Source organism: Streptomyces sp. NPDC003011 (assembly GCF_053591515.1).
Genome location: NZ_JBSFTY010000015.1, coordinates 1 through 57,205 on the forward strand (window position 1 = coordinate 1; position 57,205 = coordinate 57,205).

Genomic DNA, 57,205 nt, shown 5'->3' on the forward strand with positions numbered 1-57,205 from the left:
CCCCAGACGAACGGCAAGGTCGAACGCTTCAACCGCACCCTGCTCGACGAGTGGGCCTACGCCCGCCCCTACCGCTCAGAGCAGGAACGACGCGAGGCGTTCCCCAGGTGGCTGCACACCTACAATCACCACCGCGGACACACCGCGCTGAACGGCCAACCACCCGCCAGCCGCGTCCCCAACCTCACGGGTCAATACATCTAGCGCTTCTCGGGGGTCTGCCGTGAGCGGAAGGCGCGGGCCTTCGCCCGGTTGCCGCAGTGTTCCATCGCGCACCAGCGGCGGCGGCCCGGGCGGGAGGTGTCGACGAACAGCAGGGAGCAGTCGGGGGAGCCGCACTCGCGGACGCGGCCGGCGTACGGGCCGGTGAAGAGGTCGATCGCGTCGCGGGCGACCGTCGACAGGAGCTGGGTGCCCGTGGCGCCCGGGGCCCAGGCACGGGTGCCGTCCGGGGTGACGCGGGGGACCAACGGGGGCTCGGCGGCGGCCGCGTTGACGGTGTCGAGGCGGGCCGGCCGGAGCGGGCGGCCGTGGGCGCGGTCGGCGGCGAGCAGGAAGACGGCGTCGCGAAGCTCTCGCGCCCGGGTCAACTCACCTGACGTGACCGTGAGTTCGAGCCCGTCTTCCAGCCGGCTGCGGGCCGCCCAGGTCACCAGGTCCGCAGGCGCGTGCAGCACCTCGTAGTGCGCGAACTCACCCGGCCCGCCCGTGGTCACCAGCTCCAGGCAGAGGGTGCCCGGGTCGAAGCGGAAGGACTTGCCGCCGTACGAGGTCAGCATCAGGCCGGAAGCGTCGGCGGACCCGGTCGACCGCGCCCGTCCCGGCGATTCCGTTGCACGCTCACTCACGTAACCACTATAAGTGGTTGCATGACCGAGACCACATCCGAGACCCCGCCCGCACCCACGCCCACGCCCGTGCACTGGAAGCTCGTCATCGACGCCGGGGATCCGCACGCCCAGGCCGACTTCTGGGCCGCCGCCCTCGGTTACCGGGTCGAGGACAACAGCGCGCTCATCGAGAAGCTGCTGGGCTTCGGTGCCGTACCGGCCGAGCTGACCGTCGAGTCGCACGGCCGCCGCGCCTGGCGGGACCTGGTCGCCGTGCGGCACCCGGAGGATCCGTACGACCAGGAGAGCGGGACCGGGCTGGGGCGGCGGCTGCTGTTCCAGCGCGTGCCGGAGGCGAAGACGGTCAAGAACCGGCTCCACCTGGACCTGCACCCCGGCGAGGGGCGGCGCGCGGCCGAGGCCGAGCGGCTGGCGGGGCTCGGGGCGAGTGTGCTGCGGGAGGTGAAGGAGCCCGGAGGCGAGTGGGTGCTGATGGCGGATCCGGAGGGGAACGAGTTCTGCGTGCACTGAGCGATCCGCTATACGGACAACGATGACCGGATTGCGCTCTTGACGGAGCGTCAGCCTCAGCTTCACCATCGGGCACCCATTCCCTCAGGAAATCGGAGCCCCCCACATGAAGCTCTCGGTTCCCGGACGCGCCGCGGCCACCGCCGTCGTCGCCGTCTCGCTCCTGGCCGGTGGATCCATGACCGGTGGATCCATAGCCGGCGCGGCCCCCGCGACCGCACCCCGGCCGGCCGCCGCACCCGACATATCCGTGGCGGCCGTCAAGGCGCACCTCACGCAGTTGCAGTCCATCGCCACGGCCAACGGCGGCAACCGCGCGCACGGGCGCGCCGGTTACAAGGCCTCGCTCGACTACGTGAAGGCCCGGCTGGACGCCGCCGGGTTCCTCACGACGATCCAGCAGTTCACCGCCTCCGGCCGCGTCGGCTACAACCTGATCGCCGACTGGCCGGGCGGGGACACCAACCAGGTCGTGATGGCCGGCTCGCATCTCGACAGCGTCAGCTCCGGCGCCGGCATCAACGACAACGGGTCCGGGTCGGCGGCGGTCCTGGAGACGGCGCTCGCGGTGGCCCGCGCCGGCCTCCAGCCCACCAAGCACCTGCGGTTCGCCTGGTGGGGCGCGGAGGAGCTGGGGCTGGTGGGCTCCCGCTACTACGTCAACAGCCTCTCCACCGCGAGCCGTTCGCGGATCAGCGGCTACCTGAACTTCGACATGATCGGCTCGCCGAACCCCGGGTACTTCGTCTACGACGACGACCCGGCCATCGAGAAGACGTTCAAGGAGTACTTCACCGGGCTCGGTGTGCCGACGGAGATCGAGACCGAGGGCGACGGCCGCTCCGACCACGCGCCCTTCAAGAACGCCGGCGTGCCGGTCGGCGGGCTGTTCACGGGCGCGAGCAACACCAAGTCGGCGGCGCAGGCGGCCAAGTGGGGCGGTACGGCGGGGCTGGCGTTCGACCGCTGCTACCACTCGTCGTGCGACACGACGGCCAACATCAACGACACCGCGCTGAACCGCAACAGCGACGCGATCGCGTACGCGGTGTGGGAGTTGTCGGCCTAGGGCGTGGAAGGGTCAGTCCCGGGTGCCGGCGCGGTCGGCGAGCCGGCCCATGCGGACGCGGGCCTTCTCCAGCTGCTCGATGTCGTCGGCGGCGGGGCCGTCCCCGGCCGTGAGCTCGGTCCACAGGGCGATCAGGTCCTGGCCCAGCTCCAGCCCCTGGTGCGGGTCCCGTACGGCACGCCAGGCGGTGACGGCGCTCTGGACGTCGGCGTAGGCCGCGTCCGCGTCCCGGGCGCGGTGGTGGACGCGGGCGGTGTCCAGGGAGAGCTGGAAGGAGCGGACCGGGTCGTCGGCCAGGTAGGCGACGTACGCGGCCAGTTCGCGCAGCCGGAGCACCTCGGGGTGGTCCGGCCCGAGCGAGGCCGAGGCCTGCGTGACGGTCCGCTCCGCCAGCTCCGACGCGGTGTCCGTCCGCCCCGCCTTCACCGCCTCGTTGATCCGCGCGACCGGCTCCGCGAGCAGGGCGGGCGCGGTGTCGTCACCGGGGGCGGTGAGGTGACCGTCCCCGAGCACCGCCTCGGCGACCGCGTCGAACCCGCGGGGCGGGGCGGGCTTGGGGGCGGGGTCCAGGTCGTCGTCGGGGGCGGGCCCGAGGAAGGGCGACGTGCGCAAGGGGGTGGTACGTGCGGGCGGGGAAGGGGGCGCGGCGGCGGACGCCCGCAGGGGGCCGCGGTCCGGCGCGGGCGCGGGCGCGGGCGGTGCCGGATGCGGGTCCATCACCGGCGGCGGGCCGAACACCCCGGTCGGTGCGGCGACCGTACCGGGGGTCGGGGACGGGGACGGGGACGGTGCCGAAGGGGGAAGGGGCAGGGGAGACGGCTCCGGGAGCGTCCGTGGCGTGAGCGTCGGCACGGCCTCGCCGGCGGACGGCGCCTCGCCCGGCACGGCCCGCATCGGGAACGTGGACGCCGCGTCCCGCACGGGTTCCGACACCTCCCGCAGCAGATGCGTGGACTGGTCGTACCGCGACCACTGCGGCCGTACGGCGTGGGAGGCGCCGGGGACACCGGGCGACGCGGGCGCGTCGGACGACGACACGGGTGCCCCGGGCGAGGCGGGCGGGCCGGGCGGTACGGAATCCCCGGACGGCTGAGGTTCACCGGTGGGCGCGGGCCAGTCCGCCTCCCCCGGCTCGGGCGACGTGGCCGCCTCCGGCCACACGGGCGACGGCCCCGGCGCCGGCATCGGTACCGGCATCGGTACCGGCATCGGCCCTCCGGTTCCGCCCGGCCCGCCCGGCGTCCCCGCCGCCCCCCACTCCGCCGGCGGAGCCACCCGCACCGGCTCGGCGGCGAAGTCGCTGGAGCCGTCCGGGGTGACCCGGAGAGGGACGACGTACCCGATGCGGTCGTCGTGGACGGTGGCCAGGACCGTGTGGCCGCCGGCGACGGCGATGCGGTGGAGGTGGTTCAGGACGGCGTGCTGGATCTCCTCGCCGGCCGCGGGGACGACCCGCACCCCACCGACCGACGCGCCGCCCGCACCCGGACCGGACGCGGGGACGTGGACGTCGATCGGGACCGCCTCCGGGGCGGCCGCGCGCTGGTGGTCCCGCTTCTTGTCACGGCTGAGTCGAGCCATCGGTTCCCTCACTCGGATACGTCGGGGAGTCGCCGGACAACACGTGCGGGCTCCATGGTGCTCATTCCCGTCGTCGGGTTCTGTTCCCGGCGTCAGGATCCGGTCGTCCACGTACTGTCGAGTCTCTCCGCTCGCCCGCGGTTCTCACGTCACCGTGACGTCACAGGCTCGTTCCAGGAGATCACGCCTCGTCAGGAGCCCGTCCGGATGCCGTGGCCGTCGGCCGGGCAGGAGAGGGCCGACCAGAAAGGAGCACGCGGATGGGGGCCGGTATGCGGACAGAGGGACCACTGGGACCGGAGATATGGCTGCGCGGGCCCGTGCCCGTCCCGGAGGTGACGTCGCCCGGGCCCGCCCACGCCTCCGCCGCGCCCCGGCGCTACTCGTTCGTCGGCACCCACGGCGGCGCCGGCACCTCCACCCTGGCCGCCGTCTACGGCGGCCACGACTGCGGGCGCGACTGGCCGGGCCCCGCCGATCCGCCGTCCGTCCTGCTCGTCGCCCGTACGCACGCGGCCGGGCTGCGCTCCGCCCTGCGCACGCTGGAGGTCTGCCGGCACGGCGAGGTGCCGCCCGGTCTCGATCTCGACGCGGTGGTCCTGGTCGCGGACGCGCCCGGACGGCTGCCGCGCCCGCTCGCCCAGCGGATCAAGGTGATCGAGTCCGTGATCGACGTGTACCGCGTGCCGTGGGTACCCGCCTGGCGCCTGGGCGACCTGAGCGGCTCCCGGCCCCGGGAGACCGAGGCACTGGCCCGGCTCACCGCCGCCCCCGCGTGACCCGGGTCCCCCCGCCCGGATCCGCCTGTCCGCCCGGACTCGGCTCCCCGCCCGGACTCGGCTCCCTGTCCGCCGAGCGGATCGCCGCCGCCGTACGGTCGGGTGCCCTGCCCGCGGTCGACGTCGTCACCGTGGCTCTGGAGCGGATCCGGCGGGCCGAGCCGGACCTGTGCGCGTTCGCCGAGGTGTGGGAGGAGGCCGCGCTGCGGCGGGCGCGTGCCGTGGACGCGCGGGCCGCCGCGGGCGAGCCGCTCCCGCTGGCCGGGGTGCCGATCGGGGTGAAGGGGCGGCACGGACTGCGCACGGCGGGCCCGCTGCTCGCGGCCGGGTGCGTGGCGGTGGGGGCCACGTCCGTTCCCGGGCCCGGAACTCCCTGGCAGACCTGGGGACTCGGCGCTCACGGCCGTACCGTCAATCCCTGGCGGGCCGACCGTACGCCCGGGGGCTCCTCGGCCGGGTCCGCGGCGGCGGTCGCGGCGGGACTGGTGCCGCTGGCGACCGGGAGCGACGGGGCGGGGTCGGTGCGGATCCCGGCGGCGTGGTGCGGTGTGCTCGGGCTGAAGGTCACCAACGGACGGCTGCGGACGGCCGACCGGACGGGGCTCACGGCGCCCGGCGTCCTGACCCGGTACGCGTCGGACGCGGCGGCCTGGTGGCGGGTGATGGGCGGGGAGTCGGGGGATCCGGGCGATCCAGCCGGTCCCCGTGCTCCCGGCCCGCTCCCTCCCCCGACCGCCGTCTGGTCCCCCGACCTCGGCTTCGCCGACTGCGACCCGGACCTCGTGGCGGCCGCCCGTGCGGCGGCCGTACGGCTCGCGGACGCGGGTGCCGTACGGCTGGTGGAGCCCCGCACCCGCCTCCGCCTCGACGACCCGGCCACCGCCTGGCTCGCCCTGCGGACACCCGCGGCCGACCTCACCGCGACCGGCCGCGCCGCCGCCGGCCGTCTCCGCGCGGAGAACGACCGGCGCCTGGACGCCCTCTTCGCCGAGGCCGACCTCCTGCTGACCCCGACGACCCCGGCCCCGCCGCACGGCCACGAAGGTCCGGGCGACCGTTACTCCACGGCGCTGACCTGGGCGTTCAACCTGAGCGGTCATCCCGCGGCCAGTGTCCCGGCGGGGCTGGGGGCCGACGGCTGCCCGGCCGGACTCCAGCTGGTGGCGCCGCGCGGGCGGGAGGACCTGCTGCTGCGGACGCTGGACGGCATCGTGACCGATTGCGCTTATTGATTGCACGCGCATATACTGCGTGCGCATGAATAAGTCGCGTACGCGTCGCCGAGCCGCCTGCGCATCCATGAGCCGCGTGCACCCGTACGCGCCGCACGCCGATCACTGGGGGATCCCGTGACCCGCCGCTTCCTGTTCGTCCTGGGCAGCGCCCGCCGTGAGGGCAACACCGAACTCCTGGCCCGCAGGGCCGCCGAGCAGCTGCCGGCGGACGTCGGGCAGCAGTGGATCAGTCTCGCCGACCACCCCCTCCCCGACTTCGAGGACCTGCGGCATGACAGCGACCACACCCGCCCCACCGAGGGCGATGTGGCGCTGCTGCTCGACGCCACGCTCGCGGCGACGGACATCGTGATCGCGTCCCCGCTGTACTGGTACTCCGTCTCCGCCCACACCAAGCGCTACCTGGACTACTGGGCGGGCTGGCTGCGCACGCCCGGCCTGGACTTCAAGGCGACGCTCGCCGGGCGCACGCTCTGGGGCGTCACCGCGCTCGCCCACGAGGAGGCCGAGGTCGCCGATCCGCTGGCCGGCACGCTGAACCACTCGGCCGCCTACATGGGGATGCGCTTCGGCGGAGTCCTGCTCGGCAACGGCAGCAAGCCCGGTGATGTCCTGAAGGACACCGAGGCGCTGACCCGCGCGAAGACCTTCTTCGCGCAGGAGGCACCGCTCGCGCGCTTCCCCTACGAGGCCCGGTGAGGACGGTTCGGGACGAGACGCCCTGTACCCGGTGAACGCGGTTCAGGAGGCGATGTCCTTCGCCGTGAAGCGTGCCCAGGCCGCCGAGCCGAACACGACCGCGTACAGGGCCTGGAGGCCGAGGTTCTTCACCAGGTCGTCCCAGTAGACGGGGTCGCGCATGAGGTCGGCGAAGGACAGCCAGTAGTGGGAGAAGAAGTACGGCTGGAGCGCGTGCAGCTGGGGGATCTGGTCGAGGATCTGGACGGTGATCAGCAGCCCCACCGTGGTCGCCATCGCCGCGATGCCGCTGTTGGTCAGGGTGGAGACGAACAGGCCCAGGGCCGCCACGCCGATCAGTGACACGGCGACGACCAGGGCGATCAGCAGGGCCCGGCCCAGGCCGTCGGCGAAGCTGATCCGGGTGCCGGAGATCGTCGTCAGGTCGCCCAGCGGGAAGAGCAGCGCCCCGGCCGTGAGGGCCGAGACCGCGACCACGAGCGTGGCCACCAGGCAGAACACCATCACCGTGGCGTACTTGGTCAGCAGCAGGCGGCTGCGGCCGGCGGGAGCGACCAGGAGGTAGCGCAGGGTGCCCGCGCTCGCCTCGCCGGCGATGGCGTCGCCCGCGATGACGCCGATCGCCATCGGCAGGAAGAACGGCAGCGTCGCGGCGAGCCCGGTGAAGACCAGGAACAGGCCGTTGTTGGTGATCTGCGAGATGAACGCCGGGCCCTCACCGCCCCCGCCGCCGGCCGACGAGCCGTCACCGGTCTCGATCCGCACGGCGATCCCGACCAGGACCGGCACGGCCGCCAGCACCCCGAGCAGGGCGAGCGTGCGCCAGCGCCGGAAGGTGGTGAGCAGTTCGCTGCGCAGCAGACCCAAGGTCCACAACGGGCCGGGCGCACGGGCCGGTTCAGCCGGCGACATCGAAGCCCTCCCCGGTCAGTGCCACGAACGCGTCCTCCAGGGAGGCCTGTTCGAGCCCGAAGCCGCGGACGCGGACGCCCGCCGTCACCAGCGCCGCGTTCACCTCGGCGAGATCGCGCTCCGGCGGCTCGGCGGTCACCCGGTCGTCCGTGACCGTCACGTCCGAGACCCCCTGTTCCTTCAGCACCCGCGCCGCCTCTCCCGCGTCCGGGCTCGTCACGACCAGCCGGCCGCGCGCCCCCGCCGCCAGGTCCGCCACCGGGCCCTGGGTGATCAGGCGGCCCCGCGCCATCACGGCCGCGTGCGTGCAGACCTGCTCGATCTCGTCGAGGAGGTGGGAGGAGAGGAAGACGGTCGTGCCGTCGGAGGCCAGCTCCCGTATCAGGGACCGGATCTCGCGCATCCCCTGCGGATCGAGGCCGTTGGTCGGCTCGTCCAGGACCAGCAGCTCGCGCGGCTGGAGCAGGGCGGCGGCGAGACCGAGGCGCTGCTTCATGCCCAGCGAGTACGCCCGCGCCTTCTTGCCCGCCGCCGCCGCGAGCCCCACCCGGTCCAGCGCCGCCGCGACGCGGGTCCTGCGGGTGCGCGGGTCGGCGGTCGGGTCGGCGGCGTCGTACCGCGTCAGGTTCTGGCGGCCGGAGAGGAAGCCGTAGTGAGCCGGTCCCTCGATGAGGGCGCCGACGTGCGGGAGCACGGCGCGCGCGGAGCGCGGCATGGGCCGGCCCAGGACGCGGGCCGACCCGGAGGTGGGCTCGATGAGGCCCATCAGCATGCGGATGGTGGTGGTCTTGCCGGAGCCGTTCGGACCGAGGAAGCCGAAGACGCTGCCCGCCGGGACGGCCAGGTCGAGACCGTCCACGGCGAGCTGTCCGCCGCGGTAGCGCTTGGTGAGCGCGCGGGTGTGGATGACACCGCCCTCCACGTCCCGCGCGTCCGGCCGGGCATCCGGCTGCGGCTGCGGCTGCGGCTGCGGCTCGGACTCCGCGTCCGTGACGGGCGGTTCGCCCATCGGCTCCCTCGATTCGTCGTACCCGTACGGTCCTACTTGCCCGCGTTCGCCGCCTTCACCAGGGCGCCCTTGTCGACCGCGCCGACGTACACCGTGCCGTCGTCCGTGATCAGGGCGTTGACCAGGCGGGTCGAGAAGACCGTGCCCGAGCCGAACTCGCCGGACACCTTGTCGCCGAGCGAGTCGAGGAAGCCGCCGAACGCGCCGCCGGCCTCGGCGCCGGAGGGCATGCCCTCGCCGCCGGTGTCGAAGACGGCGACGGAGTTCCAGCCCTCGCCGATGACCTTGAGGCCGTCGAGCTCCTTGCCGAGGTCCTTTTCGGACTTCGCGCCCGCCCCGTCGTGGCCGCGGTGCTCGCCGTGCTCGATGGTGTCGCCCTCGGTGACCTTCGCGCCCTTGGGCGGGGTGAAGTCGAAGGTGGAGGCGGCCGGCCTGGCGAAGCTGACCTGGGTGAAGCCCGCGTCCACGACGGCCGCGCCGCCGCTCGACGGGGTCAGCGTGAACTTCAGCGGCAGCCCGGTCTTCGCGTCCACGGCCACGGTGATCTGGCCGACCGTGGTACCGGAGTCCTTGGGCTTGACGACCAGGCGGTAGGCGTCACGGCCCGCGACCTGGGCGGTGCCGTCGACGGTCACCGAGGTGGTGTCGTCGACCGCCTTCAGGGCCTCCTCGGTGAGGTCCTTGGGCGTGGCCGGGACGTCGTGCTCCTTCTCCGCCTTCGCGCTGTCGGAGGCGGTCGCGTGGTAGACCTCGTTCGACTTGCTGTCGTAGCCCCAGACGTCCTTGCCGTCGTGGATCAGGCTGTACTCGGATCCGCTCTCCAGCAGCGACAGCTTCTGCCGGTCGGGGCCGTCGGCGGCGACGCGCAGGGTGTGCGTGCCGGTCACGAGCCCGGTGAGCTTGGCGGACGGGTCGGCGGACGAGCCGCCGTCGCCGCCCGACTCCATGGCGCCCGAGGCCAGACTGTTCTCCAGGCCGCCGAGGTCGGGCAGCCCGAGATCCGTGCTGATCTTCACCGTCCCGGACAGCTGCTGTACGTCCGACGCGGCGATCTTCTCGATGAGTTCCTGGGCGCTGATCTTCGGCAGGTCGGGGTCGCCGGAGTCGGCGAGCGCGGGGACGAGCCCGATGGTCGCCGCCGCCACCCCCACCACCGCGACGGGGACGACGTACCGCGCGGCCCTGCGGCGGCGCGAGTACCGGTCGTCGGCCTCCGCGGCAGTCTTGCTGTCGTCGGATTCGTACGGTGTCATGTGTGCCTTACCTCCGTCGTCGGCGGCGGCTGTCCAACTCCCCCTGTGTCCACCCCGTAGCCGCCATTCTCACCCGAATCGGTGAGGAGTGGTGTTTTCCGTGGTGTCCATCTGACCAAATCGGCCGGGAAGAAGCGTCAGACCCCGGGATCAACTCCGTGTACACCTGCGGGATGACACCCGGAGGCGACGCCGGCCCGGACCCGTAGGGGTTGCGGAGCGGACGCCGCCCTCCGTGGTGGTGGATCAGGCGCCGGGAACACGCGGTCACCGCACTGCGGCCGGGGGCGGTCCGCGTCACCCCGGGAGGGGTCAGCCGGTTCGGCGGTCAGCCGGCTCGGTGGACCACCGCGTCGCACATCTCCATCAGCGCCACCTTCGCGTCGCACTCCCGCAGCGGGGCGAGGGCCGCGCGGGCGTCCTCCGCGTAGCGGACCGTGTCCCGGCGCGCCTGCTCCAGGGCGGGGTGCGCCCGCAGGCCCGCCAGGGCCCGCGTGTGCCGTGCGTCGTCGGTGAGGTCGGAGGCCAGCAGCTCGCACAGGGCGATGTCCTCGGCCAGGCCCAGCCGGGCCGCGCGCTCGCGCAGCCGCAGGACCGGCAGGGTCGCGATGCCCTCGCGCAGGTCCGTGCCCGGGGTCTTCCCGGACTCGTGGGAGTCGGAGGCGATGTCCAGCACGTCGTCGGCGAGCTGGAAGGCGACGCCCAGCCGCTCGCCGTACTGCGTCAGCACGTCGACGACCGTCTCGTCGGCGCCCGACATCATCGCGCCGAAGCGGCAGGCCACCGCCACCAGCGAGCCCGTCTTGCCGCCCAGCACGTCGAGGTAGTGCTCGACCGGGTCACGCCCGTCCTGCGGCCCCGCCGTCTCCAGGATCTGGCCGGTGACCAGGCGTTCGAACGCCTCCGCCTGGACCCGGACCGCCTCGGGCCCGAGGTCGGCCAGGATGTGCGAGGCGCGGGCGAACAGGAAGTCGCCGGTGAGGACGGCCACCGAGTTGCCCCAGCGGGTGTTCGCGCTGTCCACCCCGCGCCGCACCTCGGCCTCGTCCATCACGTCGTCGTGGTACAGCGTCGCCAGATGGGTCAGCTCCACCACCACCGCCGACGGGACGATGCCCGGCGCGTACGGGTCCCCGAACTGGGCGGCGAGCATCACGAGCAGCGGCCGGAACCGCTTTCCGCCCGCCCGCACCAGGTGCTGGGCGGCCTCCGTGATGAAGGGGACCTCGCTCTTGGTGGCTTCGAGCAGTCCCTCCTCGACAGCCGCCAATCCGACCTGGACATCGGCTTCCAGAGCCTGGTCCCGCACGCTCAGCCCGAACGGCCCGACGACGGTCACGAGGGATCTCCTGTCTGCTGGTGTCTACTGGCGATTACACGGTTTGTCGATAGGTCGCTGCCATCACTCAAGTCAGCGTATCCGGTCACGTTTCGATCACTGCTAGCGCCCACCGGTCCGGCCCGGGCGGTATCGGACCGGGCCGGATGTGTTTTTGATCACTTGAAAACATCGGACATCATCGGACCTAACGGGAAGTAAGGGATCGCTTCCCGGAGCGCGGCCGAGGTCGCGTCCGGCCGCCGTCCCGCCCGGGAGGACGATCATGCCTTCTCCTGTCCGGTGATCCCCACCGACACCTTCACGGAACCGCCCGGGCATCCCGCCCCCGAGATCACTCCGGCCAGCCTGCGCATCCGTTTCGTCCTCTCCCTGCGAGACGGCCCACGAGACCCTCCGCCTCCCGCTCCGGACGGGGTGCCGCCGTACACGCGCACGGGGCGCCCCCTCACGGAGGAACCGGTACCCGCGATCCCCGAACACCTGCCACGCCGCCCGGCCAGGCCGGCCACGCTCCGCGACTGGCAACGCCCCCTCCGGCACGCGGGCCACGGTTACGCCTCCGTACGAGTGGACCTGAGCCGCCCCGGCGACGACGGACGCCACCGGGCGGGTTCCGCGGGCGGCCGTTCACCGGGCCGGGGAGAAGCGGATCCCACGGACGGCCAGTTGGCTACGAGTTGGGCTCATTGCCCTATTTGCCACTCTTGTGCTCAGCCGTGAGTTGGGTCACTCGGGACCGTGCGCGCCCACACCGCCGCCCGCCCGCGTCTCCCCTTGCCCTTCGCGCCAGTTGAGTCATGGCAGACGCAAAGGATCAAGCACCTCATACGCCCCAGACCAAGGTCAATAGGTGCGATCTGTGAATCCGCCACTTGTTCCGGACATGTGCTCTCGCATACGTTCCGGGCCGTCGGGCGGACGCCTCATCCTGCCGCCGCCCATGGAGACACCCATCGACGAACACCGCACGGCAGGAGCGGGGGACCCAGGTCAGTCGCCGGGCCGGACGACACAGGTCGTACCGGAACGGCTAGGGGTGAAGTCGCCTCGCCCTCAGGGCGGCGCGGCCGGGCAGCTCCCGCCCGAACCCGACAGCTCACCTCGCAGGCGCCGGAGAGGAAAACGTCCCCATGTCTGCACCCGGTCAGTACCGCGGTTCCAAGACCGCCCGCCTCGCCCGCAAGCTCGCCGTCGCCGGCACCGGAGTCGCCGTCCTGGCGCTCCCGCTCATGGGCGCCACCAGCGCCTCCGCGGCGACCCCGCCCGTCGCCACGGCCTCCTCGCTGGGCTACGCCGACAACCTCGACGGCTGGATCCGGGCGGCCCTCCAGATCATGGATCAAAACGGAATTCCCGGGACGTACAACGGCATTTACCGCAATGTCATCCGGGAGTCCTCGGGCAACCCGTACGCCATCAACAACTGGGATTCCAACGCCGCCGCGGGCACCCCGTCCAAGGGCCTGCTCCAGACCATCGACCCGACCTTCCAGGCGTACCACGTGGCCGGCACCGCGTGGGACCCGTACGACCCGGTCGCGAACATCGTCGCCGCCTGCAACTACGCGGCCGCGCGGTACGGCTCGATCGACAACGTGTGGGGCGCGTACTAGGCCTGCTCCGGCCGGTGCCGTCCGCTCCGGCACCGGCCGCCCGCGGGTGGCCCTCAGCCAAAGAGCCGTTCGAGGACGACCGCGACGCCGTCGTCCTCGTTCGACAGGGTGATCTCGTCGGCCACTGCCCTGAGTTCGGGGTGCGCGTTGGCCATGGCGACGCCGTGGGCCGCCCAGTCCAGCATGGGGATGTCGTTGGGCATGTCCCCGAAGGCGATGGTCTGGTGCGGCCCGAGCCCCAGGTGCCCGGCGGCCAGCGCGAGGCCCGTCGCCTTGGTGATGCCGCATGGCTGGAGTTCGACGGTCCCGGGCCCCGACATGGTGACCGTGGCGAGGGAACCGACCACCGAACGGGCCGTCGCCGCCAACTCGTCGTCGGACAGGTCGGGATGGCGCAGCAGCACCTTGCTGATCGGCGCGTCCCACAGGTCGTCGCGCCGTCCCACGCGTACGGCGGGCAGCGTCGGGTGGGGCATCAGGTAGCCCGGCTCGATGAGCGTGAGCCCGTCGACACCGTCCTGGTCGACGGCCGCGAACACCTGGCCCACCTCGGCCTCGATCTTGCCGAGCGCGGTCTCGGCCAGCTCCCGGTCCAGGGTGACCGACCACAGCAGGCGGTCCGCGCCGGCGTCGTACACCTGCGCGCCCTGCCCGCACACCGCGAGCCCCTCGCTGCCCAGGTCGTCGAGGAGGGGCCGCACTCTGGGCGCCGGCCGGCCGGTGACGACGAGGTGCCGGGCCCCGGCCGCCGCCACCCGCGCGAGCGCGGCGAGCGACCGGTCGGAGAGCGTGTCGTCGCCTCGGAGCAGCGTTCCGTCCAGGTCGGTGGCGATGAGTGAATACGCGGTGGGTGCGGCCATGATCAGAGAATACGGAGGGAACGCCGCGCCGACTCGACGCGAACCGGACGGCTGCATCCTTCACATGCGTTGACGGCTCTTCCGGTTCACGCGCTCACCCACTCATCCGCTCACCCGCTCACCCGCTCACGCGGTCACGCGGTCACGCGGAGTCCCGTACCACCAGTTCCGTCGGCAGGATCACCCCGGCCGTGTCCTCCCCCGCGATCTGGGCGATCAGCATCCGGACCATCTCGGCGCTGATGCGGTCGAAGGGCTGGCGCATGGTGGTCAGCGCGGGGCTGGCGGCGGTGGCCGCGGGCGAGTCGTCGAAGCCGCCGACAGCGATGTCGTCGGGCACCGAACACCCGGCCTGTTGCAGGGTGCTGACGACTCCCCGCGCCATGAGGTCGGAGGCGACGAACACCGCGTCCAGGTCAGGGGCGCGCGCCAGCAGGCGGCGGGCCGCCTCCTCGCCACCGGTGCGGCGGTAGTCGCCCTCCGCGACCAGCGCGGGGTCGTAGGGCAGGCCGGCCTCGGCGAGCACCTCGCGGTAGCCGGCCAGCCGGTCGGTGCCGCCGGGGGTGTCGAGCGGGCCGGTGATCATGCCGATGCGACGGCGGCCCGAGGTGAGCAGGTGACGGACCATCTCCCGGGCACCGTCCCGGTCGTCGGCCGCCACATAGCTCACCTTGGAGCCGAGGCCCAGCGGCTTGCCGCAGGCGACCAACGGCATCCCGGCGTCGCGCAGTTCGGCGGCGACCGGGTCCCCGCTGTGGCTGGAGACCAGCAGGACGCCGTCGACATGGCCCGAGGTGATGTAGCGGGTCAGGCGGCGCCGGTCGTCGTCGGTGGCGGCGAGCATCAGCAGCAGGGGGATGTCGTGCCGGGCGAGGTGCTCGGTGCAGCCGCGCAGCAGCACGTTGAAGTTGGGGTCCTCGAAGAACTTCTCCTGCGGTTCGGTGAGGAGGAACGCCACCGAGTCCGACCGGCCCGTACTCAGGCTGCGGGCATGCCGGTTGACCACGTACCCCGTCTTCCTGATGGCGGACTCGACCGACCGCCGGGCGGCGGGCGAGACGTAGTGGCCGCCGTTCAGGAAGCGGGAGACGGTGCCCCGCGACACGCCCGCCTCCCGCGCCACGTCGTGGATGGTGGGCGGTCTGCGGCGTCCGTTGGCGCTCGTGGTCATGGTCCTCGTTCGTGGCGGGGCGGGGAGACGAGAGTGTCAGGCCTTGATCGAGCCGCTCAGCAGGTCCAGCGACCAGAACCGCTGGATCACCAGGAAGAGCGCGATCAGCGGGACGATCGCGAGCAGGCAGCCGGTGATGACCAGGGTGTAGAGGGCGGGCTGCGAGGCGCCCTGGGCGAGCAGGGTGTAGAGCCCGAGGGTGAGCGGGAACTTGGTGTCGTCGGCCAGCATCACGAACGGCAGCAGGAAGTTGTTCCAGATGCCGACGAACTGGAAGAGGAACACCGTGATCAGGCCCGGCATCATCATCGGCACCGCGATCCGGGTGAAGATCCGCCACTCGCTCGCGCCGTCCATGCGGGCGGCTTCGAGGAGTTCGGCGGGCACCGCGGCGGTCGCGTAGATGCGGACCAGGTAGACGCCGTACGGGGAGAGGATGGACGGCAGCAGCATCGACCAGTACGAGTCGGCCATGCCCATCTTCGACAGCATCAGGTACTGCGGTACGGCCAGCACGACGCTCGGCACCAGGACGCCGGCCAGGATCAGCTTGAAGACGAACTCCCGCCCGCGGAAGGCGAACCGGCCGAGCGCGTAGCCGCCGCCGGCGGAGACCGCGGCGGACAGCAGGGCGCCGAGACCCGCGTAGAAGGCGGAGTTGGCCATCCACTGCCAGTAGATGCCGTCCCGGTAGGCGTTCAGGTCGCTCAGGTTGTCGACGAAGCCGGTGCCGGGCGCGAAGGTGAAGGTGGAGAACAGCTCCGACCGGTCCTTGGTCGCCGCGATGACCACCCAGGCGATGGGGACCAGGCAGTACAGCGCGCCCAGGATCAGCACGAGGGTGGGGACCCAGGCGGTGCGCCGCGCGGCGCGGGTCTCGCCGGTGGCGTCGGCGGTGAGGGTGAGGGGGGTCATGCCCGGTCCTCCCGGGTGTAGCGGTCGGAGATGCGCAGCAGCGTGAAGGAGACGACGAACGTGGCCAGGGCCAGGACGACCGCGGTGGCGGAGGCTCCGTAGATGTCGGACCTCAGGAAGGCGCTGTCGTAGATGGCCATCAGCGGACTCCAGGTGGTGGAGAGGCCGTTGGTCAGCGGCCTGAGGGCCATGGGTTCGGTGAAGACCTGGAGGGTGGCGATCACCGAGAAGAAGAGGGTGAGGACCAGGGAGGGCGCCACGATCGGGATCTTGATCCGGAGGGCGATCGTCAGGTCGGACGCGCCGTCGATCCGCGCCGCCTCGTAGATGTCCTTCGGGATCGCCCGCAGCGCGGTGTAGATGACGATCATGTTGAAGCCGGTGCCGCCCCACACCGCGATGTTCGCGAACGACATGTAGAGGTTGCCGCCGTCGAACAGGTCCGGCTGCGGCAGGCCCAGCTTGCGCAGGACGTAGTAGAAGGGGCTGACGTCCGGCAGGTAGAGGAAGCCCCACATCAGGGCGGCGATGATGCCGGGCACCGCGTACGGCAGGAAGATCGCGAGCCGCGCGAACGTGGCGCTGCGCGCCCTGGGGGTGTCGAGCATCAGCGCGAACAGCAGCGCGAGGCCGAGCATCATCGGGACGACGATCAGGCCGTAGCCGAAGGCGCGCAGCACGCTGTGGCCGAACTCGGAGTCGTGGAGCACGTCGGCGTAGTTGCCGAGGCCGTTCCAGACCTCCGAGCGGGCGCCGGCGCCGAGTCCGATGCCCTTGATCTTGACCTTGTGCAGGCTGAGCCAGACCGCGTACCCGATGGGGATGACGGTGAAGGCGGCGAACAGGACCAGGGTCGGCACCAGGAACCAGTACGGTGCGCTGCGGCCACGGCGGCGGGAGCGGCTGGGGCGGACGGTCTTGGCGGTGCCGGTGCCGTCCGCCAAGGGCCCGGCCGCGGTGCGGTCGGTGCCCTTGAGCGGAGTGCTGGTCATGCCTCGGTCACCTCGAAGCCCTGCTTCTTCATGTCGTCGAAGGTCTTCGTGTGCATGGTGGCGAGGGCGGAGGTGAACTGGGTCTCCTTCTTCGCCTTGGTGGCCTTGCCGAAGCCGTCGGTGAAGGCGGTGTAGGCGGTCTGCACGTTCGGGCCCCAGGCGGAGGCGGCCGTGGTGGCGGCGATCTCCGAGGCCGTCGTGTAGAAGTCCTTCTGGTTCGGGAAGAACGCGGGCGTGGTGAGGATGTCTCCCGCCTGGCCCTTGGTGGCGGCCGGGTAGACGGCCGGGTACTTGACCAGGGCGGCCAGCGCCTCCGGGTCGGTGTTGATCCAGCGGACGAACTTGGCCGCGGCCTCGGCGTGCTTGGAGTCGGTGGAGACACCGGTGGAGGAGCCGCCCCAGCTGCCGGTGACGTTGTCGCCCGCCTTCCACTGCGGCAGCGGGGCCATGCGCCACGTGCCCTGGGTGTCGGGGGCGGAGGAGACCAGCACACCGGGCGCCCACACGGCGGAGACCCAGGCGAGGTGGGTGCCCTTGTTCAGGGCGTTGTTCCAGGCCGGCGTGTACATCGGCTGGTTGTCGATGACGCCCTCCTGGACCAGACCGCCCCAGAACTCGGCGACCTGCCGCGTGGCGGTGTCGTCGATGGCGACGGTCCACTTGCCGCTGCCGTCGACCGTCCACCACTTGCCGCCGGCCTGCTGGGCGAGACCCGCGAACAGACCGGGGTCGTTGGAGGAGAAGGTGGTCAGGTAGGCGTCCGGGACGGCCTTCTTGGCGGCGCGCGCGGTCTCGGCGAACTCGGTCCAGGTCTTCGGCACGGTCAGGCCGTGCTTCTTGAACTGGTCCTCGCGGTAGTAGAACATCAGCGGCGCGGAGTCCTGCGGCACGCCGTAGACGGCGTCGGTGCCGAGCGTGACCATCTCCCACAGGCCCTCGGCGAACTCGGACTTGGCGTCCCCGACGTACTCGGAGATGTCGGCGAGCACGTCGTTGGAGACCAGGGTCGGCAGGGCCTGGTACTCGGCCTGGATCAGGTCGGGAGCGTTGCCGGCCTTCTTCGCGGTGATCAGCTTGGAGACGATCTCGGCACCACTGGCCTGCTTGGAGACCGTGACCGTGATGTCCGGGTTCTTCTTGTTCCAGATCGCGGCGACCTTCTCCATGTTGGGCGCCCACGACCAGTAGGTCAGCTTGACCGGCCCGCTGCTCTCGCCGGAGTCTTCGTCGTCGGAACCGCCGCAGGCGGCGAGGGTGCTGGTGAGGCCGAGGGCGGCGGCCCCGGCGAGGATGCTGCGCCTGCTGATCTGGTGGCGGTGGATCGACATCTTCATCTCCCCTGATGTGGACGAGCCTGCCTCGGAACGTCCCGCGTACGCGGCAACCGCCGTGGGGGGAGGTTCTGCGGACGTGACCGAGGGGCTGTGCGCGAGGGCCGCGCGGCTCTGTGATCGTGCACAGTAGAGAATTGTTTCGTCCCCTTGTCAATGGCGAGAGCCTGGGGTTACCTACTTGTTGCCCATGGATGCCAGCCGTGTTCTGTACTGTGCACGATCACAGAAAACGGCCGTCATCTTCGCCGATCCCAGGGAGTCGTCGCATGCCCCGAGCCACCGTTTCCGCCTCCCTTGCGGGGGCGGCGTGGGGGCGCTCCGACTCCCGCGCCCACTCCGCGTCCGGGGGCGCGCGGGGCGTCACACCTCCGCCGGACCGCCGGCGCGCCGGGCCCCCGCCGAACGGCTGAGGCCGAGCCCGCGCCGAAGCGCCGGGTTCCACCGAGCCGTTGAACCTGCGCCGAAGCGCCGGGTCCCCGCCGAACCGTTGAGCCTGCGCCGACCCGCCGGGTTCCGCCGAACGGCTGAGCCCGCGCCGAAGCGCCGGGCTTCCGCTGAAACCATCAGGCCTCCGCTGGACCTCCGTAGGACCCACCCCCGGGTGCCGCCCCGGAGCCGATTCCCCGTGACCGTCACTGTGAAGGGACCCTGACATGCGCAGACGCAGTGTTCTGACCGCCGCCGGCGCCGCCGCGCTGGCCGTTCCCGTACTGGGCGCGGCCCCCGCCGTCGCGGGCACCGCGACCGCGAGCCACCGCGGCCGCCTGGAGATCCGCGGCGTGGACATCTCCTCGCTGCCGAAGAACGAGGACAAGGGCGCCGTCTACCGCCGTGCCGACGGCCGCCGCGACGACCCGGTCCGCATCCTCGCCGCCTCGGGCGTCACCCACGCCCGGCTGAAGGTGTGGGTCGACCCGGCCGACGGCTATAACGACAAGGCGCGCATCCTCCGGCTGGCCCGGCGCCTGAAGCGGGCCGGCATCGGCATCTGGGTCGACTTCCACTACTCCGACACCTGGGCCGACCCGGCGCACCAGACCAAGCCGGCCGCCTGGGCGGACCTGGACGTCGCGGGCCTGACCCGCGCCGTCTACGACCACACCGCCGACGTCCTGGGCGCGCTGCGCCGGCAGGGCACCCCGGCCGACCTGGTGCAGATCGGCAACGAGCTGAACGGCGGCATGCTCTGGCCCGAGGGCGACTGGGAGCACTGGGCCAACCTCGCCGCGTTCCTCAAGGCCGGCCTGCGCGCGGCCCGCGACACCACCCCGCGCGTCCGCACGATCCTGCACCTGGCCAACGGCGGCGACAACGGGCTGTACCGCTGGTGGTTCGACAACGCGGTGTCCTACGGCGTCGACTTCGACATCATCGGCCTCTCCTACTACCCGTTCTGGCACGGGCCGGTGGAGCAGGCCGCCGCCAACATGGCCGACATCACGGCCCGTTACGGCAAGCCGTGCGTGATCGCCGAGACGGCGTACCCGTTCACGCTGGAGAGCGAGGACGACGTCAACGACATCATGAACGACCCCTCGCAGCTCACCGAGGGCTTCCCCGCCACGCCCGAGGGCCAGGCGGCCTGGCTGCGCGCGGTGGCCGACCTCGCTGCCGCCGTCCCCGGCGGGCAGGGCCTCGGCTACTGCTACTGGGAGGGCGTGTGGACGTACCGCGCCGGCAGCGGCTGGAACCCGCAGGACCCGGCGTCCGGCAACGCGTGGGAGAACCTCGCGCTGTTCGACTTCGCGGACAGGGCGCTGCCGGGGCTGAAGACGCTGGGGCGCTACCGCGCGTAGGCCACCGGGGCACCGGGCCACCGGGCCACCGGGCCACCGGGGCACCGGGCCACCGGCGGCCGGGCGGCAGGCGGCCGGGCGGGTGAGGGGCGGCGGCGACAGTGCTGCCGCCCCGGCGCCGGCGGGCGGTGCGGCGGGCCGCGCAAGGGATGCGGGTGGCCGTCCCCTCGGGTCGGCCGACGGGCGACCGGATCGTGGACGGCAGACGTCCTCCACGGATCCTCTCGACGAAGGGGCACCCCAGGTCCGCGAACCGCCGCCGGCGTCGTGTCGCCGTGTCACCGGGATCGCCGTGTCACCAGGATCGCCGGAGTCGTGGCCGCCGTCGCCCTGACCGTCGGTCTCGCGACCGCCTGCGACCCCGACGGCTTCGCACACCGAGGTGTGGGTGCAGGTCGGCACCAACGCGCTCGCGCTGAGCGCCTGGGGCCGGTTGGGCGCCGCCCGGATCTGGCTGGCGGTGACCGGCCGGGCACCCTGGCGGCTGATGGGGTTTTTGGCGGAGGCTCATCGCCGGGGCGTGCTGCGGCAGTCGGGGGCGCACTACGAGTTCCGCCATCTGCGGCTCCAGGAGCGACTGGCGGCCACGGAGACCGCCGACGCCGGCACGGGCGTCCCCGCGCCCGTGAGCTAGGGAGTGCCCTTCGGAGGGCGGCCTTCCGCTTCCGGTGGACCGGCTACGACGACCGCCGCGCGCGCCGCTGCTCCCCGCCCGTACGACGCCGCTGTCCGAAGTCACTGCCCATTGCAGGCAACTCGGCCGTAACGTGTGGCTCGACCACCTGGATCCCCCGGGACCCGGGTGGAGCACAGCGACTCCACCGACCGCACGGTTCGCACGAGAGTGAGGCAGCACCCCATGCCCCCCTTCGATGTCCCCGAGGGCGACCCCTTCGGCCCGCACAACCTTCCGTACGGTGTCTTCTCCCTCCCCGGTGCGGCGGACCGGACCGTAGGCATCCGGTTGGGTGACCACGTGCTCGACGCGGGCGCGGCGGCCGCCGCCCTCGGCTCCCCCTACGGCTCCCTGCTCGCGCGGCCCTCCCTGAACGCGCTGCTCGCCGCGGGCCGCACCGCGTGGTCCGACGTGCGGCGCGCGCTGACGGCGTGGGTGACGGTCCCGTCCCATCAGGAGACGATCGAGCGGTTCTTCCATCCGCTGTCCTCCGTCACCCTGCACCTCCCCTTCGACGTCGCGGACTACGTCGACTTCTACGCCTCCGAGAACCACGCCCGGAACGTCGGCCGGATCTTCCGCCCCGACGCCGCCGACTCCCTGACCCCCAACTGGAAGCACCTGCCGATCGGCTACCACGGCCGCTCCGGCACGGTGGTGGTCTCCGGCACGGACGTCGTCCGGCCGTCGGGCCAGCGCAAGGCCCCTTCCGAGCCGGCGCCCGTGTTCGGGCCGTCCGTCCGCCTGGACATCGAGGCGGAGGTCGGTTTCGTGGTCGGGGTGCCGTCCAGGGCGGGCCGCCCGGTGGCACTCGCCGACTTCCGCGAGCACGTCTTCGGCCTGTGCCTGCTGAACGACTGGTCGGCGCGCGACATCCAGGCCTGGGAGTACGTCCCGCTCGGCCCGTTCCTCGGCAAGTCCTTCGCCACCTCGGTGTCGGCGTGGATCACCCCGCTGGACGCCCTGGAGGAGGCGCGGGTGGCTCCGCCGGAGCGCACCCACACGCTGCTGGAGTACCTGGACGACTCCGGCGAGGAGCCCGGCGGCTACGACCTGCGTCTCTCGGTCGCCGTCAACGGGCACGTCGTGTCGGAGCCTCCCTTCTCCACCATGTACTGGACCGCCGCCCAGCAACTGGCCCACATGACCGTCAACGGCGCCTGCCTGCGCACGGGCGACCTGTACGGCTCCGGCACGGTGAGCGGTCCCGCCGCGCGTGAACGGGGGTCCCTGCTGGAGCTGACCTGGAACGGCACCGAACCGCTCGACCTGCCCGACGGCAAGCGCACGTTCCTGGAGGACGGCGACGTGGTGACCCTGTCGGCGTGGGCACCCGGGCCGCACGGGATGCGGGTCGGGCTCGGCGAGGTCAGCGGGCGCGTGGTGCCCAGCGCCTGACTGCCCCCTGACCGCCCCCCTGACTCCCGCGCCTCACGCCGTCATACTGGCGACGGGCGGCACGCACGGTACGAGACACCCGCCGCCCGCCCCGCCGCACAGAGCCCGACGCCCCACAGCCCGACCCCGTAGCCGCCTTTCTCGCGATCAGGAATCGGAGCCCGTGGCATGACTTTCTGCCTGCTCCTGCTGAGCGTCGTCGCCGTGACGGCCGCCGTGCCGGTCCCCCGCGTGCTGACCCGGGCCGCCTGGCCCGAACGGGACCCGGTGGTCGCGCTGTGGGTGTGGCAGTGCCTGGTCGCCACGGTCCTGCTGTGCTGCCTGACCGCCCTGGTGCTGGGCGCCGCGGCCGTCTTCCAGACGGTCCGCGACCGGGTCTTCGCCCCGGCACCGCCCGCCGTGACCGCGGCGTACGACCTCTCCGTGGCCCCGGCCTGGGCGGTCGCCCTCACGCTGCTGCTGGCGTGCGGGGCGGCCTGGACGACCGCGATGCTGGCCCGGGAACTCGCCGAGGCGCGCCGGCGCCGCGGCCAGGCCCGCGCCCACCTGCGCGAACGCGCCCCCGACCTGCCGGCCGGCCTGCCCGCCGCGCGCGGCCCCCTCCTGGTGCTGGAGGACGAGTACCCGGACGCCTGGTGGATGCCGGGCAGCCCGCCCCAGCTGATCGTCACGACCGGCGCCCTGCACCGTCTCACCGACCACCAGCTCGACGCGGTCCTCACCCATGAGCGAGGCCACGCCCGCGCCCGCCACGACTGGCTGCTCCACCTCTCCACCGCGCTGGCCACCGGCTTCCCCCGGGTTCCGCTCTTCGCCCACTTCTGCGACCAGACCCACCGCCTGGTCGAACTCGCCGCCGACGACACGGCCTCCCGCCGCTGCGGCCACCTCACCACCGCCCTGGCGCTGATCGAGCTCAACCAGCACCGAGGCGTCCTCTCCTGTGCCTCCACCCACCGCCTCCTCGGCGAACGCGTCGACCGCCTCCTGGAACCCCGGCCCAGACTCGGCCGCAGACACCGGGCCCTGACGACGACGGCGGCGGCGCTGGTTCCTCTGCTGCCCCTGCTGATCACCTTCGCCCCGGGTCTGACGGCGCTGTCGTAGGCCGCCCCTCCACACCGACGGCGAGCCGCCGACGCCGTCTCACGGCCGGGCCGCCTGACGGTCGGGGCGCGTGGCGGTCGGGGCGCGTGGCGGTCGAGGCGCCTCACGACCGGGCCGCGTGGCGTCCGGGGCGCGTGGCGTCCTTGGCGGACAGGTCCATCCGTCCGGGCAGCAGGAGCGGGGTGGCGAGCAGGAGGACGCCGGACACGGTGATCGCGGCGAGCGGGCTGGTGAGCGTGGCGAGAACGCCCCAGACCAGCATCAGGGCGGCTTGCAGGAGTTTGCTGAGGGCGCTCCATGTGCTGAGGACCTGGGCGGTGTGGTCCGCGGGAGTCCGTTGCAGGCGTTCTGTCGCGCAGACCGGGTTGAAGACGCCCATACAGGTGATCAGCAGCCCCTCGACGATGATCACGGTGAGCAGCCCGGGGATTCCGGGACCGACGAACGTGAGACCGAGCGGGAAGACCGAGCGCAGCCAGCCGGAGACGATCATGACCCGGTGCCGGCCGTAGCGGGTCACGAGCCGCGCGGAGAGGCGGGCTCCCGCGAAGCCGCCGAGTGCCGGGACGCCGAAGGCGAGGCCGTAGTGCCAGGCCGGGTAGTGGTACTGGTCCAGCAGGAGGACGGACAGGAGCGGGGCGGTGGCCATGATGAGGCCGCCGACCAGGATCGAGTTGAGGAACAGGCGTCTCAGTACGCGGTCGCGGAGGATGAACCGCCAGCCGCCGAGCAGGTCGGCTCCGCGCAGCCTGGCAGCCGGGTCGCGGGGCGCGGCGACGTCGCCTCCGCGGATGCGGAGGACCCCGAGCGCGGACAGCAGGTAGCTGAGGGCGTCGGCCATGACCGTGACGACCGGGCCGAGCAGCCCTGTGAGCGCACCGCCGAGGGGCGGGCCCGCCGCGGTCGCCACCCAGCTCGTGCCCTCGAATCTCCCGTGCGCCACCAGCAGGTGATCGCCAGGGACGAGATACTTCAGATACGCGCCGGATGCGGCGGTGAAGGCGATGCTCGCGGTCCCGGAGACGACCGAGACGACCAGCAGCTGGCCGTAGGAAAGCACCCCGAGGACGTACGCGAGCGGGACACTTGCCATCGCGACGAACCGCACCAGGTCCATCGCGATCATCACCGGACGCTTGGCCCGGTGCTCGACCCACGGCCCGAGCGGGAACGCCACCGTCGCCGCGACGGCGAGCCCGGCCGCCGCCAGGAGCGACACGGCGAACGCCGACGAGTGCAGCACCCGGACCGCGATCAGCGGGAACGCGCCGAAGGCGATCCACGTACCGTACGTACTGACGGCGTAGGCCGACCACAGCCAGCCGAAACCGCGCCCCAACCGCACGCGCATGCGACTCCCTCGTGACAACCGATGTTCGGGTCTCCGCATCACACCGGCAGCGCCGTCACGGGATCAAACAACCGGCTCCCGGGCGAGCCACAACCATCAGTTGGGCATGCTTATGCTGGATCAGTGGATACCGAGGCGGTGCGGTCGTTCGTCCGCGCGGCCGAGCTCGGGCAGCTGCAACAGGCGGCCGACGAGCTCGGCGTGACGCAGCAGGCCGTGTCGAAGCGGATCGCAGCTCTTGAGCGCGCACTCGGCGTCCGGCTGTTCTCCCGCACCGCCCGAGGGGTCGAGCTCACACTCGACGGCCAGGCCTTCCTCCCGCACGCCCGGAACATCGTCACGGGTGTCGATCGCGCCGTCACCGCGATCAGACCGGGTTCGCGGGCCCTGCGGATCGACGTTCTCGGCCTGCGATCCGCGCAGGCCGTCATCCTGCACGACCACTGGCGGTCGCATCCCGGAACCGACCTCGACGTGGTGACCCTCAGGGTCAACGACCCGCGCGTGGCGGTCGCCGCCGTCCGAGCCGGCGACGTCGACGCCTCGTTCCGCTCGGTCACCGACCCGGCCACACTGCCGCCCGACGTGCACATGATCCACGCGTTCGACTCCCCGCTGGAACTCCTCGTCGGCCCGAGGCACCCGCTCGCCTCGGCGCGCACCCTCACCCCGTCCCAGCTGCGCCGGCACCGGATCTGGGTGCCGGGTATCGCGCCGCTCAGCGAATGGGCGGAGTTCTACGACCAGCTCGCCACCGACTTCGACCTCCGCGTCGACGCCGCGGGCCCGCACTTCGGCGACGAGGTGCTCCTGGACATCCTCGCGGACTCCGCGGACGTGGCAACCCTCGTAGGCTCGCGCGACCGGTACATCTGGCCGACCAACCACGATCTGCGCCGCATCCCGATCGTGGATCCGACGCTCGCGTACCCGCTGTCCCTCATCCTCCCCCGCGCGAATCCACACCCGGGACTCCGGGCGATCATCAACCACTTCGCGAGCCTGGCACCGCCCCCCGAGCCGGTCTGGCGCCCCACCTGGGCCACGACACCACGCCAGCGGGGCGACGCCGCCGACGACGGGCCCAGCGGTCCCATGCGTCCCACCGGACCTACGGGACCCTCGGGACCCTCGGGACTCACCCGCGACTGACGGTCGCTACCGCCGGCACGCCCTCCCGACACCCCCTGCCGGGTGCATCGGGCACCCCGCCGGCGCCTGGCTGCGCGGCCCACCCCGCCCAGCGCCCACCCCGGCCAGCTCCTCGCCCGGCCCCCACCTCAGCCGTACGGCAGCCCGGCCACGCCACAGACCGAGCCGCGCCACGAAGGCACCCGCACCCCAGCGGACTGACCCACGGGACCCACCGGTCTCACCCGCAACTGACGGCGGCTACCGCCGGCACGCCCTCCCGACACCCCCTGCCGGGTGCAGCGGCACCCCGCCGCGGCGCCTGGCTGCGCGACCCACCCCGCCCAGCGCCCACCCCGGCCAGCTCCTCGCCCGGCCCCCACCTCAGCCGTACGGCAGCCCGGCCACGCCACAGGCCGAGCCGCGCCACGAATGCACCCCGCACCCCAGCCCACCGCACCACAGCCCAGCGCACCCCAGCCCCACCGCACCACAGCTCAGCGCGCCCCAGCTCCCACCACACCGCGACCCCATCCGTCCCAAGCCAACCCGTACCCATCCATACCCGGCCCCCGCCGACGCAGCGCCCCGGTGGCGGATCTCCCCCGCAACCGCCGGAAACCCCAGCTCAACGGCCACTCCGGCGGAGCCCGCGGTGGCGCAACACGCCCGCAACACAGCTTTCCCTACCAGCTCGGTATGGTTCGGCCATGCCCGCCTCCGACCGCATCCGAGACCACGCCGGCCAGGGCGCGACCACCGTCGCCGCCCACCGCACGCGTCGTCGGCTGCGCGCGGACCAGGCCCGCCAGCTCGCCGACCTCCTCCGCCGCCAACTCCTCAGCGACCGCTTCCCCGACGGCACTCTCCCCCACGAGTCCGCCCTCGCCGCCGACTACCGCGCCTCCCGCAACACGGTCCGCCAGGCCCTGGACCTGCTCCGTGCCGAGGGCCTCGTCGAACGCCTCCCCGGCGTCGGCACGGTCGTCGTCGCCCAGAAGTACCCCCACGGCCTCGACCGCCTGATGGGCCTCGCGGAAACCCTCCGCGAACACGGCCGGGTCACCAACGAGGTCCGCACCATGGGCCCCGCCCCGGCACCCACCCCGGTGGCCGAACGCCTCCAGGTCGCACCCGGAACCGACGTCCTCTACATCGAACGCCTGCGCCGCCTCAACGGCCTCCCCCTCTCCCTCGACCTCACCTACATCCCGCTCGACCTCGGCACCGCCCTGCTCGGCGCCGACCTGGAGAACACCGACGTCTTCCGCCTCCTGGAAGCCATCACCGGGCAGCGCCTCAGCCACGCCGAGATCACCCTGGAGGCGGTGAACGCCGACACCCACTCCGCCGCCGTACTCGAAGCCCCGCGCGGCGCGGCCGTCCTCATGCTGGAACGCCTCACCCACCTCGCCGACGGCCGCCCCGTCGACCTTGAGTTCATCCGCTTCCGCGGCGACCGCATCACGATGAGCGGCCTCCTCCACCGGTCTCTGTAGAGCCCTCGCACCCCTTTCCTGGAGACAGCCATGCCCTTGACGCCCCAGCGGGCCGACGTGCCCGTGACCATCGACGAGTCGAAGTGCATCGACGGATGCACGCTCTGCGTGGACATGTGCCCGCTGGACTCCCTCGCCATCGACGAGAGCAACGGCAAGGCCTACATGCACGTCGACGAGTGCTGGTACTGCGGTCCGTGCGCGGCCCGCTGTCCCACCGGAGCCGTCACGGTCAACATGCCCTATCTGCTCCGGTGAGAGGCCAGAACTCCCATGAACCACACACCCGTCGCCGCGGCGGCCACAGCCCTCCTCCTTCCCCTCACCGCCTGCGGCGGCAACGCGGCGGCGGGGGACGACGGCTCCACGGTCACCGTCACCGTCGGCTACCAGTCCAAGACGATCAACACGGTCACGGCGGGCACCCTGCTCCGTTCCCTCGGCTCCTTCGAGAAGGAACTGAACTCCCTCGGTGACGGCAGGACCTACAAGGTCGACTGGCAGGACTACGCCACCGGCGCCCCCATCACCGCCCAGATGACCGCCGGCAAGGTCGACATCGGCTCGATGGGCGACTTCCCCCTCCTCATCAACGCGGCCCGCGGCAAGCAGCTCGGCAAGCCCACCCACCTGGTCTCGGTCACCGGCTACAACCTCCGCGGCGGCCTCAACACGATCGTCACCTCCCCCGACTCCACCCTGACCTCCCTCACGGACCTGCGCGGCAAGAAGGTGTCGACCAGCGTCGGCTCGGCCGCCGACGGCACCCTCGTCCGCGCCCTGCAACGCGCCGGCATCGACCCCGACCAGGGCGTCGAGAAGCTCAACCAGCAGCCCGCGGTGGGCGCCTCGGCCCTCGCGGCGGGCAGCGCCGACGCGCTCTCCCAGTTCGTCGCCTGGCCGGGTCTGCTCGCCTACCAGGGCAAGGCGAAAGCCCTGTACGACGGGGCTCAGCTGAACCTGCCCACCTTCCACGGTGTCACCGCCCGCGAGGACTTCGCCGAGCGCCGTCCCGCTGTCCTGGAGGCCTTCCTCAAGGCGCAGGCACAGGCGACGGACTACCTGAACACGCATCCCGTGGCCGCCGCCGAGAAGGTCGCCAGGGCCACCGGTCTGCCCGCCGAGGTCGTCTACCTCTACAACGGCGCCCACGGCATCGCCACCTTCGACCCGGCGATCAAGCCGCAGCTCGTCTCCGCCCTGAAGCAGGACGTGTCGGTCCTGAAGTCGGCGAAGCTGACCGGCGACGTGGACGTGGACGCCTTCGTCGACGACCGGTACGTCAAGAAGGCCCTCGGCTCCGACTACGCGCAGCGCCTCGCCGCCTCCCCCGCACCGGCCGCGAGCGAGGTCTGGCCCGAGGACGCCACCGAGACCCGCCCCTTCACGTCGCCCGCCGACCTGCTGGCCTACGTCGCGAAGCACAGGAGCGGCATCCGCGCCGCCTATGTGCCCGACGCCACCACCGGCACCCTCTGGTTCGCTGACCAGGCCGTCTGGGTGGCGGACGGCGACCGGCTCCTGCCCTTCGTCGCCCCGGCGACCGCGCGGGCCTACGTCGCCGGGCACGGCGGCGCCCGCGTCATCACGTACGCCGACGCACTGGAGCGGGCGTCGTGACCCGGTATGCGCTGCGCGTGAGCTCGCTGGCGGCCGCCCTCGGCCTGTGGCAGCTGGTGACCAGCCTGGACGTCGACCTGTGGCTGCGCTTCTCGCAGTTCCCCACCGTCGCCGACGTGGCCCGCGCCTTCGCCGACCGGCTGTCCGGCCCCGACTACTGGACGGACCTCACCGACAGCCTCACCCGCATCCTCACCGGCTTCCTCCTCGCCGCCGTCCTCGGTGTGGCGACGGGCGTGCTCGTGGCGCGCTCCCGTCTCGCCGAGGACCTGCTCGGCCCGCTGCTCGAAGTGGTCCGCCCCGTCCCCGCCATCGCCCTCGTCCCCGTCGCGATCCTCCTGTTCCCCTCCAACGAACAGGGCATCGTCTTCATCACCTGCACCGCCGCCTTCTTCCCGGTCCTGGTGTCCACCCGGCACGCGGTCCGCGCGCTGACACCCGTGTGGGAGGAGGCGGTGCTCACCATGGGCGGCGGCCGGTGGCGGATCCTCGGCTCGGTCGTCCTGCCGGGCGCGCTGCCCGGCATCTTCGGCGGTCTGTCCGTCGGCATCGGCGTCTCGTGGATCTGTGTGATCTCCGCCGAGATGATCTCCGGCCAGTACGGCGTCGGTTACCGCACCTGGCAGGACTACACGGTGGTCGACTACCCGGGCGTCTTCGTCGGGATGGTCACCATCGGCGTCCTCGGCTGGGTCACCTCCACCGCCGTGGAGTTGCTGGGCCGCCGCCTGACCCGCTGGCTGCCGCGCACGTCGTACGTCCCCGGAGTGCGGGCCCCCCGGACGCGCGGGGTCGCCCCCGCCCCGGTGACGGCGCGGCACCGGGCCCGTCACCAGAGCGAGGAGGCACCCCATGACCAGCTCGTCTGAGGTCCGGCCCGCGCAGCAGTCGCGGGCCGGTGCCGGACCCGCCGTGCGGGGAGCCGGGCTCGCGCTGCACGGGGCCGCGCTCGGCCGCCCCGGCGCTGTCGCGCTGGACGCGGTGGACCTCGTCGTGACACCCGGCGAGATCCTCTCCGTCGTCGGTCCCTCGGGCTGCGGCAAGTCGACCCTGCTGCGCACCCTCGCGGGGCTGCTGCCTCCGCTCGCCGGCACCGTCACCCAGGACGGGAGTCCACTGACGGGCCCCGCCGCCGACCGCGCCCTGATCTTCCAGGAGGACGCCCTCCTGCCCTGGCGCACCCTGCGGGCCAACGTCGAACTGCCGCTCGCCATCAAGGGGGTGCCGCGCGCCGAACGCCGCGCCGAGGCCGAGTCGTGGCTCGTCCGGGTCGGACTCGCCGACCGGGCCCGCCAGTTGCCGCACCGCGTCTCCGGGGGCCAGCGCCAGCGCGCCCAGCTGGCCCGCGCCCTGGCCGCCCGCCCGCGCGCCGTCCTGATGGACGAGCCGTTCGGCGCGCTCGACGCCCAGACCCGCGCCGGCATGCAGGACCTGCTGGTGGACGTGCTGCACGGCACGGGCGCGACCGTCGTCTTCGTCACCCACGACGTGGACGAGGCCCTGTTCCTCGGCGACCGCGTGGCCCTGCTGGGCTCCGGCCGGCTGACCGCCGTACGCGACGTACCGCGTCCGCGCGACCGTACGGCGCGCGACGATCCCGCGCGCGCGGCGCTGCGGCGTGACGTCCTGACCTCACTGAGCATCTGAAAGGCACGCCGGTGGACACCACCACGCAGATCCCGTCCCTCGCCGACGCCGAGGAGCTGAGCTGCGACGTCCTCGTCATCGGCGGCGGCACCGCCGGCACCATGGCGGCCCTGACCGCCGCCGAACACGGCGCGGACGTCCTGCTCCTGGAGAAGGCGCACGTCCGCCACTCCGGAGCACTCGCGATGGGCATGGACGGCGTCAACAACGCGGTCATCCCCGGCCGCGCCGAGCCCGACGACTACGTCGCCGAGATCACCCGCGCCAACGACGGCATCGTCGACCAGTCCACCGTCCGCCAGACCGCCACCCGCGGCTTCGCCATGGTGCAGCGACTGGAGTCGTACGGCGTGAAGTTCGAGAAGGACGAGCACGGGGACTACGCGGTCCGCCAGGTCCACCGGTCCGGCTCCTACGTGCTGCCGATGCCGGAGGGCAAGGACGTCAAGAAGGTCCTGTACCGGCAGTTGCGGCGGCGCGAGATGCGGGAGCGGATCCGCATCGAGAACCGGGTGATGCCGGTGCGCGTGCTCACGGCGGGCGAGGGCGGCGACCGCCGGGCCGTGGGAGCCGCGGGCTTCAACACCCGTACGGGGCGGTTCGTCTCGGTCCGTGCGGGCGCGGTGATCCTGGCGACCGGTGCCTGCGGCCGCCTCGGCCTGCCGGCCTCCGGCTACCTGTACGGGACGTACGAGAACCCGACCAACGCGGGCGACGGCTACGCGATGGCCTACCACGCGGGCGCCGAGCTCACCGGTATCGAGTGCTTCCAGATCAACCCGCTGATCAAGGACTACAACGGCCCGGCCTGCGCCTACGTCGCCAACCCCTTCGGCGGCTACCAGGTCAACCGGCACGGCGAACGCTTCGTCGACTCCGACTACTGGTCGGGGCAGATGATGGCGGAGTTCGCGGCGGAGGTGGCGTCCGACCGGGGCCCGGTGTACCTGAAGCTGAGCCACCTCCCGGAGGAGTCGGTCGCGGCCCTGGAGTCCATCCTGCACTCCACCGAACGCCCGACACGCGGCACGTTCCACGCGGGCCGGGGACACGACTACCGCACCCACGACGTGGAGATGCACATCTCCGAGATCGGCCTGTGCGGCGGCCACTCGGCTTCCGGTGTACGCGTCGACGACCATGCCCGCACGACCGTCCCCCGTCTGTACGCGGCCGGCGACCTGGCCTGCGTCCCGCACAACTACATGATCGGCGCGTTCGTGTACGGGGACCTGGCGGGCGCGGACGCCTCCCGCTACCGCCCGTACGCGGGCGAGCTGCCCGCCGACCAGCTCCGGGACGCGCACGAGCTGATCTACCGCCCGCTGCGCAACCCGCAGGGCCCGCCGCAGACCCAGGTCGAGTACAAGCTGCGCCGCTTCGTGAACGACTACGTGGCCCCGCCGAAGTCCGGCGCCCGGCTCTCCCTGGCCCTGGAGGCGTTCGAGCGGATGCGCGCCGACATCGCCGCGATGGGTGCCCGCACCCCGCACGAGCTGATGCGCTGCGCGGAGGTCACCTTCATCCGCGACTGCGCGGAGATGGCCGCCCGCGCCTCCCTGGCCCGCACGGAGTCCCGCTGGGGCCTCTACCACGACCGCCTCGACCATCCGCGCCGCGACGACGCGTCCTGGTTCCACCACCTCGATCTGCACAAGTCCCCCTCTGGCGCGATGGAGTTCACGGCTCGTCCCGTGGCTCCCTATCTGGTCCCGGTCGAGGAGTTCACCCCGACCGGCGGTCCGTCCCGGCACCTCGGCGAGGTGCATCCGGAACAGGTGGCGACGGCCGGCGCCCGGGAGGTGGCGCCCGTGTCGCCGGGGGCGGAGGCCGCGGCACCCGGTCCGGCCGCCGGCCCCGGTGCCGACGCGGACCTGCCGGTCTCGCCCCGCCTGCTGGCCCTCCTGTCCCTCGCGGAGGAGGAACCCGACCACTCGGCCCTCACCCCCTACCTGACCGACCCCGAGCCCGCCGTCCGCCGCACCGCCGTCACCGTCCTGACCGAGACCGTGCCGCCCGGAACCGGCCCGGCGCTCGCCACGGCGCTCTCCGACCCGGACGCCGGCGTCCGCGCCGCCGCGGCGGCCTCCCTGCGTGAACTCGTCGAGACGCTGCCGCCGGAAGCCGCGTTGCGGGACCGTCTCGCCGCCGCCCTGTCCGGCGCCGACCCCGTCGTCCGGGCCACCGCGCTGGACGTCCTGCGCGCCCTGCGGCTCGGCGACGCCGCCCTGTTCACCTCCGCTCTCACCGACTCCGACACGGCCGTCCGCATCGAGGCGGTCCGCGCCCTCGTCTCGGTGGACGCGGTCACCGCCCTGTCCCAGGCGGCCACCACCGAGCCCTCCCGCGAGGTCCGCGTCGCCCTCGCCAAGTCCCTGGCCACCCTGAGTGCCGGCGGCCGGGCATCGGCGGAGTCCGACGCCGACACCGTCCTGTCCGCTCTGACCGTCCTCGTCGACGACCCCGATGCCCTGGTCCGCGGGGCCGCCTACGAGGCGCTGGCCGCCGTTGGCTGCCCGGCCCCGCTGGCCGACCGGGCCGTGACCGCCCAGGGCGACCCCGCCTGGCAGGTCCGGGCCGGCGCCGCGACCGCGCTGGGCGCCGCCGGCCCGGACGTGGCCGTCCCCGCTCTCGCCAAGACCCTGGCCGACCCGAACGCCGACGTCCGCAAGGCCGCCGTCCTGGCCCTGACCCGTCACACCACCACCGAGGACGCCCGCGCGGCCCTCTCCACCGCCACGACCGACACGGACGCGGACGTCAGGGCGTACGCGACCCGGGCACTGTGACAGGCCGCGGTACCGGAACCGGCCGCGGTGCCGGAACCGGCTCTCAGTACCGCGCGGGGAGTTCCGGAAGCGGTGCCGGGATCGGTGCGGGATCGATGCGGACGGGCAGGTTGATACCGGCGTCGGCGCGGAGGCCGGTACCGGCTGCCGGCGCTGAGGTCCTACCGGAGCAGGTCCACGCGCTGGAGAGAGGCCGATGCCGACGCGGGGACGGGGGGCGGGGGGCGGGCGGACGGGGCCGGGCAGAGCGGGCACAAGCGCACGACAGCCGCAGGCGCACTCACGGGAACCCGCGGCGGTGCCGACCCGGTACGGCACCGGTCCACAGCCCGTGCCCACAGAACCTGTCGCGACCGGATCCGCCGCGACCCGGATCCGCCGCGACCGGGCCTACCGCGAGGCAGGCGCGGGCGGCCATCTCCGCGCAGTCGCGGATGAAGGTGGCCTCCACGCAGTCGGAGATGAAGGTGACCTCCGCGCAGCGCGCCAGCTGACCGGCGCCCTATATCCAGTCCTCCGGCTCGGGCTCCGCGTCCATCTCCGGCCAGTGGTCCGCGCCCGGGTCGGCGTCGTCCGCCGGGCCGGGCATGGCCGTGGACGTCACCGCGTCCGCGTCGGTGGCCGTGGCGGTCGCCCCGGGACCTCCGCCCAGCCCTGCCAGCACCGCGACCACGCCCTCCCCGTACGTCACCAGCTTCTTCTCGCCCACCCCGCTGATCCCGCCGAGCTGCTCCACCGACGTCGGCCACACGGTGGCGATCTCCCGGAGCGTGGCGTCGTGGAAGATGACGTACGCGGGAACGCCCTGCTCGCGTGCCTGTTCGGCCCGCCAGGCCCGCAGCGCCTCGAACGCGGGCACCAGCTCCTCGGCCAGTTCGGCCGCCGCGGCCGCGGCCTTGGCCTTGCGCTCGCCCCGCCCGGAGCCGGACGACCCCGACGCCGACCGCGAGGTCACCGCCTTCTTCGGCTCCTTGCGCAGCGGCACCTCCCGCTCCCGCCGCAGCACCTCACCACTCGCCTCGGTCAGCACCAGCGTGCCGTAGTCCCCCTCGACCGCGAGCAGCCCCTGCGCCAGCAACTGCCGTACGACTCCGCGCCATTCGCCCTCGGAGAGTTCCTCGCCGATGCCGAAGACGGACAGCTGGTCGTGGTCGAACTGGATCACCTTGGCCGTGCGCTTGCCCAGCAGGATGTCGACGATCTGCACCGCGCCGAACTTCTGCCCCCGCTCCCGCTGTAGCCGCACCACCGTCGACAGCACCTTCTGGGCCGCGACCGTGCCGTCCACGGTCTCCGGCGGGGTGAGGCAGGTGTCACAGTTGCCGCAGGCCGGCTGGTCCGGGTCCTGGCCGAAGTAGGCGAGGAGCTGGCCGCGCCGGCACTGGGTCGTCTCGCACAGCCCGAGCATCGCGTCCAGGTGGGCGGCGGCCCGGCGGCGGAACGCCTCGTCGCCCTCGCTGGACTGGATCATCTTGCGCTGCTGTATGACGTCGTTGAGGCCGTAGGCCATCCATGCCGTGGACGGCAGTCCGTCACGGCCGGCGCGGCCGGTCTCCTGGTAGTAGCCCTCGACCGACTTGGGCAGGTCGAGGTGGGCGACGAAGCGGACGTCCGGCTTGTCGATGCCCATGCCGAAGGCGATGGTCGCGACCACGACCAGGCCGTCCTCCCGCAGGAAGCGCGACTGGTGGGCCGCGCGGGTGCCCGCGTCCAGGCCCGCGTGGTACGGCACCGCCTCGATGCCGTTGCGGGACAGGAACTCGGCCGTCGCGTCCACGGACTTGCGCGAGAGGCAGTACACGATGCCCGCGTCGCCCGGGTGCTCCTCGCGCAGGAAGCCCAGCAGCTGCTTCTTGGGGTCGGCCTTGGGCACGATCCGGTACTGGATGTTGGGCCGGTCGAAGCTCGCCACGAAATGGCGGGCCGCCGGCATGTTCAGCCGCTGGGTGATCTCCTGGTGCGTCGCGTCCGTGGCCGTCGCCGTCAGCGCGATCCGCGGGACGTCCGGCCAGCGCTCCCCGAGCAGCGACAGGGCCAGGTAGTCGGGGCGGAAGTCGTGGCCCCACTGGGAGACGCAGTGGGCCTCGTCGATCGCGAAGACCGCGATCTTGCCGCGGGAGAGCAGGTCCAGCGTGGACTGCAGGCGCAGCCGCTCCGGAGCGAGGTAGAGCAGGTCCAGCTCGCCGGCCAGGTACTCGGCCTCCACCACCCGGCGCTCGTCGAAGTCCTGCGTGGAGTTCATGAACCCGGCGCGCACGCCGAGCGCCCGCAGCGCGTCCACCTGGTCCTGCATCAGCGCGATGAGCGGGGAGACCACGATGCCCGTGCCCGGTCTGACCAGGGACGGGATCTGATAGCACAGCGACTTGCCGCCGCCGGTCGGCATGAGCACGACGGCGTCTCCGCCGGCCACCACATGCTCGATGACCTCTTCCTGTGCGCCGCGGAAGGCCTCGTATCCGAAGATCCGGTGCAGCGTGGCCAGTGCCTCGCTCGCTTCCGATGTCCTCGGCGTGTCTGCTGCGGTCGTCACAACCGTCCCGCCCATCCCGTACCTCGCTCGTCCCCCGTGCGTCGTCCCTCGACCACTGCCTCCACGATAGGGGTCCGCACCGACAGCCCCGGAGTTATCCACAGGCCGCTCCCCGCAGCTCGCGTCAAGGACGCGACACTCGTTCACACGTTCGCGGGAGACCTGCCCGTTTCCGCCCGATAGTCTGAATGCACCGGCGAGACTCCGTCCCATGGGAGCACTGATGAGCGTCGCACCGAAGGCGTCCACGCCTACCTGGCCGACACCGCCGGAGGGCGGCTGGACCGCCGACGATCTGGACCGGCTTCCGAATCTGCCTCCGCACACGGAACTGATCGACGGGAGCCTGGTCTTCGTGAGTCCGCAGACCCTCTTTCACTCACGCGCTGTGAGCTTCTTCGAATGGCAGCTCCAGTCCCTGGCCCCGAGGGAATTCGAGGTCATCCGCGAGTTCACCATCGACATCGACCGTCAGAACCGGCCCGAGCCGGACGTGGTCGTGGTGCGCGGGGACGTGGTGGAGGACCCGGAACAGACCCGGTACCCGGCCGAGGCCGTCGTCCTGGCCATCGAGGTCATGTCGGTGGACTCCGTGTCCCGGGACCGCGAGACCAAGCCGCTGAAGTACGCCCGGGCCGGCATTCCCCACTACTGGCGCGTGGAGAACGAGAAGGGGCTCGCCGTCGTCCATGCCTTCGAGCTGGAGCCGACCACCGGCGCCTACAGCAGCGTGGGGATCTTCCGCGAGCGGATGAAGGTGGCCGCCCCGTTCCCGGTGGACCTGGACCTCACCGGTATCAAGCCGCGCCGCGGGAGCGGCGAGTAACCCGCCACCGCATCGAACCCCCGCATACCGCCCCGCACGCAGCAGCCCGGCCCCCGTGAACGGGAGCCGGGCTTTCGCGCCTGCCGGCGAGCTGGTCTCAGCGCACGAAGACGCCCGCCTGGTTCGCCAGGTCCAGGAAGTACTGCGGTGCGACGCCGAGCACCAGCGTGACCGCCACGCCGACCCCGATCGCCGTCGTCGTCAGCGGGGACGGCACCGCGACGGTCGGGCCCTCGGGCCGCGGCTCGCTGAAGAACATCAGCACGATCACGCGGATGTAGAAGAACGCCGCGATCGCCGACGAGATGACACCGACCACGACCAGCGGGGCCGCGCCGCCTTCCGCCGCCGCCTTGAACACGGCGAACTTCCCGGCGAAACCGGAGGTGAGCGGGATGCCCGCGAAGGCCAGCAGGAACACCGCGAACACGGCCGCCACCAGCGGCGAACGCCGGCCCAGCCCGGCCCACTTGGACAGGTGCGTCGCCTCGCCGCCCGCGTCCCGGACCAGCGTGACCACCGCGAACGCGCCGATCGTCACGAACGAGTACGCGGCCAGATAGAAGAGGACCGACGAGACGCCGTCCGGTGTGGTCGCGATGACACCCGCGAGGATGAAGCCCGCGTGCGCGATCGACGAGTACGCCAGCAGCCGCTTGATGTCGGTCTGCGTGATCGCGACGATCGCACCGCCCAGCATGGTGACCACCGCGACGCCCCACATCACCGGCCGCCAGTCCCAGCGCAGGCCCGGCAGCACGACGTACAGGATCCTGAGCAGCGCCCCGAAGGCGGCCACCTTCGTCGCCGCCGCCATGAAGCCGGTCACCGGGGTCGGCGCGCCCTGGTAGACGTCGGGCGTCCACATGTGGAACGGCACCGCGCCGACTTTGAAGAGCAGACCCATGATGATCATCGCGGCGCCGATGAGCAGCAGCGCGTCGTTGCCCATGGTGGCCGCGAGCGCCGGGTCGACGGTCGTGACCGTGCCGTCGACGACCTGCGCGATCGTGGCGTACGACATCGAGCCGGAGTAGCCGTAGAGCAGGGCGATGCCGAACAGGGTGAACGCCGAGGCGAACGCGCCGAGCAGGAAGTACTTGACGGCGGCTTCCTGTGACATCAGCCGCTTGCGGCGGGCCAGGGCGCACAGCAGGTAGAGCGGGAGGGAGAAGACCTCCAGCGCGACGAAGAGCGTCAGCAGGTCGTTGGCCGCCGGGAAGATCAGCATGCCGGCGACGGCGAACAGCAGCAGCGGGAACACCTCGGTGGTGGTGAACCCGGCCCTCACCGCGGCCTTCTCGCTGTCGCTGCCCGGCACGGAGGCGGCCTGCGCGGCGAAGGAGTCGACGCGGTTGCCGTGCGCCTCCGGGTCGAGCCGCCGTTCGGCGAAGGTGAACAGGCCGACCAGGGAGGCCAGCAGGATGGTGCCCTGCAGGAACAGGGCCGGTCCGTCGACGGCGATCGCGCCCATCGCCGCGATGCCCGCCTTGGTCGTGGCGTATCCGTCGGCGGCGAGCGCGACGACCGCGGCGAAGCCGGCGGTCAGCGCGACCACGGACACGAACAGCTGGACGTAGTAGCGGGACTTGCGCGGGACGAACGCCTCGACCAGCACCCCGATGATCGCCGCGCCGACGACGATCAAGGTGGGCGACAATTGTCCGTACTCGATCTTCGGCGCGTCGATCTTCGAGATCGGGTCGGCCGCGGTTGTCCACAGGCTGTGGACGGCTGTTGCGCTCACTTGGCCGCCTCCACCTCGGGCTGGGGGTCCTTCTCATGGACGTCGGACATGGTCTGCTTGACCGCCGGATCGATGATGTCGGTGACGGGCTTCGGATAGACGCCCAGGAAGATCAGCAGGACCACCAGCGGGGCGACGACCACCAGTTCCCGCACCCTGAGGTCCGGCATGGTCGCGACCTCGGGTTTCACCGGGCCCGTCATCGTCCTCTGGTAGAGGACGAGGGTGTACAGCGCGGCGAGCACGATGCCGAAGGTGGCGATGACCCCGATCACCGGATAGCGCGCGAACGTCCCGACCAGGACCAGGAACTCACTCACGAAGGGCGCGAGTCCGGGCAAGGACAGGGTCGCCAGGCCGCCGATCAGGAAGGTGCCGGCGAGCACCGGGGCGACCTTCTGCACCCCTCCGTAGTCGGCGATCAGCCGCGAGCCGCGCCGCGAGATCAGGAAGCCGGCCACCAGCATCAGCGCGGCCGTCGAGATCCCGTGGTTGACCATGTAGAGCGTCGCCCCGGACTGGCCCTGGCTGGTCATCGCGAAGATGCCCATGATGATGAAGCCGAAGTGCGAGATCGACGCGTACGCGACCAGCCGCTTGATGTCCCGCTGGCCGACGGCGAGCAGCGCCCCGTAGATGATGCTGATCAGCGCCAGGACGAGGATGACGGGCGTCGCCCACTTCGACGCCTCCGGGAACAGCTGGAGGCAGAAGCGGAGCATCGCGAAGGTGCCCACCTTGTCGACGACCGCGGTGATGAGGACGGCGACCGGGGCGGTGGCCTCCCCCATCGCGTTGGGCAGCCAGGTGTGCAGCGGCCACAGCGGCGCTTTCACCGCGAAGGCGAGGAAGAAGCCGAGGAACAGCCAGCGTTCGGTGTTGGTCGCCATGTCGAGCGAGCCGTTGGCGCGGGCCTCGGCGATCTCCTGGAGCGAGAAGTTCCCGGCGACCACGTAGAGCCCGATCACCGCGGCCAGCATGATCAGTCCGCCGGCCAGGTTGTAGAGCAGGAACTTCACCGCCGCGTACGACCGCTGGGTGGACGCGGCCTCCTCGCCGTGCTGGTGGGCCCGGTCCCCGAAGCCGCCGATGAGGAAGTACATCGGGATCAGCATGGCTTCGAAGAAGATGTAGAAGAGGAAGACGTCGGTGGCCTCGAAGGAGATGATCACCATCGCCTCGACGGCCAGGATCAGCGCGAAGAAGCCCTGAGTGGGCCGCCAGCGCTTGCTGCCCGTCTCCAACGGGTCGGCGTCGTGCCAGCCCGCGAGGATGATGAACGGCATCAGCAGCGCCGTCAGCGCGACGAGCGCCACCCCGATGCCGTCCACGCCGAGCTCGTACCTGACTCCGAAGTCGGCGATCCAGGCGTGCGATTCGGTGAGCTGGTAGCGGTCGCCGTCCGGGTCGAAGCGGACCAGGACGATCGCGGCGAGCACGAGGGTGGCCAGCGAGACGAGCAGCGCGAGCCACTTGGCGGCGGTGCGCCGCGCGGCCGGCACGGCGGCCGTGGCGATGGCCCCGAGGGCCGGGAGCACCGCCGTCGCTGTCAGCAGGGGAAAGGACATCGGTATCAGACCGCCCTCATCAGCAGGGTCGCGGCGACGAGGACCGCCGCACCGCCGAACATCGAGACCGCGTACGACCGCGCGTAGCCGTTCTGCAGCTTGCGCATCCGTCCGGAGAGGCCGCCGACCGAGGCCGCCGTGCCGTTGACGACGCCGTCGACCAGGGTGTGGTCGACGTACACCAGGGAGCGGGTGAGGTGCTCTCCGCCGCGGACGAGGACGACGTGGTTGAAGTCGTCCTGGAGCAGGTCGCGCCGGGCGGCCCGGGTGAGCAGCGACCCGCGCGGGGCGACGACCGGGACCGGCCGGCGCCCGTACTGGACGTAGGCGAGGGCTACACCGACGACGAGCACGACCATCGTGGCGAGGGTGACCGTCAGCGCGCTGACCGGGGCGTGCCCGTGGTCGTGGCCGGTGACGGGCTCCAGCCAGTGCAGGAAGCGGTCGCCGATGCTGAAGAACGCGCCGCCGAAGACCGACCCGACGGCCAGCACGATCATCGGGATCGTCATGGACCTGGGCGACTCGTGCGGGTGCGGTTCGCCCGTCGCGGCGGCGGCATGACCGGACGCGGCCTCGCCGTGGTGCCCGGCGGCGGCCGGCTCCGCGCTCGGCGCCTCGGGAGAGCGGGTCGGCTGGTTGCGCCACCGCTCCTCCCCGAAGAACGTCATCAGCATCACCCGCGTCATGTAGTACGCCGTGATGGCCGCGCCCAGCAGGGCCGCGCCGCCGAGGATCCAGCCCTCGGTGCCGCCCTTGGCGAAGGCCGCTTCGATGATCTTGTCCTTGGAGAAGAAGCCGGACAGACCGGGGAAGCCGATGATGGCGAGGTAGCCGAGGCCGAAGGTGACGAAGGTGACCGGCATGTACTTCCTGAGGCCGCCGTACTTCCGCATGTCGACCTCGTCGTTCATGCCGTGCATGACCGAACCGGCGCCGAGGAACAGTCCGGCCTTGAAGAAGCCGTGCGTCACCAGGTGCATGATCGCGAAGACGTAGCCGATGGGGCCGAGACCCGCGGCGAGGATCATGTAGCCGATCTGCGACATGGTCGAGCCGGCCAGCGCCTTCTTGATGTCGTCCTTCGCGCAACCGACGATCGCACCGAACAGGAGCGTGACGGCACCGACGATGGTGACCACCAGCTGGGCGTCGGGTGCGGCGTTGAAGATGGCCCCGGAGCGGACGATCAGGTACACGCCCGCGGTCACCATCGTGGCGGCGTGGATGAGGGCCGAGACCGGGGTCGGGCCCTCCATCGCGTCCCCGAGCCAGGACTGCAGCGGCACCTGGGCGGACTTGCCGCAGGCGGCGAGCAGCAGCATCAGGGCGATGCCGGTGAGCGTGGCCTCACTGGTGTCGCCGGCGAGTCCCGGCTCCTCGTGGGTGCCGAGCAGCGGGCCGAAGGCGAAGGTGCCGAAGGTGGTGAACATCAGCATGATCGCGATCGACAGGCCCACGTCGCCGACGCGGTTGACCAGGAAGGCCTTCTTCGCCGCGGTGGCCGCGCTGGGCTTGTGCTGCCAGAAGCCGATGAGCAGGTAGGACGCGAGACCGACGCCCTCCCAGCCGACGTACAGCAGGAGGTAGTTGTCGGCGAGGACGAGCAGCAGCATCGCCGCGAGGAACAGGTTCAGGTAGCCGAAGAAGCGGCGGCGCCGCTCGTCGTGCTCCATGTACCCGATCGAGTACAGGTGGATCAGCGAGCCGACGCCGGTGATCAGCAGCACGAACGTCATCGACAGCTGGTCGAGCTGGAAGGCGACGTCCGCCTGGAAACCCTCGACCGGGACCCAGCTGAACAGGTGCTGGGTGAGCGTGCGGTGTGCGGCGTCCTTGCCGAGCAGGTCGGCGAAGAGGATCACGCCGAACACGAAGGACGCGGCGGCCAGGGCCGTGCCGATCCAGTGGCCGATGGCGTCCAGTCTGCGGCCCCCGCACAGCAGGACCGCCGCTCCGAGCAGAGGCGCCGCGATGAGCAGCGCGATCAAATTCTCAGCGTTAGTCACGGTTCAGCGACCCCTTACAGCTTCATCAGGCTGGCGTCGTCGACCGAGGCCGAGTGGCGGGAACGGAACAGCGACACGATGATCGCGAGCCCGACCACGACCTCCGCGGCGGCGACGACCATCGTGAAGAAGGCGATGATCTGGCCGTCCAGATTGCCGTGCATCCGGGAGAAGGCGACGAACGCGAGGTTGCAGGCGTTGAGCATCAGCTCGACGCACATGAACACGACGATCGCGTTGCGCCTGATCAGTACGCCGGTCGCGCCGATGGTGAACAACAGCGCGGCCAGGTAGAGGTAGTTGACGGGGTTCACTTCGACGCCTCCTCGGCCCGCTTGTAGGGAGACGGCTCGATCGGGGTCCGCTCCAGGCGCTCCTCGGCGCGCTGCTCCAAGGCCTTCAGGTCGTTCAGGGCCTCGGAGGACACGTCACGGATCTGCCCGCGCTCGCGCAGCGTCTTGATGACGGTGAGCTCGGAGGCGGTGCCGTCGGGGAGGAGGCCCGCGATGTCCACCGCGTTGTGCCGGGCGTAGACGCCGGGGGCGGGCAGCGGAGGCAGCTGCTTGCCTTCCCGGACGCGCTCCCCGGCCAGCTCGCGCTGGGTCTTGGGGCGCTCGGTGCGCTCGCGGTGGGTGAGCACCATGGCGCCGACGGCGGCCGTGATCAGCAGGGCGCCGGTGATCTCGAAGGCGAAGACGTACTTGGTGAAGATGAGGGCGGCGAGGCCCTCCACATTGCCGTTGGCGTTGGCCTGGGCGAGGCCGTTGAACTCGGTGAGGGAGGCGTTGCCGATGCCCGCGGCCAGCAGGATGCCGAAGCCGAGCCCGCACAGCAGGGCCAGCCAGCGCTGGCCCCTGATGGTCTCCTTCAGGGAGTCCGCCGCGGTGACGCCGACGAGCATCACCACGAACAGGAACAGCATCATGATCGCGCCGGTGTAGACGACGATCTGCACGACGCCCAGGAAGTAGGCGCCGTTGGCGAGGTAGAACACCGCCAGGATGATCATGGTGCCGGCGAGACAGAGCGCGCTGTGCACGGCCCGCCTCATGAAGACGGTGCACAGGGCGCCGATCACCGCGACGGTACCGAGGACCCAGAACTGGAAGGCCTCACCCGTGGAGGTGGAGTAGGCGGCGAGTTGCGCGCTCATCGGCCGATCACCTTCTCCGTCGTCGGCTCGTCCTCGCCGAAGGTCGAGGCGGCCTCCTGCGGGACCTCGCCCTTGGAGACGGCGACCTGGCGCACGGTGCCGGGCGCGGCCTCCGTCACCAGGCCGCGGTAGTAGTCCTGCTCGTCCGTGCCCGGGAAGATGGAGTGCGGGCTGTCGACCATGCCCTCTTCGAGGCCGGCGAGCAGCTGCTCCTTGGTGTAGATGAGGTTGGCGCGGCTGGAGTCGGCCAGCTCGAACTCGTTGGTCATCGTCAGCGCGCGGGTGGGACACGCCTCGATGCACAGGCCGCACAGGATGCAGCGGGCGTAGTTGATCTGGTAGACGCGGCCGTACCGCTCGCCCGGTGAGTAGCGCTCCTCGTCGGTGTTGTCGGCGCCCTCCACATAGATGGCGTCGGCGGGGCAGGCCCAGGCGCACAGTTCGCAGCCGACGCACTTCTCCAGGCCGTCCGGATGGCGGTTGAGCTGGTGCCGTCCATGGAACCGGGGAGCGGTGGTCTTCTTCTGCTCCGGGTACTGCTCGGTCAGCCGCTTCTTGAACATGGCCTTGAAGGTCACGCCGAAGCCGGCCACGGGATTCTGGAAACCGGGTTGGGTCTCCTTCGGCTCCTCAGCCATCGGACGCCTCCTTTCCATCCGAAGATCCGTCACTCGCAGTATCCGGTCCACCACTGACAATCAGCTCCCGCTCCCGGCGCGAGCGGCGTCGCGGCACCGGTGGAAGCTCCTGTCCCGGCAGCGGCGGCACGGGGAATCCGCCCGCCATCGGGTCGAACCCGGCCGGTTCCTCGACGGGCTGCTCGGCCGCCTTCGCCTTCTCGCGGAAGATGTCGACGACGAAGGAGAGCAGCAGCAGGGTGATGACACCGCCGGCGATGTAGAGGGCGATGTCGGTGAATTCGTAGTTCTCGTTCCTGAGGGTCCGCACGGTGGCGACGAGCATCAGCCACACCAGGGAGACCGGGATGAGGACCTTCCAGCCGAGCTTCATCAGCTGGTCGTAGCGGACCCGCGGGAGCGTGCCGCGCAGCCAGATGAAGAAGAACAGCAGCAGCTGCACCTTGATGACGAACCAGAGCATCGGCCACCAGCCGTGGTTCGCGCCCTCCCAGAAGGTGCTGACCGGCCAGGGGGCCCGCCAGCCGCCCAGGAAGAGCGTCACGGACACGGCAGAGACCGTCACCATGTTCACGTACTCGGCGAGCATGAACATCGCGAACTTGATCGACGAGTACTCGGTGTTGAAGCCGCCGACCAGGTCGCCCTCGGACTCCGGCATGTCGAAGGGGGCGCGGTTGGTCTCGCCGACCATCGTCACGATGTAGATCAGGAAGGAGACCGGCAGCAGGAGGATGTACCAGCGGTCCTGCTGCTGTTCGACGATCGTCGAGGTCGACATCGACCCCGAGTAGAGGAACACCGAGGCGAACGCGGCGCCCATGGCGATCTCGTACGAGATCATCTGCGCGCAGGACCGCAGGCCGCCCAGCAGGGGATACGTGGATCCGGAGCTCCAGCCCGCGAGGACGATGCCGTAGATGCCGACCGAGGCGACCGCGAGGATGTAGAGCATCGCGATCGGCAGGTCGGTGAGCTGCATCGCGGTGCGGTGCCCGAAGATCGAGATCTCGTTGCCGGCCGGGCCGAAGGGGATCACCGCGATCGCCATGAAGGCCGGGATGGCCGCGACGATCGGCGCGAGGACGTAAACCACCTTGTCCGCGCGCTTGACGATGACGTCTTCCTTGAGCATCAGCTTCATGCCGTCGGCGAGCGACTGGAGCATGCCCCAGGGGCCGTGCCGGTTGGGGCCGATGCGCAGCTGCATCCAGGCGACGACCTTGCGCTCCCACACGATGGAGAACAGCACGGTCAGCATCAGGAAGGCGAAGCAGAACACCGCCTTGACGACGACCAGCCACCAGGGGTCGGTGCCGAACATCGAGAGGTCTTCAGCGGCGAGGTACGGGCTCATGCCTCCACCTCCTTGGGGACTTCGGCGGCGAACGTCGCCGGTCCGATGCGGACGAGTGAGCCGGGCCGCGCCCCGGTGTCGGAAGCGACGCCCCCGGCGACGGAGTTCAGCGGGAGCCAGACCACCCGGTCGGGCATCTCAGTGATCCGCAGCGGGAACGCGACGGCTCCGGCGGGGCCGGTCACGGCGAGCACGTCACCGTCCTTCACGCCGGCTTCGGCGGCGGTCGCGGGCGACACGCGCGCGTGGGCCGCGTGCCGCGTCCCGGCGAGCGCCTCGTCGCCCTGCTGGAGCACGCCCTGGTCGAGCAGCAGCCGGTGCCCGGCGAGGACCGCCTCGCCGGCGGCGGGCCGCGGCAACGAGGCGGCGGTCTCCCGGGGTTCGGTGGCCCGCGGTCCGCCCCAGGCGCCCAGCTGGTCCAGCTCCGCCCGCGCGGTCCGCAGGTCCGGCAGACCCAGGTGGACGTCCATGGCGTCGGCCAGCATCTGCAGCACGCGCGCGTCGGTGGGGGCCAGGCGCCGGGTCATGTGGTCCGGCTTGAGCGCGGTCTCGAAGGAGCGCACCCGGCCCTCCCAGTTGAGGAAGGTGCCGGCCTTCTCGGCGACCGCGGCGACCGGAAGGACGACGTCCGCCAGTTCGGTGACCTCGCTGGGCCGCAGTTCCAGCGACACCAGGAAGCCGACCTCGGCGAGGGCCGCACGCGCGCGTGCCGGATCGGGCAGGTCGGCGACCTCGACGCCGGCGACCACCAGCGCCTGGAGTTCACCGCCGGCGGCGGCCTCGACGATCTGGCCGGTGTCGCGCCCGTGGCGGTGCGGGAGTTCGGCCAGGCCCCAGAGGGCGGCGACCTCGTCCCGCGCGCGCGGGTCCGTGGCCGGGCGTCCGCCCGGCAGCAGCGTGGGCAGCGCGCCCGCTTCCAGGGCACCGCGCTCGCCGGCCCGGCGCGGGATCCACACCAGCTGGGCGCCGGTCGCGGTCGCGGCCCTCAGGGCAGCTGTCAGTCCGCCCGCCACAGCCGCCAGCCGCTCGCCCACGACGATCACCGCGCCCTCGGCCCGCAGTGCCTGGGACGCCGTCGCCCCGTCGTCCTCAAGGCCGGCCCCGCTCGCGAGCGCGTCCAGCCACTCGGTCTCGGTGCCGGGAGCGGCCGGCAGCAGCGTGCCGCCCGCCTTCTCCAGACCGCGTGTGGCGTGCGTGGCGAGGGAGAACACCTTCTGTCCGTGCTTGCGCCAGGCCTTGCGCAGCCGCAGGAAGACGCCGGGCGCCTCCTCCTCGCTCTCGAACCCGACCAGCAGGACCGCGGACGCCTTCTCCAGGGCGGTGTACGTGACACCCGTACCGTCGAGGTCACGGCCCCGTCCGGCGACCTGGGCGGCGAGGAAGTCGGCCTCCTCACTGCTGTGCACGCGCGCGCGGAAGTCGATGTCGTTGGTGGCGAGCGCCACCCGCGCGAACTTGCTGTACGCGTAGGCGTCCTCGACGGTGAGACGGCCGCCGGTCAGCACGCCGGTCCGGCCGCGCGAGGCGAGCAGCCCCTGGGCGGCGATCTGCAGCGCCTCCGGCCAGGACGCCGGTACCAGCTCGCCCTCGGCGTTGCGCACCAGCGGCGTCTGGAGCCGGTCCCGCTGCTGCGCGTACCGGAACGCGAACCGCCCCTTGTCGCAGATCCACTCCTCGTTGACCTCGGGGTCGTTGGCGGCGAGCCGCCGCATGACCTTGCCGCGCCGGTGGTCGGTGCGGGTCGCGCAGCCGCCGGAGCAGTGCTCGCAGACGGAGGGCGAGGAGATCAGGTCGAAGGGACGGGAGCGGAATCGGTACGCCGCCGAGGTCAGCGCGCCGACCGGGCAGATCTGGATGGTGTTGCCGGAGAAGTACGACTCGAAGGGGTCGCCCTCGCCGGTGCCGACCTGCTGGAGCGCGCCCCGCTCCAGCAGCTCGATCATGGGGTCGCCCGCGACCTGGTTGGAGAAGCGGGTGCAGCGGGCGCACAGCACGCACCGCTCACGGTCGAGCAGCACCTGCGTGGAGATGGGGACGGGCTTCTCGAAGGTCCGCTTCTTGCCGGTGAAGCGGGATTCGGCGTTGCCGTGCGACATCGCCTGGTTCTGCAGCGGGCACTCGCCGCCCTTGTCGCAGACCGGGCAGTCCAGCGGGTGGTTGATGAGCAGCAGCTCCATCACACCGTGCTGGGCCTTCTCGGCGACCGGCGAGCTGAGGTGGGTCTTCACCACCATCCCGTCGGTGCAGGTGATGGTGCAGGACGCCATGGGCTTGCGCTGGCCCTCGACCTCGACGATGCACTGGCGGCAGGCGCCGGCCGGGTCGAGGAGGGGGTGGTCGCAGAACCGGGGGATCTCGATGCCGAGCTGCTCGGCGGCCCGGATGACCAGGGTGCCCTTGGGCACGCTGATCTCGGCGCCGTCGATCGTCAGCGAGACGAGGTCCTCCGGCGGGACCGCCGCCTCTCCCCCGCCCGAGGGAGCGTTGGTGGTCACAGTCATGCGTTCACCTCCGTGCGGTCGGCCCAGGCCGTCGACTTGGCCGGGTCGAAGGGGCAGCCGCGGCCCGTGATGTGCTGCTCGTACTCCTCGCGGAAGTACTTGAGCGAGGAGAAGATCGGCGAGGCGGCGCCGTCGCCGAGGGCGCAGAAGGACTTGCCGTTGATGTTGTCGGCGATGTCGTTCAGCTTGTCGAGGTCGGACATGGCGCCCTTCCCGGCCTCGATGTCACGCAGCAACTGCACGAGCCAGTACGTGCCTTCGCGGCAGGGGGTGCACTTGCCGCAGGACTCGTGCGCGTAGAACTCGGTCCAGCGGGTGACGGCACGCACGACGCAGGTCGTCTCGTCGAAGCACTGCAACGCTTTCGTGCCGAGCATGGAACCCGCGGCACCCACTCCTTCGTAGTCAAGAGGGACGTCGAGGTGTTCGTCGGTGAACATCGGGGTCGAGGAGCCGCCGGGCGTCCAGAACTTGAGGCGGTGCCCGGCCCGGATGCCGCCGCTCATGTCGAGGAGCTGGCGGAGCGTGATGCCGAGCGGGGCCTCGTACTGACCGGGACTGGTGACATGGCCGCTGAGCGAGTAGAGCGTGAAGCCCGGCGACTTCTCGCTGCCCATCGACCTGAACCAGTCCTTGCCCTTGTTCAGGATCGCGGGAACCGACGCGATCGACTCGACGTTGTTCACCACAGTCGGGCACGCGTAGAGGCCCGCGACAGCAGGGAAAGGGGGGCGGAGCCGCGGTTGACCCCGGCGGCCTTCGAGCGAGTCCAGGAGCGCGGTCTCCTCACCGCAGATGTACGCGCCCGCGCCGGCGTGCACGGTGAGTTCCAGGTCGAGGCCGCTGCCCAGGATGTTCTCGCCGAGGTAGCCCGCCGCGTAGGCCTCAGCGACGGCTGAGTGCAACCGCCGCAGCACAGGGACGACTTCACCCCGCAGGTAGATGAAGGCATGCGACGACCTGATGGCATAACACGCGATGACGATGCCCTCGATGAGGCTGTGCGGGTTCGCGAAGAGGAGCGGGATGTCCTTGCAGGTCCCCGGCTCCGACTCGTCGGCGTTGACAACTAGATAGTGCGGCTTTCCATCCCCCTGGGGAATGAACTGCCATTTCATTCCCGTGGGGAAGCCGGCGCCGCCGCGGCCGCGCAGACCGGATTCCTTGACGTACGCGATCAGGTCGTCCGGCGACATGGCGAGCGCCTTGCGGAGTCCCTCGTATCCGTCGTGCCTTCGGTAGACGTCCAGCGTCCAGGACTTCTCCTCGTCCCAGAAGGCCGACAGCACCGGTGCGAGCAGCTTCTCGGGGCTGGTGTCTTTGATCTCGGCTGCCAAGGTCATCACTCCCCCTCCTCGGCGGTGGGCCCGGCCGGGTGGGCCGGGTCGGAGGCCGACGTGTCCTGCGGCGCGTCGTGCGAGCTCAGGTGTTCCGTCGGTGACGGGCGGTGCACTGTCTTGTCCTGCGGCTCGTCGTGCGGTCCGCCGTCGCGTGGATGGACCACGCGCGCGGGTGCGGTCTCTCCCCTGGCCAGGCGGAGGCCCACCAGCGAGGCGGGTCCCGCGCTGCCGCCCGCCTCGACGGCCCCGGGCCGCTCGTCGGGGAAGCCGGCCAGGATCCGCGCGGTCTCCTTGAAGGTGCACAGCGGCGCCCCGCGCGTGGGGTCGACCGGGCGGCCGGCGCGCAGGTCGTCGACGAGGCGCTTGGCGGTGGCCGGGGTCTGGTTGTCGAAGAACTCCCAGTTGACCATCAGCACCGGCGCGAAGTCGCAGGCCGCGTTGCACTCGATGTGCTCCAGGGTGACCTTGCCGTCGTCGGTGGTCTCGCCGTTGCCGACGCCCAGGTGTTCCTGGAGCTCCTCGAAGATCGCGTCACCGCCCATCACCGCGCAGAGGGTGTTGGTGCAGACGCCCACCTGGTAGTCACCCGACGGCTTGCGCCGGTACATGGTGTAGAAGGTGGCGACCGCGGTCACCTCGGCCGTGGTCAGGTCCAGCACGTCCGCGCAGAACCGCATCCCGGTGCGCGTGACGTGGCCCTCCTCCGACTGCACGAGATGCAGCAACGGCAGCAGGGCCGAGCGGGAGTCCGGGTAGCGGGCGATGATCTCGCGCGCGTCCGTCTCCAGCCGGGCGCGGACGTCGTCCGGGTACGTGGGCGCGGGCAGTTCGGGCATGCCCAGGCTGACGCCCCGCTCCGAAGAAGAGGTGGTCACCGGTCGACGCCTCCCATCACGGGGTCGATGGACGCGACGGCGACGATGACGTCGGCGACCTGGCCGCCCTCGCACATCGCCGCCATGGCCTGAAGGTTGGTGAAGGACGGGTCGCGGAAGTGGACCCGGTAGGGGCGGGTGCCGCCGTCGGACACGGCGTGCACCCCGAGCTCGCCCTTGGGCGACTCGACGGCCGCGTACGTCTGTCCCGGCGGGACGCGGAAGCCCTCGGTGACCAGCTTGAAGTGGTGGATCAGCGCCTCCATGGAGGTGCCCATGATCTTCTTGATGTGGTCGAGGGAGTTGCCCAGGCCGTCCGGCCCCAGCGCGAGCTGCGCGGGCCAGGCGATCTTCTTGTCGCCGACCATGACCGGGCCGGGCTGGAGCCGGTCCAGGCACTGCTCGACGATCCGCAGGGACTGGCGCATCTCTTCCAGGCGGATCAGGAACCGGCCGTAGGCGTCGCAGGTGTCGGTGGTCGGGACGTCGAAGTCGTACGTCTCGTAGCCGCAGTAGGGCTGCGACTTGCGCAGGTCGTGCGGCAGGCCGGTGGAGCGCAGGATCGGCCCGGTGGCGCCGAGGGCCATGCAGCCGGCCAGGTCGAGGTGGCCGATGCCCTGCATGCGGGCCTTGAAGATGGGGTTCCCGGTGGCGAGCTTGTCGTACTCCGGGAGGTTCTTGTTCATCTTCTTCACGAACTCGCGGATGTGGTCCACCGCGCCGGGCGGCAGGTCCTGGGCGAGTCCGCCGGGGCGGATGTACGCGTGGTTCATCCTGAGGCCCGTGATGAGCTCGTAGATGTCGAGAATCATTTCACGATCACGGAATCCGTAGATCATGATCGTGGTGGCGCCGAGTTCCATGCCGCCGGTGGCGATGCACACCAGGTGCGAGGACAGCCGGTTCAGCTCCATCAGGAGCACGCGGATGATCGTGGCCCGGTCGGGGATCTGGTCCTCGATGCCGAGGAGTTTCTCGACGGCGAGGCAGTAGCCGGTCTCGTTGAAGAAGGACGTCAGGTAGTCCATGCGCGTCACGAACGTGGTGCCCTGCGTCCACGTGCGGTATTCGAGGTTCTTCTCGATACCGGTGTGGAGGTAGCCGATGCCGCAGCGGGCCTCGGTGACGGTCTCGCCCTCGATCTCCAGGATCAGCCGGAGCACCCCGTGGGTGGAGGGGTGCTGGGGCCCCATGTTGACGACGATGCGCTCGTCGTCGGCGCGGGCCGCGGACTGGACGACCTCGTCCCAGTCGCCGCCGGTGACCGTGTAGACGGTGCCCTCGGTGGTCTCCCGAGGGGAGGCGTGCGAAGTGCTCACGAGTACGACCTCCGCTGGTCCGGAGCCGGGATCTGGGCGCCCTTGTACTCGACGGGGATGCCGCCGAGGGGATAGTCCTTGCGCTGCGGGTGGCCCGGCCAGTCGTCCGGCATCATGATCCGGGTCAGGGCCGGGTGACCGTCGAAGACGATGCCGAAGAAGTCGTAGGTCTCGCGCTCGTGCCAGTCGTTGGTCGGATAGACCGAGACCAGGGACGGGATGTGCCGGTCGGTGTCCGGGGCGCTGACTTCGAGGCGGATCAGCCGGTTGTGGGTGAGCGAGCGCAGGTGGTAGACGGCGTGCAGCTCGCGGCCCTTGTCCTGCGGGTAGTGCACGCCGCTGACGCCGGTGCAGAGCTCGAAGCGCAGGGCCGGGTCGTCGCGCAGGGTGCGGGCGACGCGGAGCAGGTGCTCGCGCTCGATGTGGAAGGTGAGCTCGTCGCGGTCGACGACGGTCCGCTCGATCGCGTTCTCGGGCAGGAGTCCCTGCTCCTCCAGCGCGCCTTCCAGTTCGTCGGCGACCTCGTCGAACCAGCCGCCGTAGGGACGGCTCGCCGGTCCCGGGAGCCTGACCGAGCGGACCAGGCCGCCGTAGCCGGAGGTGTCGCCCCCGTGGTCGGTGCCGAACATGCCGCGCTGGACGCGGATCTCCTCGCCGCCCTGGCCGCGCTGGCCGGGGAGGTTGGAGGCAGAGAGGTCCTTCTCGGGGTTGGTCCCCTCCGACGCCCCGTTGGTGCCGTTCGCGTCGCTCACCTCAGCAGCCCCTTCATCTCGATCGTCGGCAGGGCCTTGAGCGCCGCTTCCTCCGCCTCACGGGCGGCCTCCTCGGCGTTCACGCCGAGCTTGGAGCTCTGGATCTTCTGGTGGAGCTTGAGGATGGCGTCCATCAGCATCTCCGGCCGTGGCGGGCAGCCGGGGAGGTAGATGTCGACCGGGACGATGTGGTCGACGCCCTGGACGATGGCGTAGTTGTTGAACATGCCGCCCGAGGAGGCGCAGACCCCCATGGAGATCACCCACTTCGGGTTCGGCATCTGGTCGTAGACCTGCCGGAGCACCGGCGCCATCTTCTGGCTGACCCGGCCGGCGACGATCATCAGGTCGGCCTGGCGCGGGGATCCGCGGAAGACCTCCATGCCGAAGCGGGCCAGGTCGTAGCGGCCGGCGCCGGTGGTCATCATCTCGATGGCGCAGCAGGCGAGGCCGAAGGTGGCGGGGAAGACGGACGACTTGCGCACCCAGCCCGCGGCCTGCTCGACGGTGGTCAGCAGGAATCCGCTCGGCAGCTTTTCTTCGAGTCCCATGACTAAAGGCCCCTCAGTCCCATTCCAGGCCGCCGCGCCGCCATACGTACGCGTACGCGACGAAGACGGTGAGCACGAAGAGCAGCATCTCGACGAGCCCGAAGACACCCAGGGCGTCGAAGGTGACGGCCCAGGGGTAGAGGAAGACGATCTCGATGTCGAAGACGATGAAGAGCATCGCCGTCAGGTAGTACTTGATGGGGAAACGCCCGCCGCCGGCCGGCGTGGGGGTCGGCTCGATCCCGCACTCGTAGGCCTCGAGCTTGGCCCGGTTGTACCGCTTCGGACCGATCAGCGTGGCCATGACCACGGAGAAGATCGCAAAGCCTGCCCCGAGGGCTCCCAGTACGAGGATGGGCGCATACGCGTTCACCGCTCCTCGCTCCTCTCAGTCGGCACTGACTGCTGGCGATGGCATCGGGCCCACGTCCGTCCCACGAGTCCGCAACCCCCGCTCGTCCCGGCGAAGATCGCGAACATGTGAAGCAGGTCACAAGCCCAACTGACTCGCATCCTATGCCTGCCGCTCTGTGATCTGCGACACGGGGTATTGCACAAGCTTTGTGATCTCCACCACCTGATGAAGGATCATGAAGTCGGACGGGCCGCGATCTTCGTACGAGATGCATCCGACTGGTCACGAGAGGTGACATTTCCGCCCGTCGGCGCAGGCGGGGCAGGTCGTCTCCATATCAAGAGGCTTCCCGTGCATGCAAATTGGTGCTGGACGCGGGCGCTTGATAGTGCGCCGCGTTCACATCTCAGGGGGAGAAGTCGTGCAGGTGTGAACGTGTGCGCGCGTTCACGAGCGGAGCCGGGTCGTGACCCGTCCGCAATCCGCCCGTGATCTCCGCGCGGGACGCGGTCGCGCTTGCCATCGTTGCGTGACCTCCGTCACACCCGTCACGGCCGCCGGAGAAGGAGGCTTGGCCACCGACCGCAACTGGTGGTAAGCGCGGGGCAATTCGGGCGTAACGACGAAAGCCCATGATCACAGGCTTGATCATGTGCGTCCGCATTGTCCGTTACGGCGTCAGGAAAGAGCGACACGCCCGACGTTCGGGGCCCCATTGAACAACTGTGGCGCACCACACGTTTCTTGAAGGTATGGAGGAGCCCCTGATACCGGTTGTTCTCATGTCCCACACCGCTCACATACGCAGCCACCGGAAACCCCGCCGCAGCGCGTCGAAAGTCGCGATGCGGGCCGGAGTTGCCGGTGGCGTCCTCAGCACCCTGGCAGTGGCCGGGGCGTCCGGTTCGGCGAACGCCGCCGAGCCGGTGACGCAGACCCTCGAACTGCCCGCTCTGACGGCCGACCTGGCTGCCCAGGTCGCCGAGTCCGCCGACGCCACCCAGCAGGCGGCGGCGAACTACCAGCTGCAGGCCGAGCGTGACGCGGCCGCCGCAAAGGCCGCGAAGCAGGCCAAGGCGGACCTCGCCGAGGCGAAGAAGAAGGCCGAGGCCGAGAAGAAGGCCGCCCAGGAGGCAGCCCGCAAGGCCGCTGCCGAGCGTGCGACCCGCAACAGCGAGCGGACCACCCTGTCCGCCTCGGCGGACGTCGAGACGTCCGTCAGCACGTCCAGCAGCTCGTCCAGCAGCTCGTCCACGGCCACCGGCTCGGCCGCCGCGGTCATCGCCTTCGTCCGGGCACAGGTCGGTGACGCCTACGTCTCCGGCGGCACCGGTCCCAACTCATGGGACTGCTCCGGCCTCGTCCAGACCGCCTTCAAGCAGGTCGGCATCGACCTGCCCCGTATCTCGCAGGACCAGTCGACCGCCGGTACCCAGGTCTCGCTGAGCAACCTGCAGCCGGGCGACATCCTGTACTGGGGCGGCGCGGGCAGCGCGTACCACGTGGGCGTGTACGTCGGTGACGGCATGTTCGTCGGCGCGCAGAACCCGTCCACGGGTGTCGCCGAGAAGCCGCTGTCGTACGACCCGCCGACCGGCGCGGTGCGGGTGCTCTGACACACGGGCACACCGCCGCACGGAAGGGGCCGCAGCCACTCGGGGGCAGCGGCCCCTCCGTCCTGCCCGCGGACATCCTGCCCGCAGACCTGTCCCACGTCGTCTGTCCCACGTCGCCTGTCCCGCGTCGGACGTATGGGGTGGCCCGGGTGCGGCCGGCCGAGGGGGGCGGGTCCGCACATGTCCGGAATCCGCCCCGCCCGCCGGGCCGCCTCACGCCTTCGGCGCCACCTTGCTCAGCCCGTTGATGATGCGGTCCATCGCGTCGCCGCCCGTCGGGTCGGTCAGGTTGGCGAGCATCTTGAGCGTGAACTTCATCAGCATGGGGTGCGTCAGGCCGCGCTGGGCCGCGATCTTCATGACCTTCGGGTTGCCGATGAGCTTCACGAAGGCGCGGCCCAGGGTGTAGTAGCCGCCGTAGGTGTCCTTGAGGATGCGCGGATAGCGCTGGAGGGCCATCTCGCGCTGGGCGGGCGTGGCACGGGCGTGGGCCTGGACGATGACCTCGGCGGCGATCTGGCCGGACTCCATGGCGTAGGCGATGCCCTCACCGTTGAAGGGATTGACCAGCCCGCCGGCGTCGCCGACGAGGAGCAGGCCCTTCGTGTAGTGCGGCTGGCGGTTGAAGGCCATGGGCAGGGCGGCGCCGCGGATGGGGCAGGTCATGTTGTCCGGGGTGTAGCCCCAGTCCTCCGGCATCGACGCGCACCAGGCCTTCAGGACCTCACGCCAGTCCAGCTCCTTGAAGGAGGCGGAGGTGTTGAGCACGCCCAGGCCGACGTTCGACGTGCCGTCGCCCATGCCGAAGATCCAGCCGTAGCCCGGCAGCAGACGGTCCTCGGCCCCGCGCCGGTCCCACAGTTCCAGCCAGGACTCCAGGTAGTCGTCCTCGTGGCGCGGCGAGGTGAAGTACGTGCGCACGGCCACGCCCATCGGGCGGTCCTCACGGCGGTGCAGGCCCATCGCCAGCGAGAGCCGGGTCGAGTTGCCGTCGGCGGCGACGACCAGCGGCGCGTGGAAGGTGACCTCCCGCTTCTCCCCGGTGTCGCCGAGTCTGGCGTGCACGCCGGTGATGCGGCCCGTGCGGTCGTCGAGGACGGGGGCGCCCACGTTGCAGCGCTCGTACAGCCGGGCGCCCGCCTTCTGCGCCTGGCGGGCGAGTTGCTCGTCGAAGTCGTCGCGCTTGCGGACGAGGCCGTAGTCCGGGAAGGACGCGAGGTCCGGCCAGTCCAGCTGGAGACGCACCCCGCCGCCGATGATCCGCAGGCCCTTGTTGCGCAGCCAGCCGGCCTCCTCGGAGACGTCGATGCCCATCGACACGAGCTGCTTGACGGCGCGAGGGGTGAGGCCGTCGCCGCAGACCTTCTCGCGCGGGAACTCGGTCTTCTCCAGCAGGAGTACGTCGAGTCCGGCCCTGGCGAGGTGGTACGCGGTGGTGGAGCCGGCTGGCCCCGCGCCGACGACGATCACATCGGCGGTGTTTTCGGAGAGGGGCTCGGTCACGGCGGGATCTCCCCCAGTTCGAAATCTGCGTGCCGACCGGCACTGGACACGGGCAGTCTATTCAGCACAATTGATCAACCGGCTGAAGGGCTGCCCCCCGTGAACCGAGCTCTGCCCGTCATACGGCTGCGCGTCCCCACCGACGAGGACGCCGTGGCCTGGCACCGGACCTTCGCACACCCGGACGTCATGGAGTTCCACGGCGGCACCGTCGCGGAGTTGTCGGTCTACGAGGAGCTCACCGCCCGCCAGCGCCGGCACGACGCCGAGCGGGGGTATTGCCTGTGGACGATGCTCGACGGGTCCGGTCAGGTCCTCGGCTTCACCGGGGCCCAGCCGTGGGAGCGGGACTGGGGACCGACGGGCGAGATCGAGATCGGCTGGCGGCTGGGGCGGGAGCAGTGGGGCCGGGGATACGCCACCACGGCCGCGCAGATGACGCTGGAGCGGCTGCGCGCGGCGGGCGTTCCGCACGTGGTCGCGATGGTCGACGCCCACAACGCCCGGTCCGTCGCGGTGACCCGGCGCCTGGGCATGCGGCTCGCCGAGGTGTTCCGGACGCCGGTGTCGCAGCGCGAGGCGCACTGCTACCGGCTCGACCTCTGACCCCGGGCGGTCACTGACCGTATGCGACTGCTGCGGAAAGGCACCTGACGCTTCCGGGCGCCACCCGGCCGGGGTTACCCTGCGGCTACCGCTGGGGGTGACGTCTGTGCGCACAACGCCCGAACCGCCCGAGGTGCGCGTACCGAAGCTGGTCGGTCCGATGGCCGTGGACGCGCGCGAGGCGGCCGAGGCGGGCGGCGTCCTGCTCGCCGCGCCCGACCGGCCCGACTTCCGCCGCACGGTCGTCGACCACGTCGTACGGCAGTACCCGCCGCCCGGGGCCGAGATCGCGCGCGGGGCCGTGGTCAGTCACCGTGTGGTTCGAGTTCGGCGAGGGGGAGGGCGGCAAAGGCGCGGACGTGCACGAACCGCGCCTGCCCGGTCCGGGCGGCGGCGGCATGCGACGGGAACTGGACGAGCCGGGAGACCCCTGCGCCGTGGCCGGGTCGGGCGCCCCCTGAAGCCGTTTCCGGCCGGCCGGGCCCCGCGCGGCCTTCACCGGCCGGGCCCCGCGCGCCCGCGAACCGAGCCGCGTCGGCCGGACGGACGGGGCCGGTCACACCGGCCGACGCGCCGAAGCCCTGCCGTCCAGCCCGCCCGCGGGGGCGGCCGACGCACTCAGCTCTGCTTGAAGCCCCGGTGCAGGGCCACCACCCCGCCGGTCAGGTTGCGCCAGGCCACCTTCGACCAGCCGGCCTTTCCCAGGCGCTCGGCCAGGGCGGGCTGGTCGGGCCAGGCGCGGATGGACTCGGCGAGGTAGACGTACGCGTCGGGGTTGGAGGAGACCGCGCGGGCGACCGGGGGCAGCGCGCGCATC

At 71.6% G+C, this 57,205-nt stretch carries 50 protein-coding genes, 1 pseudogene and 1 riboswitch (1 of these 52 cut by a window edge); of the genes and pseudogenes, 22 read left to right on the top strand and 29 right to left on the bottom strand.

Annotated features, from left to right (window positions below; translation table 11 throughout):
* Positions 1–204, top strand: a 204-nt coding sequence (locus tag ACWD0J_RS10465; RefSeq protein ID WP_451495370.1) for an integrase core domain-containing protein, incomplete at its 5' end; no start/stop codon positions are given.
* Here ACWD0J_RS10465 and ACWD0J_RS10470 read toward each other — a convergent pair.
* Entirely contained in the window at positions 201–848 is a 648-nt protein-coding gene (locus ACWD0J_RS10470) for a CGNR zinc finger domain-containing protein (RefSeq protein WP_451495371.1), read from the bottom strand. The two genes, ACWD0J_RS10465 and ACWD0J_RS10470, sit on opposite strands and share 4 nt — an antisense overlap.
* 21 nt (positions 849–869) lie before the next feature.
* Here ACWD0J_RS10470 and ACWD0J_RS10475 point away from each other — a divergent pair, with 21 nt between their 5' ends.
* The gene (locus tag ACWD0J_RS10475; protein WP_451495372.1) at positions 870–1,361 is read left to right on the top strand and encodes a VOC family protein; all 492 of its coding nucleotides are present in this window, start codon (positions 870–872) and stop codon (positions 1,359–1,361) included.
* A gap of 106 nt (positions 1,362–1,467) precedes the next feature.
* Positions 1,468–2,430 (top strand): M28 family metallopeptidase, encoded by a 963-nt coding sequence (locus ACWD0J_RS10480; protein ID WP_451495373.1) that lies wholly within the window; start codon positions 1,468–1,470, stop codon positions 2,428–2,430.
* Positions 2,431–2,442: 12 nt separating this feature from the next.
* On the opposite strand, the gene ACWD0J_RS10485 is transcribed toward ACWD0J_RS10480, so the two are convergent.
* Positions 2,443–4,011 (bottom strand): tetratricopeptide repeat protein, encoded by a 1,569-nt coding sequence (locus tag ACWD0J_RS10485; RefSeq protein ID WP_451495374.1) that lies wholly within the window; start codon positions 4,009–4,011, stop codon positions 2,443–2,445.
* Between the two features lie 260 nt (positions 4,012–4,271).
* Here ACWD0J_RS10485 and ACWD0J_RS10490 point away from each other — a divergent pair, with 260 nt between their 5' ends.
* The 3 genes from ACWD0J_RS10490 (at position 4,272) to ACWD0J_RS10500 (ending at position 6,724) form a co-directional block, all read left to right on the top strand.
* Positions 4,272–4,790 carry a DUF6668 family protein gene (locus ACWD0J_RS10490; protein ID WP_451495375.1) on the top strand — a complete coding sequence of 173 codons (519 nt, stop codon included), beginning with the start codon at positions 4,272–4,274 and terminating at the stop codon, positions 4,788–4,790.
* A gap of 65 nt (positions 4,791–4,855) precedes the next feature.
* Positions 4,856–6,022, top strand: coding sequence for an amidase family protein (locus ACWD0J_RS10495; protein ID WP_451495464.1), 1,167 nt, complete (start codon positions 4,856–4,858; stop codon positions 6,020–6,022).
* A 117-nt stretch (positions 6,023–6,139) separates the two neighbouring features.
* A complete protein-coding gene (locus ACWD0J_RS10500) occupies positions 6,140–6,724 on the top strand; it encodes a flavodoxin family protein (protein ID WP_451495376.1) in 585 nt (194 codons plus the stop codon).
* Between the two features lie 42 nt (positions 6,725–6,766).
* On the opposite strand, the gene ACWD0J_RS10505 is transcribed toward ACWD0J_RS10500, so the two are convergent.
* The 4 genes from ACWD0J_RS10505 to ACWD0J_RS10520 form a co-directional block, all read right to left on the bottom strand.
* Positions 6,767–7,636 (bottom strand): ABC transporter permease, encoded by an 870-nt coding sequence (locus ACWD0J_RS10505; protein WP_451495377.1) that lies wholly within the window; start codon positions 7,634–7,636, stop codon positions 6,767–6,769.
* Positions 7,623–8,645 carry an ABC transporter ATP-binding protein gene (locus tag ACWD0J_RS10510; RefSeq protein WP_451495378.1) on the bottom strand — a complete coding sequence of 341 codons (1,023 nt, stop codon included), beginning with the start codon at positions 8,643–8,645 and terminating at the stop codon, positions 7,623–7,625. The genes ACWD0J_RS10505 and ACWD0J_RS10510 overlap by 14 nt, the downstream gene beginning before the upstream one ends.
* Before the next feature lie 32 nt (positions 8,646–8,677).
* Complete coding sequence (locus tag ACWD0J_RS10515) at positions 8,678–9,898, bottom strand: LolA family protein (protein WP_451495379.1); 1,221 nt, start codon at positions 9,896–9,898, stop codon at positions 8,678–8,680.
* Between the two features lie 328 nt (positions 9,899–10,226).
* Positions 10,227–11,237, bottom strand: a complete 1,011-nt coding sequence (locus tag ACWD0J_RS10520; protein WP_451495380.1) for a polyprenyl synthetase family protein — start codon at positions 11,235–11,237, stop codon at positions 10,227–10,229.
* Positions 11,238–12,184: 947 nt separating this feature from the next.
* Positions 12,185–12,365: riboswitch (cyclic di-AMP (ydaO/yuaA leader) on the top strand.
* A gap of 5 nt (positions 12,366–12,370) precedes the next feature.
* On the opposite strand from ACWD0J_RS10520, the gene ACWD0J_RS10525 reads away from it, so the two are divergent.
* A complete protein-coding gene (locus ACWD0J_RS10525; protein WP_451495381.1) occupies positions 12,371–12,853 on the top strand; it encodes a transglycosylase SLT domain-containing protein in 483 nt (160 codons plus the stop codon).
* A 53-nt stretch (positions 12,854–12,906) separates the two neighbouring features.
* Here the strand turns inward: ACWD0J_RS10525 and ACWD0J_RS10530 are convergent, their stop codons facing one another.
* The 5 genes from ACWD0J_RS10530 to ACWD0J_RS10550 all read right to left on the bottom strand — a co-directional run bounded on the left by ACWD0J_RS10530 (position 12,907) and on the right by ACWD0J_RS10550 (position 18,125).
* Complete coding sequence (locus ACWD0J_RS10530) at positions 12,907–13,713, bottom strand: HAD family hydrolase (protein WP_451495382.1); 807 nt, start codon at positions 13,711–13,713, stop codon at positions 12,907–12,909.
* Positions 13,714–13,855: 142 nt separating this feature from the next.
* Complete coding sequence (locus ACWD0J_RS10535; protein WP_451495383.1) at positions 13,856–14,884, bottom strand: LacI family DNA-binding transcriptional regulator; 1,029 nt, start codon at positions 14,882–14,884, stop codon at positions 13,856–13,858.
* A gap of 36 nt (positions 14,885–14,920) precedes the next feature.
* Positions 14,921–15,799, bottom strand: a complete 879-nt coding sequence (locus ACWD0J_RS10540; protein ID WP_451495384.1) for a carbohydrate ABC transporter permease — start codon at positions 15,797–15,799, stop codon at positions 14,921–14,923.
* A complete protein-coding gene (locus ACWD0J_RS10545) occupies positions 15,796–16,791 on the bottom strand; it encodes a carbohydrate ABC transporter permease (RefSeq protein WP_451495385.1) in 996 nt (331 codons plus the stop codon). Before ACWD0J_RS10545 ends, ACWD0J_RS10540 begins: the two co-directional genes overlap by 4 nt.
* A complete protein-coding gene (locus tag ACWD0J_RS10550) occupies positions 16,788–18,125 on the bottom strand; it encodes an ABC transporter substrate-binding protein (RefSeq protein WP_451495386.1) in 1,338 nt (445 codons plus the stop codon). Before ACWD0J_RS10550 ends, ACWD0J_RS10545 begins: the two co-directional genes overlap by 4 nt.
* 653 nt (positions 18,126–18,778) lie before the next feature.
* On the opposite strand from ACWD0J_RS10550, the gene ACWD0J_RS10555 reads away from it, so the two are divergent.
* The 4 genes from ACWD0J_RS10555 to ACWD0J_RS10570 all read left to right on the top strand — a co-directional run bounded on the left by ACWD0J_RS10555 (position 18,779) and on the right by ACWD0J_RS10570 (position 23,102).
* The gene (locus tag ACWD0J_RS10555; protein ID WP_451495387.1) at positions 18,779–19,921 is read left to right on the top strand and encodes a glycoside hydrolase family 53 protein; all 1,143 of its coding nucleotides are present in this window, start codon (positions 18,779–18,781) and stop codon (positions 19,919–19,921) included.
* A gap of 388 nt (positions 19,922–20,309) precedes the next feature.
* The gene (locus tag ACWD0J_RS10560; RefSeq protein WP_451495388.1) at positions 20,310–20,555 is read left to right on the top strand and encodes a hypothetical protein; all 246 of its coding nucleotides are present in this window, start codon (positions 20,310–20,312) and stop codon (positions 20,553–20,555) included.
* A gap of 225 nt (positions 20,556–20,780) precedes the next feature.
* Positions 20,781–21,995 (top strand): fumarylacetoacetase, encoded by a 1,215-nt coding sequence (fahA, locus tag ACWD0J_RS10565; RefSeq protein WP_451495389.1) that lies wholly within the window; start codon positions 20,781–20,783, stop codon positions 21,993–21,995.
* A 168-nt stretch (positions 21,996–22,163) separates the two neighbouring features.
* Positions 22,164–23,102: a M56 family metallopeptidase gene (locus ACWD0J_RS10570; RefSeq protein WP_451495390.1), complete on the top strand. Its 939-nt coding sequence runs from the start codon at positions 22,164–22,166 to the stop codon at positions 23,100–23,102.
* A 103-nt stretch (positions 23,103–23,205) separates the two neighbouring features.
* On the opposite strand, the gene ACWD0J_RS10575 is transcribed toward ACWD0J_RS10570, so the two are convergent.
* Positions 23,206–24,453, bottom strand: a complete 1,248-nt coding sequence (locus ACWD0J_RS10575) for an MFS transporter (protein WP_451495391.1) — start codon at positions 24,451–24,453, stop codon at positions 23,206–23,208.
* A gap of 123 nt (positions 24,454–24,576) precedes the next feature.
* On the opposite strand from ACWD0J_RS10575, the gene ACWD0J_RS10580 reads away from it, so the two are divergent.
* The 7 genes from ACWD0J_RS10580 (at position 24,577) to ACWD0J_RS10610 (ending at position 33,139) form a co-directional block, all read left to right on the top strand.
* Complete coding sequence (locus tag ACWD0J_RS10580) at positions 24,577–25,605, top strand: LysR family transcriptional regulator (RefSeq protein ID WP_451495392.1); 1,029 nt, start codon at positions 24,577–24,579, stop codon at positions 25,603–25,605.
* 689 nt (positions 25,606–26,294) lie between these two features.
* A complete protein-coding gene (locus ACWD0J_RS10585) occupies positions 26,295–27,083 on the top strand; it encodes a GntR family transcriptional regulator (RefSeq protein ID WP_451495393.1) in 789 nt (262 codons plus the stop codon).
* 30 nt (positions 27,084–27,113) lie between these two features.
* Positions 27,114–27,341, top strand: coding sequence for a 4Fe-4S dicluster domain-containing protein (locus ACWD0J_RS10590; RefSeq protein WP_352347876.1), 228 nt, complete (start codon positions 27,114–27,116; stop codon positions 27,339–27,341).
* A 15-nt stretch (positions 27,342–27,356) separates the two neighbouring features.
* Positions 27,357–28,703, top strand: coding sequence for an ABC transporter substrate-binding protein (locus ACWD0J_RS10595; protein ID WP_451495394.1), 1,347 nt, complete (start codon positions 27,357–27,359; stop codon positions 28,701–28,703).
* Complete coding sequence (locus tag ACWD0J_RS10600) at positions 28,700–29,572, top strand: ABC transporter permease (RefSeq protein ID WP_451495395.1); 873 nt, start codon at positions 28,700–28,702, stop codon at positions 29,570–29,572. The genes ACWD0J_RS10595 and ACWD0J_RS10600 overlap by 4 nt, the downstream gene beginning before the upstream one ends.
* Entirely contained in the window at positions 29,556–30,350 is a 795-nt protein-coding gene (locus ACWD0J_RS10605) for an ABC transporter ATP-binding protein (protein ID WP_451495396.1), read from the top strand. The genes ACWD0J_RS10600 and ACWD0J_RS10605 overlap by 17 nt, the downstream gene beginning before the upstream one ends.
* Before the next feature lie 11 nt (positions 30,351–30,361).
* Positions 30,362–33,139 (top strand): fumarate reductase/succinate dehydrogenase flavoprotein subunit, encoded by a 2,778-nt coding sequence (locus tag ACWD0J_RS10610; protein WP_451495397.1) that lies wholly within the window; start codon positions 30,362–30,364, stop codon positions 33,137–33,139.
* A gap of 502 nt (positions 33,140–33,641) precedes the next feature.
* On the opposite strand, the gene recQ is transcribed toward ACWD0J_RS10610, so the two are convergent.
* Positions 33,642–35,687: a DNA helicase RecQ gene (gene recQ, locus ACWD0J_RS10615; RefSeq protein WP_451495398.1), complete on the bottom strand. Its 2,046-nt coding sequence runs from the start codon at positions 35,685–35,687 to the stop codon at positions 33,642–33,644.
* 208 nt (positions 35,688–35,895) lie between these two features.
* Here recQ and ACWD0J_RS10620 point away from each other — a divergent pair, with 208 nt between their 5' ends.
* Positions 35,896–36,498: a Uma2 family endonuclease gene (locus ACWD0J_RS10620; protein ID WP_451495399.1), complete on the top strand. Its 603-nt coding sequence runs from the start codon at positions 35,896–35,898 to the stop codon at positions 36,496–36,498.
* A gap of 97 nt (positions 36,499–36,595) precedes the next feature.
* Here the strand turns inward: ACWD0J_RS10620 and nuoN are convergent, their stop codons facing one another.
* Genes nuoN through ACWD0J_RS10690 form a run of 14 tightly spaced genes read right to left on the bottom strand, consistent with a single transcriptional unit; the run spans position 36,596 to position 52,681 of the window.
* Complete coding sequence (gene nuoN, locus ACWD0J_RS10625) at positions 36,596–38,245, bottom strand: NADH-quinone oxidoreductase subunit NuoN (protein WP_286063972.1); 1,650 nt, start codon at positions 38,243–38,245, stop codon at positions 36,596–36,598.
* Positions 38,242–39,813 carry an NADH-quinone oxidoreductase subunit M gene (locus ACWD0J_RS10630; RefSeq protein WP_451495400.1) on the bottom strand — a complete coding sequence of 524 codons (1,572 nt, stop codon included), beginning with the start codon at positions 39,811–39,813 and terminating at the stop codon, positions 38,242–38,244. Before ACWD0J_RS10630 ends, nuoN begins: the two co-directional genes overlap by 4 nt.
* Before the next feature lie 5 nt (positions 39,814–39,818).
* On the bottom strand, positions 39,819–41,822 hold the full coding sequence (nuoL, locus tag ACWD0J_RS10635; RefSeq protein WP_451495401.1) for an NADH-quinone oxidoreductase subunit L: 2,004 nt from the start codon (positions 41,820–41,822) through the stop codon (positions 39,819–39,821).
* Positions 41,823–41,836: 14 nt separating this feature from the next.
* The gene (gene nuoK, locus ACWD0J_RS10640; protein WP_004927567.1) at positions 41,837–42,136 is read right to left on the bottom strand and encodes an NADH-quinone oxidoreductase subunit NuoK; all 300 of its coding nucleotides are present in this window, start codon (positions 42,134–42,136) and stop codon (positions 41,837–41,839) included.
* Entirely contained in the window at positions 42,133–42,975 is an 843-nt protein-coding gene (locus ACWD0J_RS10645) for an NADH-quinone oxidoreductase subunit J (RefSeq protein WP_451495402.1), read from the bottom strand. The genes nuoK and ACWD0J_RS10645 overlap by 4 nt, the downstream gene beginning before the upstream one ends.
* Positions 42,972–43,613 carry an NADH-quinone oxidoreductase subunit NuoI gene (gene nuoI / locus ACWD0J_RS10650; RefSeq protein ID WP_286063968.1) on the bottom strand — a complete coding sequence of 214 codons (642 nt, stop codon included), beginning with the start codon at positions 43,611–43,613 and terminating at the stop codon, positions 42,972–42,974. Before nuoI ends, ACWD0J_RS10645 begins: the two co-directional genes overlap by 4 nt.
* Positions 43,606–44,970 carry an NADH-quinone oxidoreductase subunit NuoH gene (nuoH, locus tag ACWD0J_RS10655; protein WP_451495403.1) on the bottom strand — a complete coding sequence of 455 codons (1,365 nt, stop codon included), beginning with the start codon at positions 44,968–44,970 and terminating at the stop codon, positions 43,606–43,608. The genes nuoI and nuoH overlap by 8 nt, the downstream gene beginning before the upstream one ends.
* Complete coding sequence (locus ACWD0J_RS10660; RefSeq protein WP_451495404.1) at positions 44,967–47,471, bottom strand: NADH-quinone oxidoreductase subunit G; 2,505 nt, start codon at positions 47,469–47,471, stop codon at positions 44,967–44,969. Before ACWD0J_RS10660 ends, nuoH begins: the two co-directional genes overlap by 4 nt.
* On the bottom strand, positions 47,468–48,817 hold the full coding sequence (gene nuoF / locus ACWD0J_RS10665; protein WP_451495405.1) for an NADH-quinone oxidoreductase subunit NuoF: 1,350 nt from the start codon (positions 48,815–48,817) through the stop codon (positions 47,468–47,470). The genes ACWD0J_RS10660 and nuoF overlap by 4 nt, the downstream gene beginning before the upstream one ends.
* Positions 48,814–49,686 (bottom strand): NADH-quinone oxidoreductase subunit NuoE, encoded by an 873-nt coding sequence (gene nuoE / locus ACWD0J_RS10670; protein ID WP_451495406.1) that lies wholly within the window; start codon positions 49,684–49,686, stop codon positions 48,814–48,816. The genes nuoF and nuoE overlap by 4 nt, the downstream gene beginning before the upstream one ends.
* Positions 49,683–51,005 carry an NADH-quinone oxidoreductase subunit D gene (locus tag ACWD0J_RS10675; protein ID WP_451495407.1) on the bottom strand — a complete coding sequence of 441 codons (1,323 nt, stop codon included), beginning with the start codon at positions 51,003–51,005 and terminating at the stop codon, positions 49,683–49,685. Before ACWD0J_RS10675 ends, nuoE begins: the two co-directional genes overlap by 4 nt.
* The gene (locus tag ACWD0J_RS10680; protein WP_451495408.1) at positions 51,002–51,757 is read right to left on the bottom strand and encodes an NADH-quinone oxidoreductase subunit C; all 756 of its coding nucleotides are present in this window, start codon (positions 51,755–51,757) and stop codon (positions 51,002–51,004) included. Before ACWD0J_RS10680 ends, ACWD0J_RS10675 begins: the two co-directional genes overlap by 4 nt.
* A complete protein-coding gene (locus tag ACWD0J_RS10685; protein ID WP_018528252.1) occupies positions 51,754–52,308 on the bottom strand; it encodes a NuoB/complex I 20 kDa subunit family protein in 555 nt (184 codons plus the stop codon). Before ACWD0J_RS10685 ends, ACWD0J_RS10680 begins: the two co-directional genes overlap by 4 nt.
* A gap of 13 nt (positions 52,309–52,321) precedes the next feature.
* A complete protein-coding gene (locus tag ACWD0J_RS10690) occupies positions 52,322–52,681 on the bottom strand; it encodes an NADH-quinone oxidoreductase subunit A (RefSeq protein WP_007383963.1) in 360 nt (119 codons plus the stop codon).
* A 764-nt stretch (positions 52,682–53,445) separates the two neighbouring features.
* Here ACWD0J_RS10690 and ACWD0J_RS10695 point away from each other — a divergent pair.
* Positions 53,446–54,279, top strand: coding sequence for a C40 family peptidase (locus ACWD0J_RS10695; protein ID WP_451495409.1), 834 nt, complete (start codon positions 53,446–53,448; stop codon positions 54,277–54,279).
* A gap of 213 nt (positions 54,280–54,492) precedes the next feature.
* On the opposite strand, the gene ACWD0J_RS10700 is transcribed toward ACWD0J_RS10695, so the two are convergent.
* Entirely contained in the window at positions 54,493–55,782 is a 1,290-nt protein-coding gene (locus tag ACWD0J_RS10700) for a geranylgeranyl reductase family protein (protein ID WP_451495410.1), read from the bottom strand.
* A gap of 99 nt (positions 55,783–55,881) precedes the next feature.
* Between ACWD0J_RS10700 and ACWD0J_RS10705 the strand changes: the two genes are divergently transcribed.
* Together ACWD0J_RS10705 and ACWD0J_RS10710 are read left to right on the top strand one after the other, a co-directional pair.
* Positions 55,882–56,388 carry a GNAT family N-acetyltransferase gene (locus tag ACWD0J_RS10705; RefSeq protein WP_451495411.1) on the top strand — a complete coding sequence of 169 codons (507 nt, stop codon included), beginning with the start codon at positions 55,882–55,884 and terminating at the stop codon, positions 56,386–56,388.
* Between the two features lie 160 nt (positions 56,389–56,548).
* Positions 56,549–56,849, top strand: a pseudogene (locus ACWD0J_RS10710) (PASTA domain-containing protein).
* A gap of 157 nt (positions 56,850–57,006) precedes the next feature.
* Here ACWD0J_RS10710 and ACWD0J_RS10715 read toward each other — a convergent pair.
* Positions 57,007–57,205, bottom strand: partial view of a demethylmenaquinone methyltransferase gene (locus ACWD0J_RS10715; RefSeq protein ID WP_451495412.1) — the 3' portion only. The gene runs 497 nt beyond the window's last position; the window shows 199 of its 696 coding nt (coding positions 498–696); its start codon lies beyond the right edge, outside the window — the gene reads right to left on this strand; the stop codon is at positions 57,007–57,009.

Excerpts from the sequence above, each read along its gene's own strand:
- ACWD0J_RS10605 (WP_451495396.1), top strand. The coding sequence starts at position 29,556 with ATGACCAGCTCGTCTGAGGTCCGGCCCGCGCAGCAGTCGCGGGCCGGT.
- ACWD0J_RS10525 (WP_451495381.1), top strand. The coding sequence starts at position 12,371 with ATGTCTGCACCCGGTCAGTACCGCGGTTCCAAGACCGCCCGCCTCGCC.
- fahA (WP_451495389.1), top strand. The coding sequence starts at position 20,781 with ATGCCCCCCTTCGATGTCCCCGAGGGCGACCCCTTCGGCCCGCACAAC.
- ACWD0J_RS10510 (WP_451495378.1), bottom strand. The coding sequence starts at position 8,645 with ATGGGCGAACCGCCCGTCACGGACGCGGAGTCCGAGCCGCAGCCGCAG.
- ACWD0J_RS10490 (WP_451495375.1), top strand. The coding sequence starts at position 4,272 with ATGGGGGCCGGTATGCGGACAGAGGGACCACTGGGACCGGAGATATGG.
- ACWD0J_RS10530 (WP_451495382.1), bottom strand. The coding sequence starts at position 13,713 with ATGGCCGCACCCACCGCGTATTCACTCATCGCCACCGACCTGGACGGA.
- ACWD0J_RS10645 (WP_451495402.1), bottom strand. The coding sequence starts at position 42,975 with ATGAGCGCGCAACTCGCCGCCTACTCCACCTCCACGGGTGAGGCCTTC.
- ACWD0J_RS10505 (WP_451495377.1), bottom strand. The coding sequence starts at position 7,636 with ATGTCGCCGGCTGAACCGGCCCGTGCGCCCGGCCCGTTGTGGACCTTG.
- ACWD0J_RS10540 (WP_451495384.1), bottom strand. The coding sequence starts at position 15,799 with ATGACCCCCCTCACCCTCACCGCCGACGCCACCGGCGAGACCCGCGCC.
- ACWD0J_RS10575 (WP_451495391.1), bottom strand. The coding sequence starts at position 24,453 with ATGCGCGTGCGGTTGGGGCGCGGTTTCGGCTGGCTGTGGTCGGCCTAC.
- ACWD0J_RS10570 (WP_451495390.1), top strand. The coding sequence starts at position 22,164 with ATGACTTTCTGCCTGCTCCTGCTGAGCGTCGTCGCCGTGACGGCCGCC.
- nuoH (WP_451495403.1), bottom strand. The coding sequence starts at position 44,970 with ATGAGCCCGTACCTCGCCGCTGAAGACCTCTCGATGTTCGGCACCGAC.
- ACWD0J_RS10485 (WP_451495374.1), bottom strand. The coding sequence starts at position 4,011 with ATGGCTCGACTCAGCCGTGACAAGAAGCGGGACCACCAGCGCGCGGCC.
- ACWD0J_RS10550 (WP_451495386.1), bottom strand. The coding sequence starts at position 18,125 with ATGAAGATGTCGATCCACCGCCACCAGATCAGCAGGCGCAGCATCCTC.
- ACWD0J_RS10660 (WP_451495404.1), bottom strand. The coding sequence starts at position 47,471 with ATGACTGTGACCACCAACGCTCCCTCGGGCGGGGGAGAGGCGGCGGTC.
- ACWD0J_RS10555 (WP_451495387.1), top strand. The coding sequence starts at position 18,779 with ATGCGCAGACGCAGTGTTCTGACCGCCGCCGGCGCCGCCGCGCTGGCC.
- ACWD0J_RS10480 (WP_451495373.1), top strand. The coding sequence starts at position 1,468 with ATGAAGCTCTCGGTTCCCGGACGCGCCGCGGCCACCGCCGTCGTCGCC.
- ACWD0J_RS10620 (WP_451495399.1), top strand. The coding sequence starts at position 35,896 with ATGAGCGTCGCACCGAAGGCGTCCACGCCTACCTGGCCGACACCGCCG.
- ACWD0J_RS10475 (WP_451495372.1), top strand. The coding sequence starts at position 870 with ATGACCGAGACCACATCCGAGACCCCGCCCGCACCCACGCCCACGCCC.
- ACWD0J_RS10685 (WP_018528252.1), bottom strand. The coding sequence starts at position 52,308 with ATGGGACTCGAAGAAAAGCTGCCGAGCGGATTCCTGCTGACCACCGTC.
- nuoI (WP_286063968.1), bottom strand. The coding sequence starts at position 43,613 with ATGGCTGAGGAGCCGAAGGAGACCCAACCCGGTTTCCAGAATCCCGTG.
- ACWD0J_RS10630 (WP_451495400.1), bottom strand. The coding sequence starts at position 39,813 with ATGTCCTTTCCCCTGCTGACAGCGACGGCGGTGCTCCCGGCCCTCGGG.
- ACWD0J_RS10535 (WP_451495383.1), bottom strand. The coding sequence starts at position 14,884 with ATGACCACGAGCGCCAACGGACGCCGCAGACCGCCCACCATCCACGAC.
- ACWD0J_RS10585 (WP_451495393.1), top strand. The coding sequence starts at position 26,295 with ATGCCCGCCTCCGACCGCATCCGAGACCACGCCGGCCAGGGCGCGACC.
- ACWD0J_RS10515 (WP_451495379.1), bottom strand. The coding sequence starts at position 9,898 with ATGACACCGTACGAATCCGACGACAGCAAGACTGCCGCGGAGGCCGAC.
- ACWD0J_RS10595 (WP_451495394.1), top strand. The coding sequence starts at position 27,357 with ATGAACCACACACCCGTCGCCGCGGCGGCCACAGCCCTCCTCCTTCCC.
- recQ (WP_451495398.1), bottom strand. The coding sequence starts at position 35,687 with ATGGGCGGGACGGTTGTGACGACCGCAGCAGACACGCCGAGGACATCG.
- ACWD0J_RS10545 (WP_451495385.1), bottom strand. The coding sequence starts at position 16,791 with ATGACCAGCACTCCGCTCAAGGGCACCGACCGCACCGCGGCCGGGCCC.
- ACWD0J_RS10695 (WP_451495409.1), top strand. The coding sequence starts at position 53,446 with ATGTCCCACACCGCTCACATACGCAGCCACCGGAAACCCCGCCGCAGC.
- ACWD0J_RS10590 (WP_352347876.1), top strand. The coding sequence starts at position 27,114 with ATGCCCTTGACGCCCCAGCGGGCCGACGTGCCCGTGACCATCGACGAG.